General features: G+C 70.7%; 61 protein-coding genes, 1 pseudogene and 2 riboswitches (1 of these 64 only partly in view). Of the genes and pseudogenes, 31 read left to right on the forward strand and 31 right to left on the reverse strand.

Annotated features, from left to right (window positions below; translation table 11 throughout):
• The 4 genes and pseudogenes from ASD56_RS16245 to ASD56_RS13950 form a co-directional block, all read left to right on the forward strand.
• Positions 1–96 (forward strand): annotated as a pseudogene (locus ASD56_RS16245) (isoprenyl transferase); the annotation flags it as partial.
• A 45-nt stretch (positions 97–141) separates the two neighbouring features.
• A complete protein-coding gene (locus tag ASD56_RS13940) occupies positions 142–1,263 on the forward strand; it encodes an aminotransferase class V-fold PLP-dependent enzyme (RefSeq protein ID WP_055966896.1) in 1,122 nt (373 codons plus the stop codon).
• Between the two features lie 182 nt (positions 1,264–1,445).
• Complete coding sequence (locus ASD56_RS13945) at positions 1,446–2,801, forward strand: PhoH family protein (RefSeq protein WP_055966899.1); 1,356 nt, start codon at positions 1,446–1,448, stop codon at positions 2,799–2,801.
• Positions 2,802–2,926: 125 nt separating this feature from the next.
• On the forward strand, positions 2,927–3,553 hold the full coding sequence (locus ASD56_RS13950; RefSeq protein ID WP_157536108.1) for a hypothetical protein: 627 nt from the start codon (positions 2,927–2,929) through the stop codon (positions 3,551–3,553).
• A gap of 75 nt (positions 3,554–3,628) precedes the next feature.
• Here the strand turns inward: ASD56_RS13950 and ASD56_RS13955 are convergent, their stop codons facing one another.
• From ASD56_RS13955 to xseA, 7 genes are read right to left on the reverse strand one after another with little or no spacing between them, the layout of a single operon-like run.
• The gene (locus tag ASD56_RS13955; protein WP_055966905.1) at positions 3,629–4,285 is read right to left on the reverse strand and encodes a response regulator transcription factor; all 657 of its coding nucleotides are present in this window, start codon (positions 4,283–4,285) and stop codon (positions 3,629–3,631) included.
• Complete coding sequence (locus tag ASD56_RS13960) at positions 4,282–5,790, reverse strand: sensor histidine kinase (protein ID WP_055966908.1); 1,509 nt, start codon at positions 5,788–5,790, stop codon at positions 4,282–4,284. Before ASD56_RS13960 ends, ASD56_RS13955 begins: the two co-directional genes overlap by 4 nt.
• Positions 5,791–5,837: 47 nt before the next feature.
• Positions 5,838–7,232 (reverse strand): class II fumarate hydratase, encoded by a 1,395-nt coding sequence (locus tag ASD56_RS13965; RefSeq protein ID WP_055966912.1) that lies wholly within the window; start codon positions 7,230–7,232, stop codon positions 5,838–5,840.
• 32 nt (positions 7,233–7,264) lie between these two features.
• Positions 7,265–7,879 (reverse strand): carbonic anhydrase, encoded by a 615-nt coding sequence (locus ASD56_RS13970; protein WP_082541505.1) that lies wholly within the window; start codon positions 7,877–7,879, stop codon positions 7,265–7,267.
• A gap of 35 nt (positions 7,880–7,914) precedes the next feature.
• Positions 7,915–8,550, reverse strand: coding sequence for a DUF4245 family protein (locus ASD56_RS13975; protein WP_055966918.1), 636 nt, complete (start codon positions 8,548–8,550; stop codon positions 7,915–7,917).
• Positions 8,550–8,792: an exodeoxyribonuclease VII small subunit gene (locus tag ASD56_RS13980; protein WP_055967267.1), complete on the reverse strand. Its 243-nt coding sequence runs from the start codon at positions 8,790–8,792 to the stop codon at positions 8,550–8,552. The genes ASD56_RS13975 and ASD56_RS13980 overlap by 1 nt, the downstream gene beginning before the upstream one ends.
• A gap of 10 nt (positions 8,793–8,802) precedes the next feature.
• Positions 8,803–10,128 carry an exodeoxyribonuclease VII large subunit gene (xseA, locus tag ASD56_RS13985; protein ID WP_055966922.1) on the reverse strand — a complete coding sequence of 442 codons (1,326 nt, stop codon included), beginning with the start codon at positions 10,126–10,128 and terminating at the stop codon, positions 8,803–8,805.
• Positions 10,129–10,266: 138 nt separating this feature from the next.
• Here xseA and ASD56_RS13990 point away from each other — a divergent pair, with 138 nt between their 5' ends.
• From ASD56_RS13990 to ASD56_RS14000, 3 genes are read left to right on the forward strand one after another with little or no spacing between them, the layout of a single operon-like run.
• Positions 10,267–11,307 (forward strand): 4-hydroxy-3-methylbut-2-enyl diphosphate reductase, encoded by a 1,041-nt coding sequence (locus tag ASD56_RS13990; RefSeq protein ID WP_055967269.1) that lies wholly within the window; start codon positions 10,267–10,269, stop codon positions 11,305–11,307.
• The gene (locus ASD56_RS13995; protein WP_055966925.1) at positions 11,304–11,873 is read left to right on the forward strand and encodes a DUF6264 family protein; all 570 of its coding nucleotides are present in this window, start codon (positions 11,304–11,306) and stop codon (positions 11,871–11,873) included. The genes ASD56_RS13990 and ASD56_RS13995 overlap by 4 nt, the downstream gene beginning before the upstream one ends.
• Before the next feature lie 13 nt (positions 11,874–11,886).
• Positions 11,887–12,435 carry an MOSC domain-containing protein gene (locus ASD56_RS14000; RefSeq protein WP_055966928.1) on the forward strand — a complete coding sequence of 183 codons (549 nt, stop codon included), beginning with the start codon at positions 11,887–11,889 and terminating at the stop codon, positions 12,433–12,435.
• Between the two features lie 98 nt (positions 12,436–12,533).
• Here ASD56_RS14000 and fbaA read toward each other — a convergent pair whose 3' ends face one another.
• Positions 12,534–13,565 carry a class II fructose-bisphosphate aldolase gene (fbaA, locus tag ASD56_RS14005; RefSeq protein WP_055966932.1) on the reverse strand — a complete coding sequence of 344 codons (1,032 nt, stop codon included), beginning with the start codon at positions 13,563–13,565 and terminating at the stop codon, positions 12,534–12,536.
• Positions 13,566–13,778: 213 nt separating this feature from the next.
• Here fbaA and glpX point away from each other — a divergent pair, with 213 nt between their 5' ends.
• Both glpX and ASD56_RS14015 read left to right on the forward strand, forming a co-directional pair.
• A complete protein-coding gene (gene glpX, locus ASD56_RS14010; RefSeq protein ID WP_055966934.1) occupies positions 13,779–14,768 on the forward strand; it encodes a class II fructose-bisphosphatase in 990 nt (329 codons plus the stop codon).
• 133 nt (positions 14,769–14,901) lie between these two features.
• On the forward strand, positions 14,902–15,126 hold the full coding sequence (locus ASD56_RS14015) for a hypothetical protein (protein ID WP_055966937.1): 225 nt from the start codon (positions 14,902–14,904) through the stop codon (positions 15,124–15,126).
• A gap of 23 nt (positions 15,127–15,149) precedes the next feature.
• Here the strand turns inward: ASD56_RS14015 and ASD56_RS14020 are convergent, their stop codons facing one another.
• The gene (locus tag ASD56_RS14020; RefSeq protein ID WP_055966939.1) at positions 15,150–16,469 is read right to left on the reverse strand and encodes a DNA recombination protein RmuC; all 1,320 of its coding nucleotides are present in this window, start codon (positions 16,467–16,469) and stop codon (positions 15,150–15,152) included.
• A 60-nt stretch (positions 16,470–16,529) separates the two neighbouring features.
• Positions 16,530–17,132: a 3'-5' exonuclease gene (locus tag ASD56_RS14025; RefSeq protein WP_055966943.1), complete on the reverse strand. Its 603-nt coding sequence runs from the start codon at positions 17,130–17,132 to the stop codon at positions 16,530–16,532.
• Positions 17,133–17,204: 72 nt separating this feature from the next.
• On the opposite strand from ASD56_RS14025, the gene ASD56_RS14030 reads away from it, so the two are divergent.
• From ASD56_RS14030 to abc-f, 5 genes are read left to right on the forward strand one after another with little or no spacing between them, the layout of a single operon-like run.
• Entirely contained in the window at positions 17,205–17,960 is a 756-nt protein-coding gene (locus ASD56_RS14030; RefSeq protein WP_055966946.1) for a class I SAM-dependent methyltransferase, read from the forward strand.
• 27 nt (positions 17,961–17,987) lie between these two features.
• Entirely contained in the window at positions 17,988–18,599 is a 612-nt protein-coding gene (locus ASD56_RS14035; RefSeq protein ID WP_055966949.1) for a dihydrofolate reductase family protein, read from the forward strand.
• Between the two features lie 49 nt (positions 18,600–18,648).
• Positions 18,649–19,722 carry a redox-regulated ATPase YchF gene (gene ychF / locus ASD56_RS14040; protein ID WP_055966953.1) on the forward strand — a complete coding sequence of 358 codons (1,074 nt, stop codon included), beginning with the start codon at positions 18,649–18,651 and terminating at the stop codon, positions 19,720–19,722.
• Between the two features lie 25 nt (positions 19,723–19,747).
• A complete protein-coding gene (locus ASD56_RS14045; RefSeq protein ID WP_055966956.1) occupies positions 19,748–20,317 on the forward strand; it encodes an alpha/beta fold hydrolase in 570 nt (189 codons plus the stop codon).
• Between the two features lie 9 nt (positions 20,318–20,326).
• The gene (gene abc-f / locus ASD56_RS14050) at positions 20,327–21,976 is read left to right on the forward strand and encodes a ribosomal protection-like ABC-F family protein (RefSeq protein ID WP_055966957.1); all 1,650 of its coding nucleotides are present in this window, start codon (positions 20,327–20,329) and stop codon (positions 21,974–21,976) included.
• A 5-nt stretch (positions 21,977–21,981) separates the two neighbouring features.
• Here abc-f and ASD56_RS14055 read toward each other — a convergent pair whose 3' ends face one another.
• Positions 21,982–22,332, reverse strand: a complete 351-nt coding sequence (locus ASD56_RS14055) for a helix-turn-helix domain-containing protein (RefSeq protein WP_055966960.1) — start codon at positions 22,330–22,332, stop codon at positions 21,982–21,984.
• Between the two features lie 109 nt (positions 22,333–22,441).
• On the opposite strand from ASD56_RS14055, the gene ASD56_RS14060 reads away from it, so the two are divergent.
• Entirely contained in the window at positions 22,442–22,657 is a 216-nt protein-coding gene (locus tag ASD56_RS14060; protein ID WP_055966963.1) for a hypothetical protein, read from the forward strand.
• 11 nt (positions 22,658–22,668) lie between these two features.
• On the opposite strand, the gene ASD56_RS14065 is transcribed toward ASD56_RS14060, so the two are convergent.
• From ASD56_RS14065 to ASD56_RS14080, 4 genes are all read right to left on the reverse strand, one after another.
• A complete protein-coding gene (locus ASD56_RS14065) occupies positions 22,669–23,073 on the reverse strand; it encodes a hypothetical protein (protein WP_055966964.1) in 405 nt (134 codons plus the stop codon).
• A 25-nt stretch (positions 23,074–23,098) separates the two neighbouring features.
• Positions 23,099–23,878 carry an alpha/beta fold hydrolase gene (locus ASD56_RS14070; RefSeq protein WP_055966967.1) on the reverse strand — a complete coding sequence of 260 codons (780 nt, stop codon included), beginning with the start codon at positions 23,876–23,878 and terminating at the stop codon, positions 23,099–23,101.
• Between the two features lie 43 nt (positions 23,879–23,921).
• Positions 23,922–24,962 carry a zinc-binding dehydrogenase gene (locus ASD56_RS14075; RefSeq protein WP_200947528.1) on the reverse strand — a complete coding sequence of 347 codons (1,041 nt, stop codon included), beginning with the start codon at positions 24,960–24,962 and terminating at the stop codon, positions 23,922–23,924.
• Positions 24,963–25,039: 77 nt separating this feature from the next.
• Positions 25,040–25,819, reverse strand: a complete 780-nt coding sequence (locus tag ASD56_RS14080; RefSeq protein ID WP_055966970.1) for an inositol monophosphatase family protein — start codon at positions 25,817–25,819, stop codon at positions 25,040–25,042.
• Between the two features lie 232 nt (positions 25,820–26,051).
• On the opposite strand from ASD56_RS14080, the gene ASD56_RS14085 reads away from it, so the two are divergent.
• Genes ASD56_RS14085 through ASD56_RS14095 form a run of 3 tightly spaced genes read left to right on the forward strand, consistent with a single transcriptional unit; the run spans position 26,052 to position 29,363 of the window.
• On the forward strand, positions 26,052–27,425 hold the full coding sequence (locus ASD56_RS14085) for an extracellular solute-binding protein (RefSeq protein ID WP_055966972.1): 1,374 nt from the start codon (positions 26,052–26,054) through the stop codon (positions 27,423–27,425).
• 1 nt (position 27,426) lies between these two features.
• Positions 27,427–28,392 (forward strand): carbohydrate ABC transporter permease, encoded by a 966-nt coding sequence (locus tag ASD56_RS14090; RefSeq protein ID WP_082541484.1) that lies wholly within the window; start codon positions 27,427–27,429, stop codon positions 28,390–28,392.
• Entirely contained in the window at positions 28,389–29,363 is a 975-nt protein-coding gene (locus tag ASD56_RS14095; protein ID WP_082541485.1) for a carbohydrate ABC transporter permease, read from the forward strand. The genes ASD56_RS14090 and ASD56_RS14095 overlap by 4 nt, the downstream gene beginning before the upstream one ends.
• Here the strand turns inward: ASD56_RS14095 and ASD56_RS14100 are convergent.
• A complete protein-coding gene (locus ASD56_RS14100; protein ID WP_055967279.1) occupies positions 29,360–29,779 on the reverse strand; it encodes an NUDIX hydrolase in 420 nt (139 codons plus the stop codon). The two genes, ASD56_RS14095 and ASD56_RS14100, sit on opposite strands and share 4 nt — an antisense overlap.
• 49 nt (positions 29,780–29,828) lie before the next feature.
• On the opposite strand from ASD56_RS14100, the gene ASD56_RS14105 reads away from it, so the two are divergent.
• Positions 29,829–31,310: an SDR family NAD(P)-dependent oxidoreductase gene (locus ASD56_RS14105; protein WP_055966976.1), complete on the forward strand. Its 1,482-nt coding sequence runs from the start codon at positions 29,829–29,831 to the stop codon at positions 31,308–31,310.
• Complete coding sequence (locus ASD56_RS14110; RefSeq protein ID WP_055966979.1) at positions 31,304–31,522, forward strand: putative acetyltransferase; 219 nt, start codon at positions 31,304–31,306, stop codon at positions 31,520–31,522. Before ASD56_RS14105 ends, ASD56_RS14110 begins: the two co-directional genes overlap by 7 nt.
• 1 nt (position 31,523) lies before the next feature.
• On the opposite strand, the gene ASD56_RS14115 is transcribed toward ASD56_RS14110, so the two are convergent.
• Together ASD56_RS14115 and ASD56_RS14120 are read right to left on the reverse strand one after the other, a co-directional pair.
• Positions 31,524–32,036: a GNAT family N-acetyltransferase gene (locus ASD56_RS14115; protein WP_055966983.1), complete on the reverse strand. Its 513-nt coding sequence runs from the start codon at positions 32,034–32,036 to the stop codon at positions 31,524–31,526.
• A 49-nt stretch (positions 32,037–32,085) separates the two neighbouring features.
• On the reverse strand, positions 32,086–32,415 hold the full coding sequence (locus ASD56_RS14120) for a hypothetical protein (protein ID WP_055966986.1): 330 nt from the start codon (positions 32,413–32,415) through the stop codon (positions 32,086–32,088).
• Positions 32,416–32,608: 193 nt separating this feature from the next.
• Here ASD56_RS14120 and ASD56_RS14125 point away from each other — a divergent pair, with 193 nt between their 5' ends.
• Complete coding sequence (locus ASD56_RS14125; protein WP_055966989.1) at positions 32,609–33,784, forward strand: alcohol dehydrogenase catalytic domain-containing protein; 1,176 nt, start codon at positions 32,609–32,611, stop codon at positions 33,782–33,784.
• 15 nt (positions 33,785–33,799) lie between these two features.
• Here the strand turns inward: ASD56_RS14125 and ASD56_RS14130 are convergent, their stop codons facing one another.
• The 3 genes from ASD56_RS14130 to ASD56_RS14140 form a co-directional block, all read right to left on the reverse strand.
• Complete coding sequence (locus ASD56_RS14130; RefSeq protein WP_055966992.1) at positions 33,800–34,213, reverse strand: CBS domain-containing protein; 414 nt, start codon at positions 34,211–34,213, stop codon at positions 33,800–33,802.
• Positions 34,214–34,579: 366 nt separating this feature from the next.
• Positions 34,580–34,798 (reverse strand): hypothetical protein, encoded by a 219-nt coding sequence (locus ASD56_RS14135; RefSeq protein WP_055966995.1) that lies wholly within the window; start codon positions 34,796–34,798, stop codon positions 34,580–34,582.
• Positions 34,785–35,117 carry a DUF7882 family protein gene (locus ASD56_RS14140; protein WP_055966998.1) on the reverse strand — a complete coding sequence of 111 codons (333 nt, stop codon included), beginning with the start codon at positions 35,115–35,117 and terminating at the stop codon, positions 34,785–34,787. The genes ASD56_RS14135 and ASD56_RS14140 overlap by 14 nt, the downstream gene beginning before the upstream one ends.
• Before the next feature lie 173 nt (positions 35,118–35,290).
• Here ASD56_RS14140 and ASD56_RS14145 point away from each other — a divergent pair, with 173 nt between their 5' ends.
• A complete protein-coding gene (locus tag ASD56_RS14145; protein WP_055967281.1) occupies positions 35,291–35,635 on the forward strand; it encodes a DUF7882 family protein in 345 nt (114 codons plus the stop codon).
• Here ASD56_RS14145 and ASD56_RS14150 read toward each other — a convergent pair whose 3' ends face one another.
• Positions 35,636–35,926 (reverse strand): hypothetical protein, encoded by a 291-nt coding sequence (locus tag ASD56_RS14150; protein WP_055967001.1) that lies wholly within the window; start codon positions 35,924–35,926, stop codon positions 35,636–35,638. It abuts the gene before it with no gap.
• Between the two features lie 140 nt (positions 35,927–36,066).
• Positions 36,067–37,578, reverse strand: a complete 1,512-nt coding sequence (locus tag ASD56_RS14155; protein ID WP_055967004.1) for an FAD-dependent oxidoreductase — start codon at positions 37,576–37,578, stop codon at positions 36,067–36,069.
• An 86-nt stretch (positions 37,579–37,664) separates the two neighbouring features.
• On the opposite strand from ASD56_RS14155, the gene ASD56_RS14160 reads away from it, so the two are divergent.
• Genes ASD56_RS14160 through ASD56_RS14170 form a run of 4 tightly spaced genes read left to right on the forward strand, consistent with a single transcriptional unit; the run spans position 37,665 to position 39,774 of the window.
• Positions 37,665–38,180, forward strand: coding sequence for a GNAT family N-acetyltransferase (locus ASD56_RS14160; protein WP_235565724.1), 516 nt, complete (start codon positions 37,665–37,667; stop codon positions 38,178–38,180).
• A gap of 43 nt (positions 38,181–38,223) precedes the next feature.
• Entirely contained in the window at positions 38,224–39,057 is an 834-nt protein-coding gene (locus ASD56_RS14165; RefSeq protein ID WP_055967007.1) for a DNA-formamidopyrimidine glycosylase family protein, read from the forward strand.
• Between the two features lie 50 nt (positions 39,058–39,107).
• Positions 39,108–39,230, forward strand: a complete 123-nt coding sequence (locus ASD56_RS16580; RefSeq protein ID WP_268777916.1) for a hypothetical protein — start codon at positions 39,108–39,110, stop codon at positions 39,228–39,230.
• A gap of 34 nt (positions 39,231–39,264) precedes the next feature.
• The gene (locus ASD56_RS14170) at positions 39,265–39,774 is read left to right on the forward strand and encodes a hypothetical protein (protein WP_055967010.1); all 510 of its coding nucleotides are present in this window, start codon (positions 39,265–39,267) and stop codon (positions 39,772–39,774) included.
• Positions 39,775–39,830: 56 nt separating this feature from the next.
• On the opposite strand, the gene ASD56_RS14175 is transcribed toward ASD56_RS14170, so the two are convergent.
• Positions 39,831–41,342 (reverse strand): MDR family MFS transporter, encoded by a 1,512-nt coding sequence (locus tag ASD56_RS14175; protein WP_055967013.1) that lies wholly within the window; start codon positions 41,340–41,342, stop codon positions 39,831–39,833.
• Between the two features lie 116 nt (positions 41,343–41,458).
• Positions 41,459–41,671 (reverse strand): hypothetical protein, encoded by a 213-nt coding sequence (locus tag ASD56_RS14180; protein ID WP_055967018.1) that lies wholly within the window; start codon positions 41,669–41,671, stop codon positions 41,459–41,461.
• Between the two features lie 54 nt (positions 41,672–41,725).
• Here ASD56_RS14180 and ASD56_RS14185 point away from each other — a divergent pair, with 54 nt between their 5' ends.
• Positions 41,726–43,744: an ABC transporter ATP-binding protein gene (locus ASD56_RS14185; protein ID WP_082541487.1), complete on the forward strand. Its 2,019-nt coding sequence runs from the start codon at positions 41,726–41,728 to the stop codon at positions 43,742–43,744.
• A gap of 27 nt (positions 43,745–43,771) precedes the next feature.
• Here the strand turns inward: ASD56_RS14185 and ASD56_RS14190 are convergent, their stop codons facing one another.
• The 6 genes from ASD56_RS14190 to ASD56_RS14215 are packed head-to-tail and all read right to left on the reverse strand — an operon-like array spanning position 43,772 to position 50,514.
• On the reverse strand, positions 43,772–44,758 hold the full coding sequence (locus ASD56_RS14190; protein WP_235565726.1) for a glycosyltransferase family 2 protein: 987 nt from the start codon (positions 44,756–44,758) through the stop codon (positions 43,772–43,774).
• 8 nt (positions 44,759–44,766) lie between these two features.
• Positions 44,767–45,897 (reverse strand): cysteine desulfurase family protein, encoded by a 1,131-nt coding sequence (locus ASD56_RS14195; RefSeq protein ID WP_055967287.1) that lies wholly within the window; start codon positions 45,895–45,897, stop codon positions 44,767–44,769.
• Between the two features lie 15 nt (positions 45,898–45,912).
• Positions 45,913–46,770: a carboxylating nicotinate-nucleotide diphosphorylase gene (gene nadC, locus ASD56_RS14200; protein WP_055967024.1), complete on the reverse strand. Its 858-nt coding sequence runs from the start codon at positions 46,768–46,770 to the stop codon at positions 45,913–45,915.
• The gene (gene nadB / locus ASD56_RS14205; RefSeq protein ID WP_055967027.1) at positions 46,764–48,440 is read right to left on the reverse strand and encodes an L-aspartate oxidase; all 1,677 of its coding nucleotides are present in this window, start codon (positions 48,438–48,440) and stop codon (positions 46,764–46,766) included. Before nadB ends, nadC begins: the two co-directional genes overlap by 7 nt.
• Positions 48,437–49,789 (reverse strand): quinolinate synthase NadA, encoded by a 1,353-nt coding sequence (nadA, locus tag ASD56_RS14210; protein WP_055967031.1) that lies wholly within the window; start codon positions 49,787–49,789, stop codon positions 48,437–48,439. Before nadA ends, nadB begins: the two co-directional genes overlap by 4 nt.
• An 11-nt stretch (positions 49,790–49,800) precedes the next feature.
• On the reverse strand, positions 49,801–50,514 hold the full coding sequence (locus tag ASD56_RS14215) for an NUDIX hydrolase (RefSeq protein ID WP_055967035.1): 714 nt from the start codon (positions 50,512–50,514) through the stop codon (positions 49,801–49,803).
• 125 nt (positions 50,515–50,639) lie between these two features.
• On the opposite strand from ASD56_RS14215, the gene ASD56_RS14220 reads away from it, so the two are divergent.
• From ASD56_RS14220 to gcvP, 4 genes are all read left to right on the forward strand, one after another.
• Positions 50,640–51,806 carry a MarP family serine protease gene (locus tag ASD56_RS14220; RefSeq protein WP_055967039.1) on the forward strand — a complete coding sequence of 389 codons (1,167 nt, stop codon included), beginning with the start codon at positions 50,640–50,642 and terminating at the stop codon, positions 51,804–51,806.
• A 71-nt stretch (positions 51,807–51,877) separates the two neighbouring features.
• A riboswitch (glycine riboswitch) is annotated at positions 51,878–51,974 on the forward strand.
• Position 51,975: 1 nt separating this feature from the next.
• A riboswitch (glycine riboswitch) is annotated at positions 51,976–52,099 on the forward strand.
• Positions 52,100–52,144: 45 nt separating this feature from the next.
• Positions 52,145–53,269, forward strand: coding sequence for a glycine cleavage system aminomethyltransferase GcvT (gene gcvT, locus ASD56_RS14225; protein ID WP_055967041.1), 1,125 nt, complete (start codon positions 52,145–52,147; stop codon positions 53,267–53,269).
• 28 nt (positions 53,270–53,297) lie between these two features.
• Entirely contained in the window at positions 53,298–53,681 is a 384-nt protein-coding gene (gene gcvH / locus ASD56_RS14230; RefSeq protein ID WP_055967044.1) for a glycine cleavage system protein GcvH, read from the forward strand.
• Positions 53,678–54,218, forward strand: the beginning of a protein-coding gene (gene gcvP / locus ASD56_RS14235; protein ID WP_055967047.1) for an aminomethyl-transferring glycine dehydrogenase. It continues 2,336 nt past the right edge of the window; the window shows 541 of its 2,877 coding nt (coding positions 1–541); it begins with the start codon at positions 53,678–53,680; its stop codon lies off the right edge, out of view. The genes gcvH and gcvP overlap by 4 nt, the downstream gene beginning before the upstream one ends.

The raw sequence follows: 54,218 nt of genomic DNA on the forward strand, positions 1-54,218 counted from the left end.
TCCTTCGTCGAGGCGCTCGGACCCGACCTGCGCGAGGTCGACTTCCTTCGCGCGATCCGCGATTTCGCGGACCGGGATCGCCGTTTCGGCAGCTGAGACTCACGAACACCGCGCCGAGACCTGGCGTGCCAGAATGTGTCCGTGACGGATCTGGACTCGTATCAGGCGTCGTTCGATGGGGAACCCGGGTATCTCGACTGGGCCGCGTTCGGACCGCTCTCTCCGGCGGTGCGCGCCGAGGCGCAGGCCGACACCGAGCTTCTCGGCTCGGGCCGGCGCTCGAGCATCGAACTCGTCGGCGAGCACATCCGCGAGGCACGCGAGCTGATCGCCGAGCTCATCGGCACGGACGCCTCGCAGGTGGCGCTCCAGCCGTCGACGACGTACGGCCTGATGCAGGCGATCTACGGCCTCGCCGGCGAGCTGCTCGTCGGGCGTGGGGAGTTCCCCAGCCTGACGGTGACGGCCACCCGCGCCTCGGACGCGCTGGGCTCGATCGACCTGAAGTGGCTGGAGCCGGAGGACGGCTTCATCACCCCGGACGTCGTCCGCGACGCGCTCACGGACGACACGCGCGCCGTCGCGGTCAGCCTCGTCGACTTCCGCACCGGCTACCGTGCCGACCTCGACGGCATCCGGGACGTGATCGGGGACCGGCTGCTGATCGTCGACGCGATCCAGGGCTTCGGCACGGTCGACGTCGACTACCTGGCCGCCGACGTCGTCTGCAGCAACGGCTACAAGTGGCTGCGGGCAGGCCGCGGCACGGGCTTCGCCTGGTTCAGCGAACGCGCACTGGAGCGCATCGCGCCCGTGCTCTCGGGCTGGTCCGGCACGGACGGGGATCTGCCGGTGGATGTCGTCCCGCTCCCGGCGTCGTCGGCACAGGCCTTCACGGTGAGCGGCTTCGACGCCCTCGCGGCCGCACGTCTGGCGACGTCGCTGCGCGACATCGTCGACGTCGGCGTCGCGACGATCGACGCGGAGCTCTCCGCTCGCACGCGCGACGTGATGTTCTTCGCCGACCGCTACGAGGTGCCCGTCCTGACGCCCCGGGATCCGGAGCGCCGCGGCGGGATCGTGACGCTCGCGCCCGCCCCCCAGGACACCGCTCCGCTCGCGGCATCCCTCACCAACCACGGCCTGTCGGTCACCGTGCGCAACGGGCTCGTGCGCGTGTCGCCGCACGTGGGCACCGGCGCCGACACCCTGCGCCTGTTCGGCGACGCGCTCGCAGCGTTCTCGTCGACGCGCGTCTGGTGAGGCACCCGGAGTTCACCCGCGCTTAATGCGGATTCCGCGTGTCGGCGACGGCGGTGTCGGCGGTGAGTCGTACGTTCATCACATCGGGCAAGGTGTCCGTTCGAGTCGGCCATCAGGATCACGACTCGTGACCCAGGTCGACTCGTGACTGCCGGGTTCTCCACCCGGGGCGGGAGTGGGTTGTGACCACACGAGCACCACACAAGCAGCGCAGTCAGGATGTCGAGCAGACGGGTGACCTGGATCAGGATCTGCGCACCTACGTCCTCGACACATCGGTGCTGCTGAGCGATCCGCGGGCGTTCTTCCGCTTCGCCGAGCACAACGTCGTGATCCCGGTCGTGGTGATCACCGAGCTCGAAGGAAAGCGGCACGATCCCGAGATCGGCTACTTCGCGCGTCAGGCGCTGCGCCATCTCGACGAGCTGCGCGTCGAGCACGGTCGCCTCGACTTCCCGGTGCCGGTGGGCGAAGGCGGCACGCTGCGCGTGGAGCTCAACAACACCGACGCCTCGGTCCTCCCGTCCGGCATGCGGCTCGGCGACAACGACAGCCGCATCCTCGCGGTCGCCATGCATCTCGCTTCGGACGGCCAAGAGGTCACCGTCGTCTCCAAGGACCTCCCGATGCGCGTGAAGGCCGCCTCACTCGGCGTCAGCGCCGAGGAGTACCTGGCCGAGCAGGCCGTGGACTCCGGCTGGACCGGCATCGCCACGATCGACGTATCGGGCGACGACATCAGCGATCTGTACGAGAGCGAGGTCGCCAGCAGCGAGGACGTGCGCGGGATGCCGGTCAACACCGGGCTCATCATCCATTCCGAGCGGGGCTCGGCGCTGGGTCGCGTGATCGGCGACGGCGAGTTCAAGCTCGTCCGCGGCGACCGCGAGGTCTTCGGACTCCACGGACGCTCGGCCGAGCAGCGCATCGCGATCGACCTGCTGCTGGACCCGGAGGTCGGCATCGTCTCGCTCGGCGGGCGCGCCGGCACCGGCAAGTCGGCCCTCGCCCTGTGCGCGGCGCTGGACGCGGTGCTCGAGCGGCAGCAGCAGCGCAAGATCATCGTGTTCCGTCCGCTGTTCGCGGTGGGCGGTCAGGAGCTCGGTTACCTGCCCGGCGACGCGCAGGAGAAGATGGGCCCGTGGGGTCAGGCGGTCTTCGACACCCTCGGCTCGGTGGTCTCCTCCAACGTGCTCGAAGAGGTCGTCGAGCGCGGGCTGCTCGAGGTGCTGCCGCTCACGCACATCCGCGGTCGCTCGCTGCACGACGCGTTCGTGATCGTCGACGAGGCGCAGTCGCTCGAGCGCAACGTTCTTCTCACCGTCCTCAGCCGCATCGGGCAGAACTCGCGGGTTGTGCTCACCCACGACGTCGGTCAGCGTGACAACCTCCGGGTCGGCCGCCACGACGGCGTCGCCTCGGTCATCGAGACGCTGAAGAACCACAGCCTGTTCGGGCACGTGACGCTGATGCGCTCCGAGCGCTCGGCGATCGCCGCACTGGTGACGGAACTGCTCGAGGCGGGCGAGCTCGCCTGATCATCCGAAGGGGCCGGGATGCCGCATCCCGGCCCCTTCGGCATGCTCGTCGCGCATATCCGGGCCGCCGGGAATGAGAAGAGTCTCATGCCGGGCAGGCCAGTGACGGCTCCGACTCTGTCACGATGGATGAGGTGCGATTCGGCAACGGTGAGGATGGCAGAGCGGTGGAAGGGCGCGCGCGACTCGCGATCGGCGGGGCCGGTACGGTCATGGCCAGTATCGCTGTCGTCTGCGCCGTGGCCTTCACGAACTCCGTCGCGCTCGCCGACTCTCCGGCGACGCCGGTGACGGCTCCTCGGATCACCGTTCCCTCATCGGGCGAGACTTCGCCGACGCGTCCCCTCGCAGACGCGGGCCAGCAGGTTCCGACGCCGGCGCCGATCGCGGTCACGGTGGAGGCGCCCGCCCCCGAGGTCCTCAACGCCGGCGGTGACGAGACATCCCTGTCCGCCGATGCTCCGGCTGCTGAGACGCCTGACGGCGCGGGGCCCGGGACGCCGGCTGTCCCGCCCGGCAAGCCTGACGTCCCGCCCGGCAAACCGGATGCGCCAGGGCAGGGCCCGGGAGACCAGCAGCAGCGCCCCGGCGGCGGCACGGACCCGAAAGCCCCTGGCGAGGCCGAGCTGCAGGGCTCCGACGATTCCGGCCGGAGGATGGCGATCTCGGAGGCACCGGTGAAGCCCGTGCCACCCGGGCAGGCCAAGAAAGACGACCGATCCCGCGACTCCGCGGAGCGACGCGATCGGTGATCGGCCGGAGCCCCCACTCCGGCTGTTCCCAGCCCCCGGCGGCCCCCACCGCCGGGGGCTTCCTCGTGGGCGAGGTCACTCCCAGCGGTAGCCGGCGCCGCGAACGGTGACGATGTGCTCCGGGCCGAGCTTGCCGCGGAGATACCGCACGTACACGTCGACCACGTTCGAGCCCGGATCGAAGTCCAGGCCCCAGACGCGGCTGAGCAGGAGTTCGCGGCTGAGCACGCGTCCGGGGTTGCGCAGGAACTGCTCCGCCAGCGCGAACTCTCGGGCGGACAGGTCGACCTCGCGGTCGTCGACCGTGGCGCGTCGGGCCAGGATGTCGAGCATCACGTTGCCGTGCGAGACCGACACCCCGATCGCGGGGCTGGTCTCGCGCAGCCGTGAGCGCACCCGGGCGAGCAGCTCCTCGAAGGTGAACGGCTTCGGCATGTAGTCGTTCGCACCCGAGTCGAGGCCCTCGACGGTGTCACGCGTGCTCGAACGGGCGGTGAGCATGATCACCGGCACGGCCGAGCCGCGTGACCGGAGCTCGCGCAGCACCTCGAAGCCGTCCATCGTGGGCAGTCCGACATCGAGCAGCACGAGGTCGGCATCGCCGCGCAGTGCGGCGGCGAGGCCTGCGGCGCCGTCCTCGATCACGACGGTCTCGTACCCCGCGTTCTCGAGGCCGCGGCTCACGAAGGAGGCGATGCGCGGCTCATCTTCGACGATGAGGATCTTGGTCATGCCTTCGCCTCTCGTTGCAGGACGTCGCCCGCCCGCACCGGTGCCGGGAGCTCGGCGGCGGTCGGGGGGAGATGGATGGTGAAGGTCGCGCCGCCGCCGGGTGTGTCGGTCACCGTGCACGAGCCCCCGTGGCCCTTGGCGATCGCATCGACGATGGCGAGGCCGAGGCCCGACCCTCCGACCGACCGCTTGCCCTCGGCGCGGTCGAAGCGCCGGAAGATGCGATGTCGGGAAGCGGGAGGGATGCCGGGCCCGTGGTCCCGGACCCACAGATGGGCGCCGTCGGCTGCCAGCGTGCTGCCGATTTCGATGGGCGCGCCCACGGCGGTGTACTTGGCCGCGTTGTCGGCGAGCTGCAGCCAAGCCTGCAGGAGCCGGTCGGGATCGCCGCGCACCACGCCCTGCGCGTGCGCCTCGACGCTCCACGTGTGCCCGGGGATCACCGCGACGAGCTCGCCGACGCGGGCGGTGAGCGACTCGAGGTCGACATCGCTGACGGCGTAGGAGTCCGCCTCGGCCGCGGCCAGCAGGTCGATGTCCTCCACCAGGCGTGCGAGCCGGTCGAGTTCGGCGATGCCGATCTCGCGCGCCGAGGCGGCGTCGCCGGCGTCGCGCGGATCCATGAGCTCGAGATGGCCGCGCACGATCGTGATGGGCGTCTTGAGCTCGTGGCGCACGTCGTCCAGGAGCTGGCGCTGCACGTCGACGGAGCCTTCGATGCGGTCCAGCATCGAGTTCACGGTGCGCGAGAGGTCGGAGATGTCGTCGTTGCCCTGCGTGGACAGGCGCGGAGAGAGGTCGGTGATCGAGATGGCGTCGGCGGTCTCGCGCATGAGGCGGATGGGGGAGAGGAGCCGGCCGGTCACGAACCATCCGACGAACCCGATCGCCACCAAGACCACCAGGGCGGCCAGCACGTAGGTCGCCATCGCAGCGGTCACCGGCTCGAGCTCGGCGCCGAGGTTGACGGCGCGCACGTAGACGCCGGACTGACCGTCTTCCTCCATCTCGACCGGGATCGCGATGTACCGTAGCGAGCCGTCGTCGGTGACGGCCGTGCCGATGCGCGTCTCGCCGTCGGCGGTGTCGCGGACGGCCCGCTCGATGAGTGCCGCGTCGTCGGAGATGTCGAATCCCGACAGGGTCGCGGGCTTGTAGCGCGCCGTTCCGTCGATGATCGCGACCGAGGCCTCGTTGCGCCCCGGAACCAGCCGCGCGACGGCATCGTGCAGGTACTCGGCGACCGATTCGTAGCGGTCGATGTCCAGCGTCTCGCTGGCCGTCGCCGCCCCCACATCGTCTGCGGCGGGCGTCGACGCGCCCGATGCGACCGTCTGCAGGCTCTCGACCTGCGTCTCGAGCCGCTGGTCGACCTCGGCGAGCACCCGTTCGCGCTGCACCAGGAAGGTCACGCTGCCGACGATCGCCAGTCCCACGCACGCCACGGCGAGGATCGCAGCGAGGATCCTCACCTGGGCCGGGATCGGCCGCGACGAACGGGTCATCCCCTGATTATCCTGCCGGGAGGCCTCCGGCGGCACGGGCGCTGCGATCAGCCCGGGTGCGTCATCGAGAGCAGGTCGAGCTTCTCGTCCAGCTGCTCGAGCGTGAGCTCGCCGCGATCGACGTAACCGAGGTCGATGACGGCCTCCCGCACGGTGATGCCCTGCGACACCGAGTGCTTGGCGATCTTGGCCGCGGCCTCGTAGCCGATCAGCTTGTTCAGCGGCGTGACGATGGACGGCGACATCCCTGCGTAGGCGGCGGCGCGCTCGACGTTGGCCTCGAGGCCGTCGATCGTCTTGTCGGCGAGCAGGCGCGAGGCGTTCGCGAGCAGGCTGATCGACTCGAGCACGGCGGTGCCCATGACGGGGATCGCGACGTTGAGCTCGAACGAGCCCGACGCGCCGGCCCAGGCGACCGTGGCGTCGTTGCCGATGACGCGGGCGCACACCATGAGCGTCGCCTCGGGCACCACCGGGTTGACCTTGCCGGGCATGATGGAGGAGCCGGGCTGCAGGTCGGGGATGTGGAGTTCGCCGAGGCCGGTGTTCGGGCCGGAGCCCATCCACCGGATGTCGTTGTTGATCTTGGTGAGCGAGACCGCGATGGTGCGCAGGGCGCCGGATGCTTCGACCAGCCCGTCACGGTTGGCCTGGGCCTCGAAGTGGTCCTTCGCCTCGGTGATGGGCAGCTCGGTGTCCTCGACGATGAGCTGGATGACCTTCTGCGGGAAGCCCAGCGGGGTGTTGATGCCGGTGCCGACAGCGGTGCCGCCCAGCGGCACCTCGGCGACGCGGGCGAGCACGGACTGCACGCGCTCGATGCCCAGGCGCATCTGGCGGGCGTAGCCGCCGAACTCCTGGCCGAGCGTGACCGGGGTCGCGTCCATCAGGTGCGTGCGGCCGGACTTCACGACCGACTTCCATGCCTCGGCCTTGGCCTCGAGCGCGACCGCGAGGTGGTCGAGCGCGGGAATGAGGTCGTCGATGAGCTCCTGGGTCACGGCGATGTGCACGGAGGTGGGAAAGACGTCGTTCGAGGACTGCGACGCGTTGACATGATCGTTCGGGTGCACGGTCCGGCCGAGGTCCTGCGTCGCGAGCGTGGCGAGCACCTCGTTCATGTTCATGTTCGACGAGGTGCCGCTGCCGGTCTGGTAGACGTCGATCGGGAACTGATCGGCGTGCTCGCCGGCGATGATCCGGTCCGCGGCGCGCGCGATCGCGTCGGCGATCTCGCCCTCGAGCGTGCCGAGCTCCTTGTTGGCCAGGGCGGCGGCCTTCTTGATCCGCGCCAGTGCGACGATCTGGGCCGGCTCGAGGGGGTCGCCCGAGATCGGGAAGTTCTCTACGGCGCGCTGCGTCTGCGCGGCATAGAGCGCGTTCTTGGGCACGCGCACTTCGCCCATGGTGTCGTGTTCGATGCGGTACTCGGTGTCGGTCACGTCGTTGTTCCTCCGTACAGTGCGAATGTGTGTCAGTTGCCCGCGGGCACGTCGCCGACGATGAGGTCGGGGACAGCAGTGCCTTCGGCGAGTCGGTAGTTGGCGCCCACGATCGCCAGGCGGCCCTCGGCCACCGCGTCGCTGATGAGCTCGGACGAGTGCAGCAGCTCGCCCACGGTGTCGCGCAAGTGCTCGCGGACGACCTGCTCGTGATCGATCGTCACCGGCGGAACACCCTCGACCGTGCCCTGACGCTGGACGCGCCGGACGGCGGGAACGATGGGGGCGATGAGCTTCCAGATGTGCGGCGGGAGGGCCGGGGCATCCGCTCTCGTGCTCTCGATCGCGGCGCTGACGGCGCCGCACTCGTCGTGGCCGAGCACGATGATCAGCGGCACCTCGAGGACCGCGACGGCGTACTCGAGGCTGCCGATGACGGAGTCCGAGATGACCTGTCCGGCGTTGCGCACCACGAAGAGGTCGCCGAGCCCCTGGTCGAAGATGATCTCAGCGGCCAGGCGGGAGTCGGAGCAGCCGAACAGCGCCGCGCGCGGCCGCTGGCCGGTGGCCAGGTCGTTGCGCCGCTCGACGTCCTGGCGGGGGTGCTTCGGTGCGCCCGCGATGAACCGCTCGTTGCCCCGGACCATCTCGTGCCACACCTTGCGGGGCGAGGGGTGCTCGCTCACTCGGCCTCCTTGCGCAGCTCGAGGATCTGCGCCGCGACGGCGGACGCGGCCTCCTCGAGCACCTTCTCGTCTGCCTTGCCGTAGATCAGGATCGTGTCGTCGCCGGCCTGCGTGGCCAGGGCTGCGGACACGTTGCCCGCCCGCGAGGGGTCGGGGATGTCGTAGCGGTCCCACGTGACGCCGTCGACCGTCACGGTGCCGTCGACGCTGGCGCCCGAGAGCATGCGCGTCGGCCATGCCGGATCGGCGTCGAAGCCCTGCGCGACGCGGAGGAACCAGGTGTCGGCGGCGTAGACGATCGTCCAGGCGCGGGGGCCGTCGCCTTCGACTCGGGCGACGTTGACCCGCCAGTCGTCGGGGGCGTCGGGTGCGATGATCGGCCGGCCCTCGGCCGACGCGACCTGCTCGGCGACGGCGGCGACGTCGATGGGCTCCTGCTCGGGCGGCGTGCCGCGCGGCACGGCGAAGATGATGACGATCACGACGGCGATGGTCACGATCAGCGCCGCGATCAGGTTGCGCGTGTTCTGGCTCTCGCGGTGGACCCGCGAGGACTCGGCCTTGCGCTCAGCCGTCTCGCCGGGAGTCTCCGGGCGGCCGAGCTCGGCGACGATGCGGGGCGACTTCGCCATCATGCGCCCTCGGCGGCGCCGGTCTCGGCGGACGAGCGGGCGGCGTCGAGGCGGCGCTTGGCGCCGAGCAGCCACTCGTCGCAGCGAGCGGCCAGGGCCTCACCGCGCTCCCACAGGGCCAGCGACTGCTCGAGGGTCGGCGCGCCCTGCTCGAGCTCTGCGACCACGCGCACGAGCTCGTCGCGCGCCTGCTCGAACGAGAGGGCGGCGACGTCGGGGGCGGCCTGCCTCGACTCGGTCATACCGTCCATCTTAGTTCGGCGCGGGGACGTCGCCCGCGGGGTCCGAGGCTGCCGGGCCGGCGGCGGATTCGGCGATCTCGCCCTCCGAGTGAGCCGCGAACGAGCCGCGCCCGACGGTGACGATCACCGGCGCGGATGCCGGTGCCTGCGCGGCGTCGCGGACGATCACGCCGTCGGCGAGGTGCGCGATCGCGTAACCGCGCGCGAGCGTCGACGCGGGGGACAGGGCGCGCAGCGTCGCCCCCAGCTCGGCCGTCCGGCGCGTGTGCGACTCGATCGTGCGGTCGATGCGCGCCCGGCCGCGTCCGACCAGCAGCTCGACCTCCTGCGCCCTCGCGGCGACGATCGTGTCGGGCGTGCGCAGCACGGGACGCGAGCGCAGCTGCTCGAGCTGACCGATGTCGTGGGTCAGGCGCTGGGTGAGGCGGGAGGTCAGGCGCGAGCGCAGCTGCGCGACGAGCGCACGCTGCTCCGCGACATCGGGCACCACCCGCTTGGCGGCGTCCGTGGGGGTCGAGGCGCGCAGGTCCGCGACATCGTCGAGCAGCGGGCGGTCGTTCTCGTGGCCGATCGCACTGACGACGGGAGTGGATGCCGCGGCCACCGCGCGCACGAGGCGCTCGTCGCTGAAGCCGAGCAGGGTCTGCGGGTCGCCGCCGCCGCGCGCGATGATGATGACGTCCACGTCGGGCGCGGCGTCGAGCGCCTTGAGCGCGGCGATCGTCTCGGGGACGCACCGGTCGCCCTGCACCGCGGCGTACTTGGTGCGGAATCGCACCTGCGGCCAGCGCAGCTCGGAGTTGCGGTGGACGTCCTTCTCGGCATCCGAATTCTCGCCCGTGATGAGCCCGATGGTGTGGGGGAGGAAGGGCAGGGGCTTCTTGCGCGACGGGTCGAACAGGCCCTCGGCGCGCAGCTGGGCGCGCAGGCGCTCGAGCCGCTCGAGCTGGTCGCCGAGGCCGACGTGCTTCATCGCCGAGACGCCGAAGCTGAAGTCGCCCGACTTGGCGAAGAAGTCCGCCTTGACGCACGCGACGACGTGGTCGCCGACCTTGAGGTCGGTGGGCAGGCGGTCGCGCGTGGACGACCAGATGCGGAACGAGATCGTCGCGTCGGCGACGTTGTCCTTGAGGCGGCCGAACACGTTGCCGCCGCGGGTGTTCCACGAGGTGATCTCGCCCTCGACCCACACGGATCCCCAGGTCTGGATGAACCCGCGGATCGTCTCGTTCAGGCGAGACACCGAGGTCGGCGTCTGAGGAGAGGAGTCCTTCGGACGCACCGAGTCCGGCGGCGGGGCCTCGCCGGCGACATGCTCGGGCTGGAAGGTCGTCATGCGGCTCCGTCGGTCTCGGCTGTCGGCTGGATGAGCGCGCGGGTCGGTCGTGCGGGGCGGGTGCTCGGCCCGCGCTCAGGGGGCCGCCCGTAGAATCGTCGGGTGAGCACCAGCACCGTGGGCAGCCGACCTGTGAGTATGCCCGTTCCCCGCGTCCCGCGGCGGCGCGAACGCCTCCAGGATATCCCCGTCCAGGGACAGAAGCGGGTGCTGCTCGCTTCGCCCCGCGGCTACTGCGCGGGGGTGGACCGCGCCGTGATCGCCGTCGAGAAGGCGCTCGAGCGCTTCGGCGCCCCGGTCTATGTGCGCAAGCAGATCGTGCACAACATCCACGTCGTCACCGAGCTCGAGGCCAAGGGCGCGATCTTCGTCGAGGAGGTCGACGAGGTGCCCGAGGGCGCCCACGTCGTCTTCAGCGCGCACGGGGTCTCGCCGGCGGTCGTGAACGAGGCGGCCGATCGCAACCTCCAGGCGATCGATGCCACCTGCCCGCTCGTGACCAAGGTGCACCGCGAGGCCGTGCGCTTCGCCCGCGACGACTTCGAGATCCTGCTGATCGGCCACGCCGGTCACGAGGAGGTCGAGGGCACCGCCGGCGAGGCGCCCGATCACGTCACGATCGTGAACTCTCCCGACGAGGCCGACACCATCGAGGTGCGCGACCCGTCGAAGGTGGTCTGGCTGTCGCAGACGACGCTCTCGGTCGACGAGACGATGGAGACGGTGCGTCGTCTGCGCGTGCGGTTCCCGCAGCTGCAGGACCCGCCCTCGGACGACATCTGCTACGCCACGCAGAACCGCCAGGTCGCCATCAAGAAGGTCGCGAAGGACGCCGACCTCGTGATCGTGGTCGGCTCGGCGAACTCGTCCAACAGCGTGCGCCTGGTCGAGGTCGCGCTCGAGTACGGCGCCAAGGCCGCGTACCGGGTCGACTACGCCGACGAGGTCGAGCAGGCCTGGCTCGAGGGCGTCGAGACCGTGGGTGTCACGAGCGGCGCCTCCGTGCCCGACGTGCTCGTGCAGCAGGTGCTCGAAGACCTCGCCTCCGCCGGCTACCTCGACGTCGAAGAGGTGCGCACCGCCGAGGAGGACCTGCAGTTCTCGCTCCCCAAGGAGCTGCGGACGGATGCCGCGGGCAACCGCGACGACCGCGCTCTGGGCGGACGGGTCAGCGCATGACCGGTGTCGAGGGCACGGCGCCCGCCGGCGACGCGCGTCCGCGCCCGCAGTACGGCGAGTACGCCTCGCCCGAAGAGCAGCGCGCCCGCATCAAGCAGCCCGACGTGACCTGGGCGCTCGAGACCGGAGAAGCGGTGGCCGAGGCGCCGGCTGCGCCCGCGACTGCGCTGCCCGACGCGGCGACGGGTTCGCGGCCGCGCATGATCGACCGCATCGTGACCTTCGCCCTGCTGGTCTACGGCCTGATCAACGTCGTCTCGATCGTGCCTGCGCTGTGGGGCTACGTCGCGTACGCCCAGACGATGTTCGACATGCTCGGCGTCGAGGCGACGCTGACCGACCCCGAGGCGGCCAAGCCGTGGGGGATGGCCGCCGCGCTCGTGCAGATCTTCGGCTGGCTCATCACGGCCGCGCTGTCGTGGGCGCGCATGAGGCGCGGGCGTCTGTCGTGGTGGATTCCGCTGGTCGGCGGAATCGTGTTCACGTTCATCTCCGCGACCCTCGTCCTGGTGCCGCTCATGAACGATCCCGCGGTCCGCGACATCCTGGTCGGCAGCCTGGGCTGAATAAGATGACGAGATGCCCCGTCTCGTCGCCGTCTGCGCCGTCCACGAACTGCGTCGCGATGCCGGATCCGTCGGCATCACCGCCATCGACAAGCGGCCGGTCGAGGGACCGGTTCACGTCGGTGAGTACGGGGTGCACGCCGACGTCCAGGCGAACCGGAAGCACCATGGCGGACCGGACAAGGCGCTGTACGCCTACGCCTCCGAGGACGCCGCGTTCTGGGAGCGCGAGCTCGGCCGACCGCTGGCACCGGGGTTCTTCGGCGAGAACCTGCTCACCGAGGGCATCGATGTGAACGCGGCGCTCGTCGGCGAGCGCTGGCGCATCGGCGACCGCGTCGAGGTGGAGGTCACGATGCCGCGCACTCCGTGCCAGACGTTCGCCCGCTGGGTGGGCGGCGATGACGAGCGGGGCTGGGTTCGTCGCTTCTCCGACGCCCGGCGCCTCGGTCCGTACCTCAAGGTCGTGCAGTCGGGCCGCGTCAGCGCGGGCGACGAAATCACCGTGCTGCTGCGCCCCGAGGGCGCGCCGACCCTTCTCGAGATCTATCGCGGCCTGTGAGCCGGGAACGACGGATGCCCCGGCACCGCGCCCCTCGCGGGGGCGGGTGCCGGGGCATCCGACGTACTGAGCCGTTCTGAGCGGTTCGCTGCCGGGTGTCAGGCCGCGAGGCTCTTGCCGTGCGAGCCGAGCTGGCGGGTCGACTCCGCCACGCGGGCGGCCATCGCCGACTCGGCGATCTTGCCCCACGCGCGCGGGTCGTAGGCCTTCTTGTTGCCCACTTCGCCGTCGACCTTGAGAACGCCGTCGTAGTTGGCGAACATGAAGCCGGCCACCGAGCGCGTGAACGCGTACTGGGTGTCGGTGTCGATGTTCATCTTCACGACGCCGTTGGCGACCGCGAGGGCGATCTCCTCGTCGGTCGAGCCGCTGCCGCCGTGGAAGACGAGGTCCAGCGGCTTCGGGCCGGTGCCGAACTTGGCGGCGATGCCCTCCTGGATCTCGCCGAGCAGCTCGGGCTTGAGCTTGACGTTGCCCGGCTTGTAGACGCCGTGCACGTTGCCGAAGGTGAGCGCGGCGATCCAGCGACCCTGGTCACCCAGGCCGAGCGCCTCGACGACCTGGGCGACATCGCCGGTGGTCGTGTAGAGGGCGTCGTTCGTGCCCTCGTGCTCGACGCCGTCCTCTTCGCCGCCGACGACGCCGATCTCGACCTCGAGGATGGAGTTGATCGCCTTCATACGGGGGAGGATCTGCTTCGCGATCTCGATGTTCTCGGCCAGCGGCACAGCCGAGCCGTCCCACATGTGCGACTGGAAGATCGGGTTGCCGCCGTCGGCCACGACCGACTCGGATGCCGCGATGAGCGGCAGCAGGAAGTCGTCCAGTGCGGGCTTGGGGCAGTGGTCGGTGTGCAGCGCGACCGTGATCGGGTAGCTCTTGGCGACCTCGTGCACGTAGGCGGCGAACGCGAGGGCGCCGGTCGAGCGGGCCTTGACGGTGTGGCCGGCGAAGTAGTCGGCGCCACCGGTGGTGACCTGGATGATGCCGTCCGAGCCGGCTTCAGTCAGGCCCTGGAGGACGGCGTTGACCGACTGCGAGCTGGCGGCGTTGATCGCGGGGTACGCGAAGCCTCCCGCCTTCGCGCGGTCAAGCATCTCGGCATATTGTTCCGGGGTGGCGACGGGCATGAGTGCTCCCTAGTTCTGGTTCTGCTCGGGTGTGATCGGAGAAGTTCGTCGGGAACGAGCCTAGCGAACGGCGCAGGTTCGGTTACCGGGCGGCCGGCGACCGACGGCTCCGTCGGGTGGGGGATCTGCCGCTGGTGAAAGAAAGGCGATTCCTTCGTGTCATGTGGGCGGAAACCCCTGACCCCCGTGGAGGACCCTGGTTAGAGTGACGACATGGTGAGCCTGACAGCGGACATGAGTCCCCTCCACCCCGACCGCAACCTCGCGCTGGAACTCGTGCGCGCGACCGAAGCCGCAGCCATCCGCGCTGTGCCCTTCATCGGGCGCGGTGCGAAGGAGCAGGCCGACGGCGCGGCGGTCGACGCGATGCGTGCGTTCTTCACCACGGTGAACTTCGACGGCACCATCGTCATCGGCGAGGGCGAGAAGGATGAAGCGCCCATGCTCTACAACGGCGAGAAGGTCGGCAACGGCCGCGGCCCTCGCGCCGACGTGGCCGTCGACCCGATCGACGGAACCTCGCTGACGGCCGCGGGCCGCAACAACGCGCTGTCGGTGATCGCGGTGTCGGACCACGGCACGATGCTCGACGCTTCCACCGTGTTCTACATGGACAAGCTCGTCACTGGTCCTGCCGGTGTCGGCGTCGTCGACATCCGGCTGCCCATCGGCGAGAACATCCGCCGCCTGGCCAAGGCGCTCGGAAAGCCCGTGGACGAGATCGTGGTCTCGGTGCTGCACCGTCCGCGCCACGACCAGCTGATCGAGGAGATCCGCGAGGCGGGCGCCGGGACGCGCCTCATGAGCGACGGCGACGTCGCCGGTGGCATCAACGCCGCGCGCCACAACGCCCGCACCGACATGTGCGTCGGGGTGGGCGGCAGCCCGGAGGGCATCGTGACGGCGTGCGCGATCAAGGCGCTGGGCGGTCACATCCAGGGGCGGCTGTGGCCGCGGGATGACGACGAGAAGCAGAAGGGCATCGACGCCGGACTCAAGCTCGACGGGCACGTGTACGAGGCCGACGAACTGGTCAGAGGCAGCAACACGATCTTCGTCGCGACCGGTGTGACGGACGGGCAGCTCGTCGCCGGCGTGCGCCGCGAGGGCGGGTACGTCTACACCGAGAGCGTCGTGCTGCGCGGCGCATCGGGCACGCTGCGACGGGTCTCGTCGGAGCACCTCGTCTCGAAGTGGCTCTGACCGGCGCGAACCGGCGCTGACCACGACCGCGTGGCTGCGTTGTGGCCGTTTCGTGACGACCCTGTGAGGGAACTCTGGCAGAATCGGACGAGGGTCGACGCCGACTCGTGTTTCCGATGCGAGGGAGTTTTCGATGTCCGGACAGGTGGGCGGTTCGTCGCCCCAGACCGGTGCGCACGCCGTGGTCAAGAACGCAGTCGTCACCAACGCCGTCGATCCGTCGCGGCGTCCTGACGTCCTGCTGCGCGTGCGTCGCGAGGAGGGCCACGAGGTCAGCGCGTGGTGGATGGTCGGCGCCTTCGTCGGCGTCTCGCTCGCTGTCATCGCCCTGCTGAGCTTCGTTCCCGGCGGCGCCTGAGCGCCGGACTCGAGGCCGACGGGCTAGTCCTGAACCGGGGCGATCCGCGCGCGCAGGTCTCCGAGGTCGGCGCTCGCCGCAGCCTCTTCGGACTCCGTCGTGGCCGTGTCGAGCGCCAGGGTCTCGTCGAGGAACTCCGGCGCGGTGAGGCGTCTCGGTGACTTCTCGATCGTGGCGGGCTCGCTGACCGCGTCGAGTTTGGTCGCGTCGATGCCCGGGAATCGACGGGCGCTCACCAGCACCCGCGACTCCAGCGAGCCGGCGAAGCGGTTGTAGCTGTCGACGGTGCGCTCGATCGCGCGACGCAGGTCGTCCGCGTGCCCGGCGAGCGAGCCGAGGCGCTCGTACAGCTGGTTGCCCAGGTCGAAGAGCGTGCGCGCTTCGGCGGAGACGTCCTGCTGCGTCCACGCGTAGGCGACCGTCTTGAGCACGGCCCAGAGGTTCACGGGCGAGGCCAGCGCGACCCGCTTGCCGAAGGCGTAGTCGAGCAGCGACGGGTCCTCTTCGAGCGCAGCGGCCAGCAGCGACTCGCTGGGCAGGAAGCACACGACGAACTCGGGGCTCGACGGCAGCCCTGACCAGTACGCCTTCTTGGCGAGAGCATCGACGTGCGCCCGCACCGCCTTGACGTGCTTGTCGAGGAGCGCGCGGCGCCTGCCCGCCTCGGAGCCCTGCGCCGTGAACGGGATGGCGCTCGCCTCGAGGTACGCGTCGAGCGGGACCTTCGCGTCGACGGCGATCGCCTTGTCGCCGGGGAGGCGGATCACCATGTCGGGGCGGCCGGCTCCGGCATCCGAGATCAGCGAAGCCTGCAGATCGAAGTCGACGTACCGCGTGAGGCCGGCGGCCTCGACCACGCGGCGCAGCTGGGTCTCGCCCCAGACGCCCCGCGTGGCCCCGGAGCGCAGCGCGCCGGCCAGCGACTCGGTCGTCGCCCGCAGGGCCTCGTCGGACTCGTGGGCGCGCCGGAGCTGCTCGGCGAGCGTGCCGTACTGCGTGTGGCGCTCGCGTTCGAGCTCGCCGACCTTGGTCTGCATCGCCACCAGCGTTTCGTGCACCGGCGCCAGGGCGCGCAGCACCGACTGCTCGCGCCGTTCGCGCTCCTCGCGCGAGGCCTGGTCGTGCCGGGCCTGAGCGGCGAGCTCGCGATAGAGGAGCTGCTGGTGCTCGAGCTGCGCCTGCACCCCGTGCCGGGTCGCCTCGGCTGCGGCGAGACGGGCCTGCAGGTCGGCGTGCTGCCGGGCGGCGCGAGCGCTGCCGCGGGCGAGACCGGCCGCCCAGCCCGCCAGAGCGCCGAGGAACAGCGTCGCCAGCGCGATGACGGAGATCAGGAGTGCGTCCATGGGATCAGGATGCCGGGGGCTTCCGACATCCCGTCGCCGGACCCAGGCTCGGACCCGTCGTCAGGCGACGGCGAACGTGGGCTCGGGAAGGTCGGCGACGGCGACCTGAGACACGCGCACGCCGGCAGCCAGGGCGAGCGCGTCGATGTCCTCGGCGCCGAGGCGCCGGGCGGCGTCGATCATGACGTGGGCGCACGCGAGGGCGTCGGCGGTCGCGTTGTGGTGGGCGAACTCTGCGAAGCCGGCCTCGGCGGCGACGAACGGCAGGCGGTACGACTCGAGCTGGTACACGCGGCGTGCCACCTGAAGGCTGCAGGCGTAGCGATAGGGGGGCGTGAGGTCTGCGGTCGCCTCGCACGCGCGCTTGATCACGGCCATGTCGAAGCCGGCGTTGTGGGCGACGAGCACGTCCTGGCCGACGAAGGCGGCGATGTCGGGCAGCTGGGCGCTCCAGGTCGGAGCGCCGATCACGTCCTCGGCGGTGATCCCGTGGATGCGGGTGTTCAGCTCGAAGAAGCGGTCGTGCGGAACGGGCGGCTGGATGAGCCACCCCGTCTGGGCGACGATCTCGCCGTCGCGCACGCGGACCAGGCCGACCGCGCACGCCGACGCAGTGCTGGAGTTCGCCGTCTCGAAGTCGATCGCGGTGAATTCCAGTGGCACGTGCCCAGACTCACCCGGGCATCGCCCACCCGTGCCGAGGCGCGCCGCACACGATCGGCCTAGGCTCGGATCGTGGCAGACCGCGAAGAGATGTCGACCTCGTTCGGAGCGGCCGCGAGCGCCTACGAATCCGGCCGGCCGGAGTATCCGCGCGAGGCCGTGGAGTGGCTACTCAGCCCCGCGCGGCGCGAGGCGCACGCGGTGCGCGTCGCCGACGTCGGGGCCGGCACGGGCAAGCTCACCCGGACGATCGTCGAGCTCGGAGCCGACGTGGTGGCCGTCGACCCCGACGTCCAGATGCTCGCGGCGCTGCGCGCCAACGTGCGCGGCGTCCCCACCTTCGTGGGAAGTGCAGAGCGGATGCCGCTGCCCGACGCGTCCGTCGACGCCGTCGTCCTCGGCCAGGCGTGGCACTGGGTCGACGCCGAGAAGGCCGCGGCGGAGGCCGGGCGGGTGCTGCGGCCGGGCGGAGTGCTCGGGCTCATATGGAACATCCGCGACGAGTCCGATGCGTTCGCCCGGGGTCTCACCGCGGTGATGCACGCCAGCACCGCGGAGCGCCTCATCGCCGACGGCGGCCCGATGGTGGGGGAGCCGTTCGGCGACCTCGAGGCCCGCACCTGGCACTGGACGCGCACGATGGGCCGCGCCGAGCTGCTCGACATGGTCGCCTCGCGCAGCTATGTGATCACGGCCGCGCCGGGGGACCGCGACCGGATCCTCTTCGAGGTCGAGGTGCTGTTCGACCGCAGCTGCCGGGTCGAGGACGGCGTCGAGGTCGTCGACCTGCCGTATCGCACGGAGGCGTTCCGCGGCATCCGTCCGTAGGTCGGGCGCCCACGCTAGCGTGACGGGATGCGCGCGCTCACCGTCTGCAACTTCGTCACCGTCGACGGCCGATACGAGGACGACGACCACGACATCGTGTCGTTCTTCGAACACCAGCACACCGACTACGCGGGCGCCGACTCCTTCGACCAGTACACGACGGGGCTGCTGCAGGCGTCCGACACTCTCCTGCTCTCAGGCCGGCGCTCCGCGCTCGGAAACCTCGAGTACTGGACCGGAGTGAGGACGGACCCGGGCGCCACGGACATCCGGCGCCGGTTCGCCGAGCTGATCCTCGGCGTGGAGAAGCTCGTCGTCTCGGACACGATCACCGATCAGGACGTGGCACCGTACGAAAACGTGCGGATCGTGCGCGTCGGCGACGCCCGGGCCGAGGTGGCGAGGCTGAAAGAGGGGGAGGGGCGCGGCATCCTGATCCTGCTGGGGCGGGTGCTGTGGAACGACCTGATGCACGCGGGACTCGTCGATGAGCTGCACCTCGTGACGTTCCCGTTGATCGCGGGGTCGGGTGTGCCGCTGTTCGACTCGCGGCCACCCGTCGCGCTCAAGCTCCTCGAGACGCGTGTATGGGAGAGCTCCGGCAACGTGCTGATGCGCTGGCGCGTGGATCCCGACTGACGACCGCGGCGGCGGGAGCGGCATCCTGCCCCACGTAGACTGAGTGCCCGTGGCTCTCACCATCGGAATCGTCGGACTGCCCAACGTCGGCAAGTCCACCCTGTTCAACGCCCTCACCAAGAACGCGGTGCTCGCGGCGAACTATCCGTTCGCGACGATCGAGCCCAACGTCGGGGTCGTGAACCTCCCGGACCCGCGTCTCGAGACGCTCGCCGAGATCTTCCACAGCGAGCGCATCCTGCCCGCAGCGGTGTCGTTCGTCGACATCGCCGGGATCGTGCGCGGCGCCAGCGAGGGAGAGGGGCTCGGCAACAAGTTCCTCGCGAACATCCGTGAGGCAGACGCCATCGCGCAGGTCGTCCGCGGCTTCGCCGACGACGACGTGGTGCACGTCGAGGGCACCGTCGACCCCAAGAACGACATGGAGACCATCAACGCCGAGCTGCAGCTCGCCGACCTCGAGACGCTCGAGAAGGCGATCACGCGGTACGAGAAGGAGGTGCGCGGCAAGAAGCTCGACCCCTCCGTGCTCGCCGCCGCCGTCGAGGCCCGCGACGCCCTGCAGCGCGGTGAGCTGCTGTCGGCCTCGAAGATCGACCTCGAGCCGATCCGCGAGCTCGGCCTGCTCACGGCGAAGCCCTTCATCTTCGTCTTCAACGTGGACGAGGCCGTGCTGACGGATGCCGCGCGCAAGGCAGAGCTCGAGGCTCTGGTCGCTCCCGCACAGGCCGTCTTCCTCGACGCCAAGATCGAGTCGGAGCTGATCGACCTCGACCCCGAGGACGCCGCCGAGCTGCTCGCGTCGACGGGGCAGGACGAGTCCGGCCTCAACCAGCTCGCGCGCATCGGCTTCGACACCCTCGGACTGCAGACCTACCTCACCGCGGGGCCCAAGGAAGCGCGGGCGTGGACGATCGGCAAGGGCTGGAAGGCTCCGCAGGCCGCGGGCGTCATCCACACCGACTTCGAGAAGGGCTTCATCAAGGCCGAGGTCATCTCGTTCGACGACCTCGTCGCGACCGGCTCGATCCTCGAGGCGCGTGCGAAGGGCAAAGCCCGCCTCGAGGGCAAGGACTACGTCATGCAGGACGGCGACGTGGTCGAATTCCGGTTCAACGTCTGACACGACGGGCACGAAGGAACAGAGCATGACCGACACCCAGATCTTCGAGCCCGACGGCCGCGCCGTGCCGTACGCCGTGGAGGGCGACGGCCCCGTCAAGCTGGTGCTCATCCCCGAGCGCGGTCTGAACGGCGATGCCCTCGGCGTCGTCGCGCACTACCTCGCCGAGGAAGCCGGGTTCCACATCGTGCGCATCGGCACGGGCGCCGACTCGAATGAGTGCACCCTCGACGAGCGCGTCGAGGCGACCGTCGCCGTCATCGACCACCTGGGGCTCGACCACGCGTGGATCGGCGGCCACGGCTTCGGCGGCACGGTCGCCCGGGCCTTCGCCGCGGCCCACACCGACCGCGCCAACGGCGTGCTGCTGCTCGGTGTCGAGGAGACCGAGGTGCCGCTCGCCCCCGCGATCCCCGTGCTGATCGTCCAGGGAACCGAAGACATCGTGACGCCCCCTGCCCAGGGCGAGCTGCTGCAGGCGGCTGCGCCCGAGCGCGCCAGCATCAAGACGATCCACGGGGGCGACCACGAGTTCCCGGCGACGCATCCCATCGAGACGGCCGTCGTCATCGAGGAATACCTCGACTGGGACTGACCCCTCGTCATGACAGCAACCCTCGTGGTGCAGGGACTGGCCGGAGGGCACGGCCACCGCACGCTCTTCGACTCGCTCGACCTGACCGTGGCCCCCGGCGACGTCATCGGCGTCGTCGGAGCCAACGGCGCGGGCAAGTCCACCCTGCTGCGCCTGCTGGCCGGCATCGACGAGCCGCAGGCCGGCACCATCCGCCTTGCTCCGGCCGACGCCTTCGTGGGCTGGCTGCCGCAGGAGCACGAACGTGTTGGAGGCGAGTCAGTCGCGGGCTACATCGCGCGGCGCACCGGCTGCGCCGAAGCGACGAAGGACATGGATGCCGCGGCATCCGCTCTCGCCGAACCGCCGGCCGACGGCGGTCCCGACCCCGCCGACGTGTACTCGGCCGCACTCGACCGGTGGCTGGCCAGCGGCGCGGCCGACCTGGATGAGCGGCTTCCCGTCGTGCTCGCCGACCTCGGGCTCGAGGTGGACGGCGAGGCGCCCATGACGTCGCTGTCGGGCGGCCAGGCGGCCCGCGTGGGCCTCGCGGCGCTGCTGCTGTCGCGATTCGACATCGTGCTGCTGGACGAGCCCACCAACGACCTCGACCTCGACGGGCTCGAACGGCTGGAGGCCTTCGTGCGCGGACTGCGCGGTGGTGTGGTGCTCGTGAGCCACGACCGCGAGTTCCTCTCGCGCTGCGTGACCCGCGTGCTCGAGCTCGACCTCGCGCAGGCGTCGAACCGGGTGTACGGCGGCGGCTACGATTCGTACCTCGAGGAGCGCGCGACGGTGCGCCGCCACCAGCGGGAGAAGTACGACGAGTTCGCCGACAAGAAAGCCGACCTCGTCGCCCGTGCACGTACGCAGCGGGAGTGGTCGAGCCAGGGTGTCCGCAACGCCATGAAGAAAGCCCCCGACAACGACAAGGTCCGGCGCAAGGCGTCGACCGAGTCGAGCGAGAAGCAGGCGCAGAAGGTGCGGCAGATGGAGAGCCGCATCGCGCGCCTGGACGAGGTCGAGGAGCCCCGCAAGGAGTGGCAGCTCGAGTTCACCGTCGGCGCCGCGCCGCGGTCCAGCTCAGTCGTCTCCACGCTCAGCGCTGCGGTGTTCCGGCAGGGCTCGTTCACGCTCGGGCCTGTGTCGCTGCAGGTGAACGCGGGGGAGCGGATCGGCATCACCGGCCCGAACGGCGCCGGGAAGTCCACCCTGCTGCGTGCCCTTCTCGGGCGGCAGGAGCCGGTGTCGGGGACCGCGAGCATGGGTGCGAGCGTGGAGGTCGGCGAGATCGATCAGGCCCGGTCACTGCTGGTGGGCGCCCGGCCGCTCGCCGAGGCGTTCGAAGAGCACGTGCCCGAGATGGCGTCGGGCGACGTGCGGACGCTTCTCGCGAAGTTCGGGCTCAAGGCCGACCACGTGAACCGGCCGGTCGACGAGCTCTCGCCCGGGGAGCGCACGCGCGCAGGGCTGGCGCTCCTGCAGGCTCGGGGCGTGAACCTGCTGGTGCTCGACGAGCCGACGAACCACCTCGACCTGCCGGCCATCGAGCAGCTCGAGCAGGCGCTGGAGTCCTACACCGGCACCCTGCTGCTCGTGACGCACGACCGGCGAATGCTGACGACGGTGCAGACTGACCGCCACTGGCGCGTCGAGGCGGGCGTCGTCACCGAGCTCTGAGCCCGCTAGCGCCCCTGACGCTTCTTGAACGGCTTGGGCTGGCCCTTGACCGCGGGCGCACGGCCTTTGCCCTTCGAGGCCTTCGCCTTGCCGCCCTTCGGAGCCGCGGGCTTGTCGTCCGTCGCCTCGGGCGCCGCCTTGATCCGCGCGTGCGCCTCGGGAACGAGAAGGATGCCGGCCTTCGTCAGACGCGTCGGTCCGCTGTCCCGCGTGAAGAGCGGAGCGCCCACCTCCTCCTCGAGCTTGTCGATCGACGTGTAGAGCGACGCGAGGGGGATGCCGAGGGACTCCGCTGCGCGCGGAAAGTGCAGCTCCTCGGCGACCGCGAGGAACCGCTTCAATTGGGCGATCTTCACAAGGAGTCCTCTCGGTGGGCATCGGATCCTGCCCGTACTCAGGGTAGGCGCACGACGGGGCGGTTCGTATCGGGCGCCCCGGGTGCCGCCGGATCGGTAGAGTGCGCCCATGACCACGAACGTCACTGTCTACATCGGCAGCATGGATGCGAACTACGCGAAGTTCCGGTTCACCGACCCGGCCGAGTGGGAACGCGTCCGAGCGCAGATCGCGAGTGCGATGGATGCCGGCAAGGGACTGATCGAGTTCAGCCGCAAGGGCGACAAGGTCGTCTACGTCTACAGCCCCTTCCTCGCGATCAGCTGGATCGAATCCGGCGCCTGAGGCACCGGGCGTCATACCCGGACGGTGACGGATGCCTCGGTGGGCCCGCCGCACTCCTCGGTGCCGCCGGTCCGACGCCAGTCCGGGTCGACCGCGGTGCTGGTGAGGAGTTCGCTCGCGGCGTCGTAGACCTCGATGGTCATGTCTTGAGGGAACTGACCGGTGAACGTCCACACGTCGCCGTCCACCACCGCAGGGAAGACCGTGACCCCGGCGTCGGATGCCTCCCGCGACGGCGCGCACAGGTCGTCGTGGCAGATGAGGACGTCTTCGGCCGCGGGGACGTCGACCACGATCTCGAGAGTGGACATGTAGGCGATCAGCGGACATGCGACCGGTTCAGCCGGCGCGCAGCCGGTCACTGCCAGCGCGGCCACCCCGGCTGCGACCGGGATCATGCGCCGACGCGTGTTCATGCCGCCATTATCGTCGTCTGCGGCCTCAGTCCTGCGGGGCCCGCTCACGGACGACGCGCGCCGTCGCCGCAGGGTCGGGCCGATGCATGACCGACTCCGGAACGATGACGAGGTCGGCGCCCATCTCGTCGGCCAGCCTATCGGCGGCGGTCATCAGCATCGGGAAGGTCTGCTCGCCGCGGATCACGGTCACCGGCTGCGACACCGACAGCATCTCGGCCGTCGGGGTCGACACCTGACGCACCAGGTTCTGGTCGTAGACGGTGGACTGCGCGAGCGGAGCGATCGCGGCGAGCGCTCCGCTCGCCCGCATCCCGTCGACCATGTCTCGCGGCAGCTCGATCCCCTCCAGCTGGAACAGCTCCACGGCATCCTCGTGCCGGCCCTCGTCGACGAGCGCCTGGAGCCGATCGGAGAGGTCGTCGGCCGGCTCGGCCTCGCCGAACCGCAGCGGCGGCTCCGACAGGAACAGCGCGCGCATGGGCACGCCCAGCGACGCGGCGAACAGCGCCAGCACCGCGCCCGACGAGTGCCCGAGCACGATCGCGTCGCCGCCAGCAGCGCCGATGACGGCCGCGAGGTCCTCGGCCTCTCGCTCCGGGGTCGACCCCCTCACGTCGCCGCTGTCGCCGCGCGCCCGGCGATCCCAGGAGACGGCCGTGAACCCCTCGGCGGCGACCGCGGCGGCGAGGCCGGACGCGTCATCCGCCGCCGAAAGGGCGCCGTTGACGAAGACCACGACCGGCCCGACACCCTCCGTGCGGTAGGCGATCGGGGTGCCGTCGGCAGAGTTCACGGTGCGCATTCCGCCACGAAACCACGCGGCACCGACACTCACAACCCCGGGATCAGAACGCGACCAGCACCTTGAGCGCCTCGCGCGCGTCCATGGCGGCGTACCCGGTGGGGACATCGTCGATGCCGACGGTGCGGTCGAACACCCGGCCGGGATCGATCTCGCCGCTGAGCACCTGGCGGATCGCGTCCTCGAGGTATGCGCGCACTGGCGCCGGGCCGCCCGCGAGCATCGCGTTCTTGCCGAACAGCGAGTCCCAGCCGATCGGCGCGGACTCGTACTGCGGCACGCCGACGCGCGAGATGATGCCGCCCGGCCGGACCACCCCGTACGCCTGCTCGTACGCGGGCATGTGCCCGACGGCCTCGAGCACGACGTGGCTGCCTTCGCCGCCGGTCAGCTCCATGACCCGCCCGATGCCCTCGTCGCCGCGCTCGGCCACCACGTCGGTCGCACCGAACTCGATGCCGAGGTCGGTGCGCGAGGCGTGGCGGCCCATGAGGATGATGCGCTCGGCGCCGAGCTGGCGCGAGGCGAGCACCGCCGACAGCCCGACGGCGCCGTCGCCGATCACGGTGACGGTCTTGCCGGCTTCGACGCGGCCCATGAAGGCGGCGTGGTAGCCCGTGAGATAGACGTCCGAGAGGGTCAGGAGCGACGGGAGCAGCTCGCTGCGCTCATCGACACCCGGCACGGCCACGAGGGTGCCGTCGGCCTGCGGGATGCGCGCCAGCTCGGCCTGCAGACCGCCGACGCCGCGGGTGCCGTAGAAGCCGCCGTGGAGGCAGGACGTGTGCACGCCCTCGCGGCAGAACACGCACGTGTTGTCGCTGTACACGAACGGCACGATGACGAAGTCGCCCTTGCGAACCGTCGAGACCGCCGACCCGGTGTCCTCGACGACGCCGATGAGCTCGTGCCCCATCGTGCGGCCCTTCGAGTCCGGCTTCATCGAGTGGTACGGGTGCAGGTCCGAGCCGCACACGCACGCCCGGACTGCCCGCACGATGGCGTCGGTGGGCTCGACGATCTCGGGATCGGGCACCGTCTCGACGCGCACATCGCCGGGTCCGTACATCAGTGTGGCCTTCATCGGATGGTTCCCTTCGAGTGGGCGGATGCCGCGGCCGCGGCATCCTCGATTCTCCCGCGTGGTTCCGGGGGCAGGGCCTAGCGCAGGGCGTCGAGCCGCTCGAGCAGGAAGGCGTGGGTCTCGGCATCCGCTGCGGCGAGCAGGCCGTGGTCGCCGGTGTGCAGCTCGCCGCCGGCGAGGTTCGTGACGACGGCGCCCGCGGCGCGGCACACCGCGATCCCTGCGGTCCAGTGGACGCTGCCGCGCAGGTCGCCGCCCGTGATGTACGCCGCCTGCTGGCCGCTGGCGACCCAGGCGAGCGCCAGCGTGCTCGAGAAGCACCGAGGGCTGAAGCGGGAGCGGAACACATCGTCCGACAGCAGACGGATGCCGCTGCCTCCCTCGTAGCCGCTCTCGAGGTTCACACTGGCCAGCTGCGAGGTCGAAGAAGGGGCGAGCGCGCGTTCGCCGAGGCGTCCGAAGGCGCCCGTGCCATCCGTCCGGAACGCGTGCCCCGCGACGGGGTCGGCCACCGCCGCAGCCGTCGTGACGCCGTCGATCTCGAGAGCGACGTTGACGGCGAACACCGGCACCTGCGCGGCGAAGTTCAGCGTTCCGCAGATCGGGTCCACGAGCCAGCGCCGCGACGAGTCTCCCGTGGTCTCCAGCTCCTCACCGACGACGGCGTCTGCGGGTCGGAGGTCCGACAGAACGGCGCGGATCGCGCGTTCGGCCTCGATGTCGGCCTCCGTCGAGAAGTCGGCGCCCTCATGCTCGAACCTGCGATTGTGCGCGCCGTAGCGGCTGCGGGCGACCTCCGCCCCGGCGAGGGCCGCGCGCAGCGCGACATCGGAATCGGTCAGGGTCGCGATCACCATGACCTCAGTCAACCAGCCGGGCGAGATGGCCTGCGCAGGAGAACCTTCCTTCCACAGGACGCGTGACCCAGGATCCTCCTGTGGAGGGCCCCTTCTCCTGCAGAAGGCTCGCGCCGTTCCGCTTCTGGCGGCCGAAACGACGGTTGTCAAGCCCCATGGGGATCGCTTCCCGGCCGACCTACCTTCGCCCCACCGCTCACTTCTCCGACGAGCGGGGGATGAGGTCGATGACATGCGCAGGACAGCAGCAGTGCTCTCCGGCGGCGTGGTCCTGCTGCTCCTGGCGGGATGCGCGGTCGGCACAGGCGGAGCAGACGACTCGGATGCCGACTACGGCGCCGACACCGAACTGTCGGGCGAACTCGAGGTGATGGGATTCTCCGGCGTCGACGAGGTCGCGACGGCCCGGATGGATCTGGCCGAGTCCGAGCTCGGCGACGTCGAGGTCGGCCTCATCGAAGGCGAGCTCGACCTGCAGCAGTTCCTCTCGGCGGTCGCGTCGGGGGAGCCGCCGGACGTCGTGTACGCCAACCGGGACCAGATCGGGTCGCTGGCGGCCCGCGGCGCGATCGTGCCGATGAGCCGCTGCATCGAGGGCGAGGGGATCGACACGAGCGTGTACGTGCCGTCGGCGCTCGCGCAGGTCACGCTCGACGACGAGGTGTACGGCATCCCCGAGTTCAACTCGGTGCAGCTGACCATGGCCAACGCCGACCTGCTGTCGGCGGCCGGGCTCACGATCGAGGACGTCAACGGCTCGGATTGGGAGGCCATGAGCGCCGCCAATCAGGCGCTGACGAAGTCGGAGGGCGGCGGACTGTCGGTGATCGGGTACGACAGCAAGCTCCCCGAGTTCATGCCCCTGTGGGCCAAGGCCAATGGCGTCGACCTCATCTCGGAGGACGGCCGGACCGCACAGCTCGACGACCCCGCCGTCCTCGAGGCGCTCGAGTGGGCGGTGTCGATCTACGACGACCAGGGCGGGTTCAGCGCGGTCAAGGCCTATCGCGACTCGGCGGACTTCTTCGGCGAGGGCAACCAGTTCGCGACGAGCGTGCTCGGCGCGATGCCGATGGAGCAGTGGTACGTCAACGTCCTGAACGACGTCTCTCCCGACGCCCCGATGGTCTTCGACACCGTGCGCGACAAGCAGGGCGCGACCCTGGCGTACGCCACCGGCTCCGCCTGGGCCATCCCGTCGGGAAGCGACAACCCGGAGGCCGCGTGCCGCTGGGCCCGCGTGATGACGTCCGAGGACGCGTGGCAGGCCGCCGCCGACGCCCGCCTCGAGGCGCGCACCGGCGAGGGCAAGCCGTTCACCGGCATCCTCACCGCCAACGCGCAGGCCGACGCGGCCATCGAGGGCATGGTGACCGCGGACGAGGAGCCATGGGCCACCGCCGTGGCGAGCATGTACGAGGCCAACGGCGCGACGTTCTCGCTGCCGGCCAACCCCGCCGACGCCGAGTTCAAGGCTGCGCTGCAGGATGCCGTCAACTCCGTGCTCAACGGTCAGGCCGAACCCGCCGACGCGCTCGCCGAGGCTCAGGAGAAGGCCCAGTCCGCGCTCGATGAAGCGTGGGCGGAGCTGGATGCCGAGGGCTGACATGTCCGCCACCACCCGTGGTGCCGCCGCTGCCGCAGTGAAGGGGCAGCGGCGGCAGGGGCACCGCAAGGCCGACCACCGGGAGGCCCGTGCGGCGCTGCTCTTCCTCTCGCCATGGCTGCTGGGCTTCGCGATCTTCACCGCGTGGCCGCTGATCTACAGCGTCTACCTCTCGCTCACCGACTACGACGTGATCAACAGCCCCAACTTCGTCGGGGTCGAGAACTACGCGCGGCTGTTCGCCGACCCGAAGGTCGCGCAGGCGCTCGGCAACACGCTCTTCTACGTGGCGCTGCAGGTGCCGCTGTACGTGGTGGTGTCCCTGGCGCTCGCGCTGCTGCTCAATCGGGCCGGACGCGCCTCGGGAACGTTCCGCACGCTGTTCTTCCTGCCCAAGATGACGCCGCCGGTGGCGGTCGGCATCCTGTTCCTGCTGCTGTTCAACGGCCAGAACGGCCTCATCAACGTCGTGCTCGGCTGGTTCGGCATCAACGGACCCGCGTGGACGACGGACCCCGCGTGGGTCAAGCCGGGCCTCATCCTGATGAGCCTGTGGACCGTCGGGGCATCCGTCATCATCCTGCTGGCCGCCCTGCAGAACGTGCCGGAGGATCTGTACGAGTCCGCGCGCCTGGACGGTGCGGGATTCTGGCGCCAGTCGTTCAGCGTCACCCTGCCGCTGATCAGCCCCGCGCTCTTCTTCATCATCGTCGTCAACACGATCGCGGGACTGCAGACGTTCGACGAGGCCTATACGGCGTTCTTCGGATCGGGCAACACCACGTACAGCAACGATGCCGCGCTGTTCTACGTCATCTACCTGTTCCAGCAGGCGTTCGAGTTCCTCAACATGGGGTACGCGTCGGCGATGGCGTGGCTGCTGTTCGTGATCATCCTCGCGATCACCCTGGTGCAGCTGGCCGTCTCGCGCCGGCTCGTCTACTACGAAGCGGAGGAGGGGCGATGACCCGCGTGCTGCCTCCGGAGCTCGGCGCTCCCGGCCCCGCTGACGATCCTGCCGACCGGGCGGTCAAGACAGCGGATGCCGCGACCGCCGTGGTCGCGCCGCCTCGCGGCCGCACGGTCGACGCGTCACGCCGGGCTCGCGGCCACCGCAGGTGGGTGCGGGCGCTGATCATCGCGGCGCTGGCCGTGCTCGGCGTGATCTTCGTCTACCCGTTCGTCTGGCTGGTGAGCGCCTCGTTCAAGCCGCGCGGCGAGGTGTTCGACAACAAGCTGATCCCCGAGACCTTCACCGTCGACAACTACCTCCAGGTCTGGCAGGAGGCGCCGCTCGCGCTGTGGCTGCTGAACACCGTGATCGTGACCGTGCTCGCCGCCGTGACCGTCGCCTTCTCGAGCGCCATGGTGGCGTGGGGATTCGCTCACTTCCGGTTCAAGGGGAGGAACCTGCTGTTCGGGCTGGTCCTCGCGACCATGATGCTCCCGGGTGCGGTGACGATGATCCCGACGTTCCTGATCTGGAACTCGCTGGGCCAGGTGGGCACACTGACCCCGCTGTGGGCCGGGAACCTGTTCGCCAGCGCCTTCTACGTCTTCCTGATCCGTCAGTTCATGCTCGGGCTGCCGCGCGAGTTCTTCGACGCCGCTCGCGTCGACGGCGCGAACGAGTGGACGTCGTTCTGGCGGATCGCTCTGCCGCTGAGCAAGCCGGTGATCGCCGTCACGCTCGTCTTCGAGGTGCAGGCGGTGTGGACCGACCTCATGCGCGCGCTGATCTATCTGCGCGACTCCGACACGTTCACTATTCCGCGGGGGCTGAAGTCGCTCGTGGACGCCTTCGGATTCGGCGGCGAGTGGCACTGGGAGATCATCGTCACGGCGAGCGTGATCGCGACGATCCCGATGATCATCATCTTCTTCGTCGGTCAGAAGCAGATCATCCAGGGGGTCAGCTCGAGCGGCCTGAAGGGCTAGTCCGCAGGCAGGAAGTACGTCCGCGCGAGCGGCGCGATCTCGAGGTGCTCGGCGTCGGCGCGAGTGATCCAGCGCAGCTCGGCGATCTCGGCGCCGACCTCCGGTCCCTGCGTGCCGATGTCGGCGGCGAACACGTCGGCGACGACCAGGTGCCCGGGCTCGTTCGCCGCCGCAGCGGTGAAGGAGCCGAGCGGCTGGAGCTCGTGAGGATCGACGAAGATGCCGAGCTCCTCGGCGAGCTCGCGGCTGAGGGTCTGACTCGCCGACTCGCCGATCTCGGGCTTTCCGCCGGGCTGCATGAACGCGGTGGTCCCCGTCTTGCGCACGAGCAGCAGCCGTCCGTCCTGGTCGGTGATGACGGCCGCCGACACGTGGATCAGGCGCGGCTCGGCGCGGTCGGCGGTGGGGGAGGTCACGATGGCACGGTAACAGGTCGCGCCCATCTGGGCCGACGTAGAATCGCGTGTGCCTTCTGAGACCTCCGCCACGCCCGACCTGCCGCCGAGCGGCATCGATCCGGCCGAGCTCGCCGTCACGCTGAAGGTGCTCGCCGGGATGGCGGGCCTCGACGAGACCCACCCCGACTTCGTCGCCGTGCGCCAGGCGACCGCGAAGATGTTCAAGGCCGTCAAGAAGGTGCGTCGCCGCGAGATCCGCGACGCGATCGCCGAGGCCGACCGCGCCGTGGTGGCAGCCACCGCCACCGGCGCTCCGGACCGCATCGACGACGAGACGCGCGGCATCCCGATCAGCACCACGACGACCGCACCGACGGCCGGCACCCTGCTGAAGGCGCGGGCCTGCTACATCTGCAAGCAGCCGTACACCGTGGTGGATGCCTTCTACCACCAGCTGTGCCCGAGCTGCGCGGTGATGAGCCACGCCAAGCGGGACGCCCGCACCGACCTGACCGGCAAGCGCGCGCTGCTCACGGGCGGCCGGGCGAAGATCGGCATGTACATCGCCCTCCGCCTGCTCCGCGACGGCGCGCACACCACGATCACGACGCGCTTCCCCCGTGACGCGGTGCGACGCTTCAGCAGCCTGCCGGACGCGCCGGAGTGGATCGACCGCCTCAAGATCGTCGGCATCGACCTGCGCGACCCCGCCCAGGTCATCGGCCTGGCGGACGACGTCGCGGCGGCCGGATCCCTCGACATCCTCATCAACAACGCCACCCAGACCGTCCGGCGCTCGCCGGGCGCGTATCAGCCGCTCGTCGACGCCGAGCTCGCGCCGCTGCCGAGCGGCCTGCTGCCCGAGCTGGTCACGTTCGGCCACACCAACGACCAGCACCCGCAGGCGCTGGAGCGCTCGGTGACCGCCCATCCGATCCTCGCGGCGGCCGCCGCCCGCGCGGACGAGCTGACCGAGCAGGCCATGGCCGCAGGGTCCAGTTCGCTCGAGCGCCTGGCCGCCGGCACTGCGATCGACGCCGGGGGACTGGTCCCGGACCTCCACCACGTCAACTCGTGGACGCAGCGCGTCGACGAGGTCGACCCGCTCGAGATGCTCGAGGTGCAGCTCGCGAACACGACGGCCCCGTTCCTGCTGGTCTCGAAGCTCCGCCCCTCCCTCGCGGCCAGCGAGGCCCGGCGCACCTACGTCGTCAACGTCAGCGCGATGGAGGGCGTCTTCCAGCGCGGCTACAAGGGGCCGGGGCATCCGCACACCAACATGGCCAAGGCGGCCGTCAACATGCTCACGCGCACGAGCGCCCGCGAGATGTTCGAGACCGATCGCATCCTGATGACCAGCGTCGACACCGGCTGGATCACGGACGAGCGTCCGCACCCGACCAAGGTGCGCCTCGCCGAGGAGGGCTTCCACGCCCCGCTCGACCTCGTCGACGGCGCTGCCCGCGTGTACGACCCGATCGTGCGCGGCGAGGCGGGGGAGGACCTGTTCGGCGTGTTCCTCAAGGACTACGCGCCCGGCGCATGGTGAATCTGCCCGCGCCCGGTCGCCGGGTGGTCGTGCGCTACCTGCTGCCGTCGGGCCAGGCGACGGACGCCCTGGGCGAGCTGCTGAGCGCGGACGAGACCACCGTCGTGGTCGACGGCAAGCGCGGGATCGAGCGGATCGCGCGCGGCGACATCATCGCCGGCAAGGAAGTGCCGCCACCCCCGCCGCCGCGTCCCCGGCGCACGCAGGACTGAGTCAGTCCGTCCCGACGGTGGCGCTGCGCCGCTCGATCAGGATCGTGTCCCGCCACGACCCCGCGCTCGGTCCCGCGGCCGAGCGGGCGATGCGCTCCCGCGTCCCGATGATCCGGAAGCCGAGCGCCTCGTGCAGTCGCAGGCTCGCGGCGTTGTCGGGGAAGATGCTCGACTGGATCGTCCAGAAGCCCGCGCTCTCGGCCTCGGCGATGAGCGCCTCCAGCAGCGTGCGACCGATTCCCTGCCCGCGCGCGTCGCGGGCGATGTAGACCGAGTGCTCCACGACGCCGCGATACGCCGGGCGTGTGGACGTGGGGGATGCCGCGACCCAGCCCACCACCTGATCGCCGTCGTCGACGGCGACGAGCCGCAGACCGGGCAGCCGCCCGGCGTCGAACGCCTCCCACGAGGGCGTCTCGGCCTCGAACGTCGCCTCGCCGTCCTCGATGCCCTGGGCGTAGACGGTCTCCACGGCGGGCCAGTCGGCGGCCTCCATCGGGCGGATGCGGATCATGCCGTCCAGCCTGCCGCGTCCGGGCTCGCTCCGGGCCCTCACACGCGGGTCAGTTCTCCCAGTTCCAGTCGACCTGTTCGCGCGCCTCGGTCTCGACCGAGGCGGACGGCCGGAGGCTCCGGGTCACGGCCTTGAGATGCTCGAGGTCGGCGGCATCATCGGGCTCCGGAAGATCGGTCGTGACGGTCTTGGCGACGATCTGGCTGGCCGGTCCGACAAGGAAGACCGCCCTGCCGGGATTGCCGTCCTCCGCGACGATCGGAAGCTCGATGGTCGCCGCATCATGGCCCTCGGCCAGCGCGGCGCTGTAGTCCATCAGCGCATCGGCGACCGCATCGCTCGTCATGAACTCGCCCCCCGCGTAGATCACCACCTTCATGGTGTTTTTCTACCCGACATCGGCTGATCCGCGCTGGGGGTTGCGTGGATCGCCAGCGGCCGCTACGAGCAGCACCCGAGGGATTGTGCACGGCGTTCGTGTCGATGACAAGGGGGTACTGCGGGGGTGTCCGTCTGGGGATGCTGGCACCCGGCGACCGACGCCGGGAACACCGACTCCGAAGGGCAGCACCATGCGGGCACTCACGTGGCAGGGCAAGCGGAACGTCTCGGTGGAGGAGGTGCCGGATCCGCGCATCGAAGCACCGACCGATGCCATCGTCCGGATCACCTCGACCGCGATCTGCGGCTCGGATCTGCACCTGTACGAGCTCTTCGGCCCGTTTCTGGACAAGGGCGACGTGCTCGGCCACGAGCCGATGGGCGTCGTGGTCGAGGTCGGCTCCGAGGTCACGGCCCTCTCGGTGGGGGACCGCGTCGTGGTGCCGTTCAACATCGCCTGCGGCCGCTGCTTCATGTGCTCCCACGGGTTGCAGTCGCAGTGCGAGACGACGCAGGTGCGCGATTACGACAATGGTGCGGCCCTGTTCGGCTACACCAAGCTCTACGGCCAGGTGCCCGGGGGGCAGGCCGAGCTGCTGCGCGTGCCGCTCGCCGACTACAACCACATCAAGGTGGGCACCGAACTCCCCGACGACCGCTATCTCTTCCTCAGCGACATCCTCCCGACGGCCTGGCAGGGCGTCGAGTACGCCGACGTGCCCGAAGGCGGGGTGCTCGCTGTCATGGGCCTCGGTCCCGTGGGGCAGTTCGTGGCGAGGGTGGCCGCGCACCGCGGGTACCGGGTCCTCGCGGTCGATCCGGTCCCTGAGCGCCGCGCGATGGCGCAGCGCCACGGAGCCGAGACGTTCGACCTCGACGACTCGGTCGTGGCGCAGCTGCGCGACCTGACCGACGGGCGCGGCGCCGACGCCGTGGTCGACGCTGTCGGCCTCGAGGCGCACGGCAGCCCGGCGATCAAGGCGGTGCATCAGGCCGTGGGGCTCCTTCCCGGCGCGGTCTCCCGCCCGTTGATGGACAAGGCCGGCATGGACCGCCTGGCGGCGCTCTACGCGTCTATCGACCTGGTGCGCCGAGGGGGGACGGTGTCGATCAGCGGCGTCTACGCCGGGGAGGCCGACATCCTCCCGATGAAGACGATGTTCGACAAGCAGGTGACGCTGCGGATGGGGCAGTGCAACGTCAAGCGCTGGGTCGACGACATCCTCCCGCTCGTGGAGGACGACGGCGACCCGCTGGGCGTCATGGACCTGACCACGCACCACGCACCCCTCGAGGAGGCGCCCGCCCTCTACGAGACGTTCCAGAAGAAGGAGGACGGCTGCATCAAAGTGGTGCTGCAGCCCTAGCGGGTCGCCGCAGGCTCACTCCGAGATCTCTGCGACCGTCTCACCCGTCTCCGTCGCAGACAGCGACAGCGCGACATCGGCCTGGCTGATGATGCCGACGAGGTCGTGGCCGTCGATCACGGGAAGCCGGCGCACCTGATATCGCTTCATGGTGTCCAGTGCCTCGCGGATGTCGTCGTCGGCGCCGATGGTCACGGGCTTGCCCTCGCCGAGCTCACCGGCGCGCATGGTCGTCGGGTCGCCGCCCTGCGCGAGGCATTTCACGACGATGTCTCGGTCGGTGAGCATGCCCTTGAGGCGCTTGTCCTCGCCGCAGATGGGCAGCGCTCCGACATCCATCGACGCCATGAGGCGTGCCGCGTCGACCAGGGTGTCGTTCTCGCCGACGCACTTCGGGTTCGGCGTCATGATCTCTTTCGCAACGGTCATCTTCTCGTTCCTTCCGGTTCCTCCCGACGCTACGGACGCGGACGACGCTCAAGCAGGGGGTTGACAGGGATGTCAACCCCCTCTGGCCCACGCATGCGGCGCCGCATGCTCGAAGCAGGAGGTGTCGCCATGAACAAGTCGCAGACGGAACAGACGCGAACGAGCACGCGGGCAGGCGGCGACGCCGGCTCGAGCGGCTGGAACCCGGCGCAGGATCGTCCGGGGGCTTCCGGCTTCACGCCGCGCCGTCCGCGTCGTTGGGAAGAGCCGACGCACCGGCTACTGCCGGCCGCAAGGTACGAGTAGCAGGCAGTCACGCTCGGTCGGGCCACGGTCCGGCCGAGCGCGGCTCTGCGTCTGCTCCCACTAGGGCTCGATCGCACCGTCCGGGATCGGGACGACGGCGATCTGCGTCCCCGGTGTCAGCAGGAGGTAGGCCTGCCGCGGCGCACCCTCGCCGTCGTTCACCGAGAGCCAGTGCACGCCCGACGCGATCCCCGTCGAGATCTCCTCCAGCAGTTCGTCCAGATCGCGGCCGCCGACGCTGTAGTGCTCGCCGCCGTAGAAGATGTCAATGCGCTTCATCGTTGTTCTCACTCGCCGTGCTCTCCGCGGGTTCGGGTACGAGATACAGTCCGGCCGGCGAGTTGGCGGTGTACACCAGCGCGTCGATCCAAGCCATGTTCAGTCGGGGCTTGCGGCTGCCGTAGTACTTGTAGACGAGTGAGCTGCGCGGGTGCACCCAGACCGTGGTGCGTCCGTCACCGATGCTGGTGTCGTCTTTCCAGGTGAAATGGAACGGCTCGCCACGACGGAGCTTCGTGCCGATCACGAGCTGCAGGTGTGCGAGCGTCCGGTCGTCGAAGTCGACCTTGACTGTACCGTCGTAGATGAATTTTCCCACCGCGACCTCCGCGTGCCGTCGGGCGAATGCAGCAAACGGGGGGCGGCTGCGGGTGGCACCTTCGTCCATGCTCCCGTGCCGCGCCGACCGAGCCAATGCCCTTGACACCCGCGGACGCGCAGAGTATCCGCCGGGCACTGACGCTACGGCCGCGAGGCGAGTATCTTGTGGTCGTGGGAACCCTGTATTACGGGGGTTCGGCCACTCCGATCCACATCGAGGACCGCGCCCTCGCGCATCTGAAGGTGGTCATCGCGTCGAAACTCCGTCGGCACGAGGCGTTCACCGTGTCCTGGCCCCACTGCGACGACCAGCCTCGGGGACGCACCACGATCTGGCTGCATCCGTCGATTCCTCTCAGGTTCGAGTTCGAGGAGCCGGACCCGCCGCCGTTGAAGCGCGAGTGGCTCGAGGAACTCGCCAACTCCGCCCATTCGGCCGGCGGCATCGTGCTGGTGCCTGAGCTCTTCGGCGCCGAGGTGCTGCCCGGAGGAGGAGAGCTCCCGGCACGGACGTAGTCACCTCAGTCTCAGTGGCGCCCGGTGCGGAATCGGAATGGGCTTGGAATCCGTCGAGACCATGTTCGACAGCCGCCGGGCCGCCGACATCAGCACGTCCTCGAGCGAGAAGTAGGTCTCGACGCGCGGCCCCCCGTACACCCACACCGTCTCGTAGCGGTGGTCCGCGGTCCGCTCGACGTACGCGATCAGCGCCTCGTCCGACTCGTCGTCGGCGGGGCGGTCGCACAATCGCCATGACTCGTCGCCCAGCGGCACGAGCTCCAGTCGGTGAACGTCTCCGATGGTCATCGTCTTCTCCTCGTGAGAGCCGACCGCGGCCTTGCGGCGGGCGCTGCATCGGCCTGACGTTCGGCCGATGGTCGAAGCATCCGTCCGGAACGGACCCAGCGGCGAGGGGCTTGACACGGCCCAGGTCAGGCCGTAGCCGGCTACTCGTCGGCGGGCGCGAGGCGAGCCACCGCCGGGCCCTCGAGGACGTCGCCGGCTGGACTGAAGCGCGAGCCGTGCAGCGGGCAGTCCCACGTGCACTCCGCGTCGTTCCAGGTGAGGATGCCCCCGAGATGGGTGCACACGCCGGAGACCCGCCGGGTGACGCCGCTCACCGTCGACTCGGCCACCGGCGACATTCCCCGGCGCACCACTCGTCCGGTTCGCTCGGCGGGGGAGTCGCCGTTGGAGGAGGACATCCCGACCTTGGCCCAGTCGACCACGAGGTGGCCGCCCACCGACGCGTTCACCTGCACGGCCTCGCCGACGTCTGCGAGGCCCGGGCGATGACGGTCGAGCGCCGCGGCCCACGGCACCGGACTGTTCTGAAGGATGCCGTGCAGCTCCAGCGCGGCCGCGGGAGCGTTCGTCATGCCCCACTTCGCGTATCCGGTCGCGACGAGGATGCGCCCGCCGCCGCGGGGCAGCTGTCCGACGTACGGCAGTCGCGTGACGCTGCGATAGTCCTGAGCCGCCCACCAGGTCCGGCGCCGGGCGCCGGGCCAGTGCGCCATCGTCCACGCGTCGAGTTCGGCGAGGATCTCGCTCGTCGGCTGCGTCCGGCCGGGCGTGTGCGCGCCGCCGCCGACGACGAGGACGTCCGTTCCGCTGGGGAGCCTGTCCACCCGGAGGGAGCGGGTCGGTTCGTCGGCGGAGAGGAACATCCCTCGTGGACGCGCCACATCGGGAGGCAGGTCGTAGGCGCCGACGAACGACCTCGACGGGACGAGCTTGGCGAAGAAGAGGCCGCGGTCCAGGATCGGGGACCCGGTGGCGAGCACGAGCGTCGAGCAGTCGAGCGTCCGCTCGCCGATGCGCACGCGCACGCCGTGATCCTGCGCGTCGGCGCCGGTCACCCGGCATCCGGTGACGATTCGGCCTCCGCGTTCACGGACGCGGCGGGCGAGCTCGGCCAGCACGAGCATGGGCTGAAGCTGGAACTGATCCGGGAGGAGCAGCGCGGCGCTGACGGGGAAGGGAAGCTGCAAGCGCTTCGTCTGACCGGAGCGCAGGACCTCGACGTCGATGCCGCCGACCCGGAGCGCACTCTCCTCGCGGTCGAGCGCTGCGACGCCTTCCTCGTCGGTGGCGTAGGTCACGGCATCCTTCACGGACATCGCCCCGAGGAGGCCGTCCACCTCCTCGCGCACCCAGGTCTGCCCTGCGAGGTTGGCCTGCGCGTAGGCGCGCACCGCGTCGTCGCCCGCGTGCGCGCGGACGCCGGTGAAGACCGTGCCCTGGAGCAGGCTCAGCTTGCCGGTCGTGTTCCCCGTCGTCACCGCACCCACGGAGCGGGCCTCCAGCACCGTCACCCGGACGCCGTCGCGGGCGAGCAGCCAGGCCAGGCTGAGCCCGGTGAGTCCCGCGCCTGCGATGACGACGTCGCTGCCTGTGGGCGGTGGCGCCGCATCGTCGGGGATGGCGGGAGCGGTCTGCTGCCACAACGACTCCATGCTGGCCTCCTGTATCCACTGTGCGCCGCGCCCCCTCCCGGAGCGACGGGCTTGACACCCGTCCCGCCCGCCGGTACCGAGGAGGTATGCCTCAGCACGATCAGCCCGCCCAGGACGACATGACGATCAGCGACATCGGGCCGGAGGATGCCGGCGAGACTCTGACCCTGCAGCGGGCGGCGTTCGTGCAGGAGGCCCTCATCTACGACACCGTGCAGATGCCGCCGCTGACCCAGACGCTCGAGGAGCTCCGCGCGGAGCTCGTCGAGAACCTCGGCTGCGTGGTGCGCAAGGGCCCCCGGATGATCGGCGCGGCGCGTGCGCGGCGAGACGGCGACCTGCTGCTCATCGGACGCCTCGCCATCGCGCCCGACGCCCAGGGACAGGGTGTCGGCACGCGCCTGCTGGCCGCCGTCGAAGAGCGCGGACGCGCTGCCGGATGCCGGGAGGCGGAGCTCTTCACAGGATCTCTCAGCGAGGCGAACCTCCGGCTGTACGAGCGCGAGGGCTACCGCGAGACCACGCGCGTGGCCGGCGACGACGGCATCGAGCAGGTCTTCCTGCGCAAGTCGCTCGCCGAGGCGCACGCCTCGCCGGCCTGACCGCGGCTTCCCGGGCGTCGGTGGCCGGTGCCAGGATGGGGCCATGCCGGAGTCTCCCGAGGTGCAGGTGCTGGTCGAGTTCCTCGACCAGCAGACGGTGGGCCGAACCCTCGATGACGTCGACGTCCTCGAGTTCCGCGCGATCAAGACGCGCACCGCGCCGCCGACGGGTCTGGTCGGCCGGACGCTCACCGGTGCCGGCCGCCACGGCAAGCACGTCGCCCTGTCGCTGGACGACGGCACCCACCTCGTCGTCTCGCTCGGCCGTCATGGGTGGGTCCGGTGGAGGCCAGCCGGCAGCGACGATGCGGCGCCCGCAGATGAGCCGCCCGCGCTGGCCGAGTTCGGCCTCGCCGGCGGTGACCGGTTCGAGGTGACCGACGCCGGCAGCTGGGTCTCGCTCGGGCTCTTCGTGGTCGACGACGCACTGGCGGTCCCCGCGATCGCCAAGCTGGGTCCAGATCCCGCGGCCCCGGAGTACTCCGCCGCCGACCTCGACGTGGCGCTCGGCGGACGCCGCAAGCAGGTCAAGGCCGTGCTGCAGGAGCAGGAGTCGATCGCGGGGATCGGCAACGCGTATTCCGACGAGATCCTGCACCTCGCGAAGATCTCGCCGGTCGTCCACGCCGCCGTGCTCGACGACGCCGCCCGACAGCGACTGTACGAGGCGACGGTCGCAACCGTTCGAGGTGCCATCGACGCACGGCGCGGCATCCCGATCGATCGACTCAAGGCGGCGAAGGTCGAGGCGATGCGCGTGCACGGGCGTGCGGGCGAGGCCTGCCCGGTCTGCGGCGACACCATCGGCGAGTTCACGTTCAGCGGCGCCGCCGCACAATACTGCCCGACCTGCCAGACCGGCGGCGTGCAGCTGTGAGACGCACGGCGTCGGAGGCCGGACCCCGGAGCGCGGGTAGCATGGAGGCCATGACTTCTTCGCAGACCCCCGCCCCCGTCTCCTTGCAGCCGATCTCCGACGAGAAGAACCTGCTCACCCAGGTCGAGTCCGGCGGATCGTGCTGCGGCGGCAGCAGCTGCAGCACCGTCTGATCCCGCGCTCCGCCGGCGATAGGTCGAGGCCTCGATGACCGACGAGCAGCTTCACATCACCCCGCGCCTCGGGCGCATCCTCATGTCCGAGGAGGCGATCTACGGCCTGATCCTCGTGTCGGGGATGATCGTGGTGAGCGGGACGAACTCGGGCACCGCCCTCAACGCCTTCACGACCGTCGCCGTGACGGTGGCCGTCTTCTTCGCCGCTCACGTGTACGCCGGCACTCTCGGACGACTCGCGGCGACCGACGGCCACGCCGGGCTGGGCGCGAGCCTTCGGGCCTCGCTTCACCAGTCCGGCGGGATGCTGCTGGCCTCGGTCGCCCCGCTGATCGTGCTCCTCCTCGGAGCCACCCGCGTGATCGACGACACCACAGCCATGTGGACGGCGCTCATCGTCGACACCGTCATTCTCGGCATCCTCGGCTGGATCGCAGTCGCCCGCTGGAGCACGCACTGGCTGCCGCGGATCCTCAGCGCGCTGCTGACCGCCGGGTTCGGAGGCATCCTGATCGCCCTGAAAGCGGTCATCCACCACTGACGTGAACGAACGAAGGGCCCTGCCGGATGAATCCGGCAGGGCCCTTGTTCGTGAGCTCAGTGCGCGACGGGCGCGGTGAACGGCTGGTCGACCGGCTTGCGGACCAGGAAGGCCCCGACCAGCAGCGGCAGCGACAGGATCGCGGCGATCAGGAACGCCGCGTGCGTGCCCGCAGCCTCGGCGGCGACGGCATCGGCTCCCGCGTCGCTCGCGGCTCCCGCCGCGGACGACATGACGCCGAACATCAGCGCGATGCCGGCGGCACCTGCCACCTGCTGGACCGTGCCGACCACGGCCGAGCCGTACGAGTAGAACTTCGGCTGCAGCGAGGCGAGCGACGCGGTGAACAGCGGGGTGAACGACAGCGCGAGACCGATCGACAGCACGGTGTGCGCGACGGCGATCACCCACACCGGAGTCGCGGCCGTGTAGGTCGTGTAGAACCACAGCACCGCCGTGGTGATGACGGCGCCGGGGACGAGCAGCACGCGGGTGCCCCATCGGTCGTAGATGCGCCCGATCCAGGGACCGGCGAGGCCCATGGCGAGGGCGCCCGGCAGCACGATGAGGCCGGTGTCCAGTGCAGAGACGCCGACGACGCGCTGCAGGTACAGCGGCAGGATCGTGATGGCACCGAAGAAGGCCATCGACATGATGACCATCTGGCCGATGGACAGCGAGAAGTTCACCGAGCGGAACACCCGGAGGTCGAGCAGCGCGTCGTCCTTGCGCTGCAGGAGCACCTGGCGCCACGCGAACAGGCCGAGGGAGATGACACCCACGGTCAGCGCGATGATGAGCGACGCCGTCGAGAGGTTCTGGGCCGCGACCGCCTCTGCGCCGGTGCCGTGGCCGCCGCCGCCGAGCTGGCTCAGGCCGTAGACCAGGCCGCCGAAGCCCAGCGCCGAGAGGATGACCGACAGGACGTCGATGGGTGCGCGGGTCGTCTCGCCGAGGTTGTGGATCCAGCGGGCGCCGATCGCGAGCGCGACGAGCGCGATCGGAAGGACGATGGCGAAGATCCAGCGCCAGCTGAGGTTCTCGAGAACGGCGCCGGCCATGGTGGGCCCGATGGCCGGAGCGAGCGAGATGACGATGCTGACGCGGCCCATCATGCGACCGCGGATGCCGGGAGGGACCACCGTCATGATCGTGGTCATCAGCAGCGGCATCATGATCGCCGTGCCCGAGGCCTGAACGACGCGAGCGACGAGCAGCATCGGGAAGCCGGGGGAGAAGACGGCGATCAGGGTGCCGAGCGAGAAGAGGCCCATCGCGGCGATGAACATCGCACGGGTGGTGAAGCGCCGCAGCAGGAAGCCGGTGATCGGGATGACGACGGCCATCGTGAGCATGAACGCGGTCGTCAGCCACTGGGCCGCGAGCGCGGTGATGCCGAGGTCGGTGATGAGGTGCGGGATCGCCACACCCATCGTCGTCTCGTTGAGGATGGCGACGAACGCTGCTCCGAGGAGCAGCCAGATGACGCGGCTCTCCTGGCGGCCCAGGACGGGGGCGGAGGCTGCGGGGACGCTGTCGGTGGCGGGCTGCGTGGTGGTCGAGGCCATAGGGCGTCTCCTCGGGAATCGGCGAAGTCAGAGGCCACCCGAAAGATGGCAAGCCTCCAGGGTAACCACGGGCGCCGACATCCCATTCCCGTCCGACGTGACGGAATGCGGAGGGATTACTGCTCGAGCGACTCCTGGTCGGCCGGCACGTCCCACTTCTCGGAGCCGATGGCGTCGGTGGAGTGGGGCGTCGGCTCGCGATCCTTCAGGCCCGCGGGCGTGGGGTTGACGATCTCCTCGTGCGGGATGGCCTGCAGGTCGTCGATCTCCTTGCGCAGGGCCGCCAGGTCGGAGCCGTCGTGCGGGGGGTTGTGGGGCGTGGAGGTCATGGCGTCAGCCTAGCCCTCGGGTCGTGGGGCGTCAGTAGGCTGACAAGGGTGAGCATGCGCGGGGGCGGAGGGGGCGGGGCCAGCGGTCACGCCGGCTTCCGCGGGGTCGACATCGAGACCCAGAAGCGCATCAACTCCGAGGCGCCGAAGATCCCCGACCTGCGGGGGCGGGTGCTGGCGCTGTTCCGCCCCTACGGCTGGCCGCTCGCGTTCACCGGGGTGCTCGTCGTACTGGGGGCAGGTCTCGCAGTGATCCCGCCGCTCATCGTGCAGCGCATCTTCGACGAGGCGCTGTTCCCGCCGGACGGCGCGGCGCCCGACATGCCGCTGCTGTGGCGCCTCGTGGTCGTCATGGTCGCCCTGTTCCTCGCCTCGGCGGCCCTCGGCGTGCTCCAGACCTGGTTCACCTCGACGGTGGGCAACAAGGTCACCGGCGATCTGCGCGTGCGGCTGTTCGATCACCTCCAGGCGATGGAGCTCGGATTCTTCACGCGCACGAAGACCGGCGTCATCCAATCCCGGCTGCAGAACGACGTCGGCGGCGTCTCGGGCGTCCTCACGAACACCTTCACGAGCATCCTCGGCAATGCCGTCACGGTGATCGCCTCGCTGATCGCCATGATCATCATCGACTGGCGGCTCACCCTCATCGCGGTGATCATGATGCCGCTGCTCATCATCGTGCAGCGCCGGGTCGGACAGGTGCGGGCGCGGATCGCAGGCGAGACGCAGGAATCGCTCTCAGAGCTGACCGCGATCACGCAGGAGACGCTGAGCGTCTCGGGCATCCTGCTGTCGAAGTCGTTCAACCGCCAGCGCACCGAGTCCGCGCGCTACGCCGACGAGAACCGCAACCAGGTGCGGCTGCAGGTGCGGCGGGCGATGAGCGGCCAGGGCTTCTTCGCGGTGGTGCAGGTGCTCATGGCGAGCGTCCCCGCCGTCATCTACCTGGTCTCGGGGTACTTCATCACCGGCGGCGACGCGGTGATCACCGCGGGCACGGTCGTGGCCTTCACCGCGATCCAGGCGCGGCTGCTCATGCCGCTCATGGGCCTGATGCGGGTCACGCTCGACCTGCAGACCTCGGCGGCCCTGTTCGCCCGCATCTTCGAGTACCTCGACCTCGAGCCGGCGATCCGCGATGCGCCCGATGCGATCGCGGTCGAGGAGGCGCCCGGCCCGCTCGGGCAGATCGAGTTCCGCGATGTCGTGTTCCGCTATCCGGATGCCGCGGCCGACACGCGCGCGACCCTCCAGGGCATCACGTTCACGGCCGAACCCGGACAGCACGTCGCCTTCGTCGGCCCGTCGGGCGCGGGCAAGACGACGGTGCTCTACCTCACGCCCCGCATGTACGAGGCATCGGGCGGGCAGGTGCTCTTCGCCGGCGCGGACGTGCGCCGCCTGCATCAGGAGTCGATCATCGACAGCGTCGGCATCGTGTCCCAGGAGACCTACCTCTTCCACGCCACCGTGGCCGAGAACCTGCGGTACGCCAAGCCCGACGCGACGATCGACGAACTGGTCGCGGCGTGCCGTGCGGCGAACATCCACCACGTCATCGAGCGCTTCGACGCGGGCTACGACACCGTCGTGGGCGAGCGCGGCTACCGGCTCTCCGGCGGCGAGAAGCAGCGGATCGCCATCGCGCGCGTGCTGCTCAAGGATCCGCCGGTGCTCCTCCTGGACGAGGCGACGTCCGCGCTGGACACCGTGTCCGAGCGCGTGGTCCAGGAGGCGCTGGATGCCGCGGCCCGCGGCCGCACGACCCTGTCGATCGCGCACCGCCTGTCGACCGTGATCGCCGCCGACGTCATCCACGTGATCGAGGCCGGACGCATCGTCGAGTCGGGCACGCATGCCGAGCTGCTCGCCCACGACGGCCTCTACGCCGAGCTCGCGGCGCAGCAGCTGGCCACGTCGAAGATCCTCGAGGCCGAGGCATCCGATCCGCCCGCCGACCACCCCGACCGCCGGGCCGACCGTCCGCCCGCGGGCGCGTCTGCGCCCGGCCCCGTTCCGGCCCCGGACGCACAGGCGTGGGCGGCGTCGCCCGAGGTCCCCGGCGCCTGAGGCGACTCGGCGGCCGAAAAGCGGGCGCTACCAGAGCCGGGCGGCGGCCAGGGTGTCGGCGATGGCGGGGTCGAGGTCCGCGGCGTCGCCCGCGCGGTCCCACAGCTCGCGCGTGAACGCCCCGAGTTCGCGCCGGTAGGCGTCGTCGGCGTGCACGCGCCCGATGTCGACGAGGGGCGGCAGGTCCATCGACAGGATCAGGCGGACACGGGATGCCGCGGCCCGCGGCTGCCCGGCCCCATCCAGCACCGCGATCCCGCCGGCGAGGGCCTCGAGGTAGTCGCGCAGGACGGGGAGCTCGCCCTTGTGCTGCGTGATCGAGGTGCCGTCGAAGCGCTCGCGCCAGTGCACGACCACGTCGGGGATGACGTCGAACGCCCGCGCCCGCGTGTACATCTGCTGCGCGACGATCTGGTCCTCGTACGCCTTGCCGACGGGGAACCGCAGCCCCTCGCGCCGCCACAGCTCGGTGCGGCTGACCTTGGACCACGCGACGATGTTGCCGGACGCCTCGGGGTGCTCCTCGAGCGTCGTGCCGCTGCGAGCGGGGTCCGTCGCCGCGGCCACCCAGGGCTGCACGACACCCGTCACGTAGGTGCCCGTCGGGTTCCCGCCGTCGTGGTCGGGGCGCAGGCGCACGTAGGCGCCCACGGCGAAGTCGCTGCCGCTGGCGTCGACGGTGGCGACGAGGCGTTCCAGCGCCGAGGGCGTGTAGCGGTCGTCGGCATCGAGGAAGGCCACGAACGGCGTCTCGACGAGCTCCAGCCCGGTGTTGCGCGCCGCGCTCAGACCGCCTCGCGCGGCGTGGTGCACGACCCTGAACCGCGGATCGGCGGCCGCCGCGGCGTCGAAGATCCCGCCCGTCGCGTCGGTCGACGCGTCGTCCACGAGCACGGCGAGCCAGTCCGTCAGCGTCTGGGCCCTCAGCGAGTCGATGGCCTCCTGGGCGTAGTCGGCGACCTCGAAGCCGGGCACGATCACCGTGACGACGGGAGCGGGCGGCGGCGGGGTCACCCGCCCGATCATACGGCGGCGACGGAGGCCGCGACCGCGTCGGCCACGGCATCCAGCGGCTGACGCAGCCAGTGCGGGAAGGTGAACCGCACCGCCGTCTGCGCCACCCCGGCGGGAATGCCCATGGCGGTCAGGACGTGCGAGGGCTCGTCGCTCCCGGCGGCGCAGGCCGAGCCGCTCGAGGACACCACACCCCGTCGCTCGAGTTCGAGCAGCACGGCTTCGCCGCTCGTACCCGCGAACGTGAAGCTCGCCGTGCCGGGAAGGCGATGCACGGGGTCGCCGGTCAGCTCCGCCGACGGCACGATCGCGAGCACACGCGCGATGAAGCGGTCGCGGATCACCGTGACCGCTTCGGATGCCTCGGCCCGGCCCGCTTCGGCGAGTTCGAGCGCCGTCGCCAGTCCCACGGCGCCGGCGACGTCCTCGGTGCCGCTGCGCCGGCCGCGCTCCTGCCCGCCGCCGTGCAGGAGCGGTTCGAGCGGAACGCGCCCGCGCACGCCCAGGATGCCGGTGCCCTTGGGCGCCCCGAGCTTGTGTCCGGCGAGCGAGATCGCATCGACCCCGAGGTCGGCGGTCGACAGCGGCAGCCAGCCTGCGGCCTGCACGGCGTCGATGTGCACCGGCACCCCGCGCTCGCGGGCAACGGCGGCGATCGCCTCGACGTCCTGCACGGTCCCGACCTCGTTGTTCGCGTAGCCGATGCTGAGCAGCGCCGTGTCGTCGCGGAGAGCGCGGGCCACGGCATACGGATCGATCCTGCCGGCGTGATCGACGCCCACGCGAGTCGCCTCGAAGCCGTGGATGCGCTCGAGGTAGTCGACGGACTCGAGGATCGACTCGTGCTCGATCGGGCTGGTCACGACGTGACGCCGGCCGTTCTGCGCCGCGGCGATCGCGATGCCCTTGACGGCGAGGTTGTTGGCCTCGGTCCCGCCGGAGGTGAACACGATGTCGCTCGCGCGCAGACCCAGCACCCGCGCGACCCGCGAGCGCGCGTCGGACAGCGCGTCGGCGGCCGCCTCCCCGACGGTGTGGTGGCTGGACGGGTTGCCGAACCACTGCGTCAGGTACGGCATCATCGCCTCGAGCACTTCGGGGCGCACCGGTGTCGTGGCCGCGTTGTCAAGGTAGAGCATGCTCATGTCCGTGCCTCAGGCGAGGTCGATGCGGACGTCCAGGCCGAGATCGAGCGCCCGGGCGGAATGCGTGAGCGCGCCGACCGAGATCACGTCGACACCGGTCTCGGCGATCGCCTTGACCGTCTCGAGCGAGACCCCGCCGGATGCCTCGACCGTCGCGCGGCCGGCCACCTGGGCGACGCCCGTGCGCAGATCCTCGAGCGAGAAGTTGTCGAGCATGATCGTGCCGATCCCGGCAGCGAGCACCGGCTCGATCTGCTCGAGCCGGTCGACCTCGACCTCGATGTGGACGGTGTGGGGCAGACGGTCCTTCGCGGCGACGAGAGCCTCGGTGATCGACGCGTGCTTGTGCGCGAGAACGGCGAGGTGGTTGTCCTTGGCCATGACGGCGTCCGAGAGCGAGTGCCGATGATTGCGGCCGCCGCCGTCGCGCACGGCCTTGCGCTCGAACGCCCGCAGGCCCGGCGTGGTCTTGCGGGTGTCGGCGATGCGGGTGCCCGACTCGGCGACCTCGGCGACGTAGAGATTCGTCAGGGTCGCGATGCCGCTCATGCGCTGCACGAAGTTGAGGCCGATGCGCTCGGCGGTGAGCACGGCGCGCGCGGGGCCGGAGACGACGGCCAGCACCGCACCGGCGGCGAAGAACTCGCCGTCCTCGACGATCAGCCGCACCTCGACGGTCGGATCCGTCAGCAGGAACGCCGCGGCGAACACCTCGCCCCCGCTGAACACGCCGGCCTCGCGGGCGACGAGGTCGGCGGTGGCGACGGCGTTCTCGGGGATCAGGAACTCACTCGTCAGGTCGCCCCACGGCGCGTCCTCTTCGAGGGCAGCCGCGACGACGCGGTCGATGGTGGCGCGGTTCAGCATGCGAGGGCTTCCTGACGGTGCGGTTCGGCGGTGGCGAGAGCACGGGTCGAGATATCCCCACCGGGGCTCCGCCCCAGACCCCCGGCTTGCTGACGCGCGCCCGTCTCCGAGGTCTCCGGGTAGTCCGAGCGGGAGTGCGCCCCCACGGACTCGCGCCGGGCGCGTGCCGCGGCGACGAGCCGCTGCGCCACGGCGAGGAGGTTCTCGTCCTCGAACTCACGCTCGGTGCGTGGCGTGCGGTGCTCCGCCGCCCAGGCCGCGAGGACGGATGCCGCATACCCGAGGCCCTGCTCGTCGCGCACCAGCCCGGCGTGGTCCCACAGCAGGTTCTGCAGGGCCGCGCGGGTGAAGGCCGGGGCGTCGCCGGCAGGCTCGGCCACGTCGGCAGGGCCGGCGGGTGCGGCCACGGGGGCACGCCAGATTCCGGATGCCGCGTCCGCCGCGATCACGTCACCGGCACGTGCGCCGAACACCGCGCCCTCGAGCAGCGAGTTCGAGGCCAGGCGGTTCGCCCCGTGCACGCCAGTGCGCGCCACCTCGCCGACGGCGTAGAGACCGGGGATGGACGTGCGGCCGTGGAGGTCGGTGGTGACCCCGCCCATCAGGTAATGCGCGGCCGGGGTCACGGGGATCGGCGCGGCGGCCCAGTCCAGGCCGCGAGCGCGGACGGCGGCATCGATCGTGGGGAAGCGCCGCGCGAGGAACTCGCGACGCTCGGCCTCGGTCGGGCGCAGCCCGGTGGCGTCGAGGAAGACTGGGCGGCCCTCCTGAAGCTCCATCTGATGCGCGATCGCCCGGGCGACGACGTCACGCGGTGCGAGCTCGCCGTCGGGGTGGGCGTCGAACGCGAAGCGCCGGCCGTGCTCGTCGACGAGGGTCGCACCTTCGCCGCGCACGGCCTCCGAGACGAGGAACGCGTCGCCGACGCCGATGATCGTCGGGTGGAACTGGAAGAACTCCAGGTCGCGCACGTCGGCTCCGGCGCGCAGCGCCGCCGCGACCCCGTCGCCCGTCGCCACGGGCGGGTTGGTGGTGTGGGCGTAGAGCTCGCCGGCGCCGCCGGTCGCGAGCACCACGGCGTCGGCGGCCACGCGCTCGTGCCTGCCGGCGACGGCGGCCGCGGCATCCGTCCCCTCCCGGTCGTCGATCAACAGATCGACGCCGGCGACCCGGCCGGCTTCGATCACGAAGTCGACCAGGAACGCGTGCTCGATGACCCGTGCGCCGCTCGCGCGGAGGCGCGCGACGAGCGCCTTCTCGATCGCGGTTCCGGTCGCATCGCCGCCGGAGTGCAGGATGCGGGGGTAGGAATGCGCGGCCTCGAGGCCCTTCACATACGCGCCGTCGGCGCCGCGGTCGAAGGCCACGCCGAGGTCCACGAGCTCGCGGATGCGGGCGGGTCCCTCCTCGACGAGCACGCGCACGGCCTCGGGGTCGGCGAGTCCGGCGCCCGCGACCAGGGTGTCGCGGATGTGGTCCTCGACCTTGTCGTCCTCGAACATCACGCCGGCGATGCCGCCTTGGGCATACCGGGTGTTGGCGTGCTCGAGAACGTCCTTGGTGACGAGCGTCACCCGGCAGCCGTGCTCGACGGCGTGCAGCGCGACCGTGAGGCCGGCGATGCCGCTGCCGACGACGATCGCGTGCACGGCGGGTACGGGATCGGTCATGAGGCGTTCTCCCACCCGGACGCGGGCGCTGCCGGCGGCTTGGCCGCGAGCATCCGCTCCAGCGCGAGGCGCGCGGGCTCGGCCACGTCGGCGGGAACGGTGATGCGGTTGAGCACCTCGCCGGCGACGAGGCCCTCGAGCACCCACGCGAGGTAGCCCGGGTGGATGCGGTACATGGTCGAGCAGGGGCAGACGACCGGGTCGAGGCAGAAGATCTCGTGCTGCGGGTGCTGTGCGGCCAGGCGCTGCACGAGGTTGACCTCGGTGCCGATGGCGAAGGTGGTCGGCTCGGTCGCCGCCTCGATCGCCTTGCGGATGTAGTCGGTGGAGCCGGATTCGTCGGCGGCGTCGACGACGTCCATCGGGCACTCCGGGTGGACGATGACGCGCACGCCGGGGTGGTCGATGCGCGCCTTCTCGATCTGCTCCACGCTGAAGCGGCGGTGCACCGAGCAGAAGCCGTGCCAGAGGATCACGCGGGCGTCGGCGAGATCGGCGGCGCTGCTGCCGCCGAGCGGCTTGCGCGGGTTCCACATCGGCATCTGCTCGAGCGGCACGCCCATCGCCTTGGCGGTGTTGCGGCCGAGGTGCTGGTCGGGGAAGAACAGCACCCGGCGGCCGCGCTCGAAGGCCCACTCCAGCACCGTCCGGGCGTTGGACGAGGTGCAGACGATGCCGCCGTGGCGCCCGACGAAGCCCTTGATGGCCGCCGAGGAGTTCATGTACGTGACCGGGATGACGGGTACGAGGCCGTCGGCGTCGACCGCGTCCATGTCGCCGTAGACCTCGGCGAGCTGCTCCCAGCACTCCTCGACCTGGTCGATGTCGGCCATATCGGCCATCGAGCAGCCGGCCGCCAGGTTCGGGAGGATCACGGCCTGCTCGGGACGCGAGAGCAGATCGGCCGTCTCGGCCATGAAATGCACGCCGCAGAACACGATCGCCTCGGCCTCGGGGTGGGCCTTCGCCGCGTTCGCGAGCTGGAAGGAATCGCCCACGTAGTCGGCGTGGACGACGACCTCCTCACGCTGGTAGAAGTGCCCGAGCACGACGACGCGCTCGCCGAGGGTCGCCTTCGCTGCGACGATGCGCGCGTCGAGCTCCTCTTCGGAGGCGTCGCGGTACTCGCGCGGCAGCTCGCCCTGACGCGGCGACCCGGTCGGGATCACGTCGCCCATCGACGAGCCCGGGCCGTACCCGGGACGGATGTCGAAGTCCCAGGGCCCCGAGGCGAGGTCGGTGTTGCACGTCTCGGCGGTCGAGGCTCCCGCGACGATCGCCTGGATGGCGTGATCGACGGATGCGTCGGCGGCGGGCCGGGGCTGCAGGGTGATGTTGACAGCGGGCATGTCGTGCTCTTTCAGTGGTGGATGCCGAGGGGGCCGCGATCGGCGAGCTCGACGCCCTGGTTGTAGCGGTACAGCCGCGCCGGCCGGTGGCTGCCGGTACGGAAGCGGTCGGTGGGGATGAGGGTTCCGGAGTTCTCGACCTGGCGGCGGAAGTTCGCGGGGTCCAGGCGCTTGCCGAGGATGGCCTCGTAGACCTCGCGCAGCTCGGCGAGGGTGAACTCGTCGGCGAGCAGGCCGTGCGCGATCCGGCTGTAGCCGACCTTGTTGCGCAGGCGCCAGAGCGCGTAGTCGACGATCGCGTTGTGGTCGAACGCGAGCTGCGGGAGGGCGGCCGCGTCGAACCACTGCACGTTCTCGACGTTCTCATCCGGGATCTCGTCCGGGCGGATGAGCGCCCAGTAGACGATCGAGATCACGCGGGTGGGGGAGCGGTCGACGTCCCCGAAGGCGTAGAGCTGCTCGAGGTAGCTCGGTGCGAGCCCGGTGGTCTCACCCAGGGTGCGGGCGGCAGCGGCATCCAGTCCCTCGGTCACGTCGAGCCAGCCGCCGGGCAGGGCCCAGAGGCCCTCGTGCGGATCGCGCGTGCGCCGCACCAGGGGGATCGCGACGGTGGCGGTCTCACTGCCGGCACGCCGGCGCAGCGTGAAGATCACCGTCGAGACGGCCACGCGCGTGGCATCGACGGCGGTCTCCGCCGCTTCGGGGAAGGTGCTGGTTCTGGTCATGGTGACTATTACTCCGTTCACCATCTTAGTGTCACTATGACACGAAGGGCAAACGGCGGCGCACGCACAGGTTCGATGCGTACGCTGAGGCTCCCGAATCGCCGTCGTCCTGCCCGAGGAGGACCATGATCGTCGTCGACCTGCTGCTCGGCGCGCTGCTGCTGGCCGGCCTCATCGCGGGTGTGAGCCGAGGCTTCACCGGCAGTGTCGGGCTGCTGCTCGGGCTGGTGGCCGGCGGCGCGGCGGCGTACTGGCTCGTGCCGCTGATCAACGACGCGCTGCCTCTGCAGTTCCGGCCCGCCCTGGTGCTCGCCTGCTCGGTGCTGCTCGTGATCGCGGGCGCGGTCGCCGGCGCCGCAGCAGGCTCGGCTCTGCGCCAGGGAGTGGATCGCACCCGGCTGCGTGCGGTCGACCGCGTGCTCGGGGGAATAGCCGGGACGCTCGTCGCCGCCCTCGTCATCTCGCTGGCCGGGGCGAGCATCGCCGCGACCGGGATGCCCGTCGTCTCATCGGCGGTCGCGTCGTCTTCGGTCCTGCGCACCATCGACCGCTTCACCCCGGCGCCGGTGGCCAGCGCGCTCGCGCAGCTGCGCGGCTTCGTGCTCGACGAGGGCCTGCCCGCGCTCGGCAACCTTCTCGAGGCCGGCCCGGTCACCATCCAGCCCGTCGACCTGGCCGATCCCGAACTGGCGGCGGCGGCGGCATCCGTGGCCCGCGTGTCCGGCACCGCCTACGCGTGCGGACGCAGCTCGACCGGGTCGGGCTTCGTCGTCGCCCCCGACCGCATCGTCACGAACGCGCACGTCGTGGCGGGGGTCGAGACGCCCGTCGTCGAGCTGCCCGGGCTGGGCGCGCGCGAGGGGCGCATCGTGTACTTCGATCCGGTGGACGACCTCGCCGTGATCGCCGTGGACGGGTTGGACGCCGCCGCGCTGGCCTTCGCGGCGCCGCTGGCCGTCGGGGCGCCCGCCGCCGTTCAGGGCTATCCGCTCGGCGGGCCGTTCTCGATGATCTCGGCGGGCGTCGTGTCCTCCGGCGTCGCTCCCGTACCCGACATCTATGGCGAGAGCGTCTCGCCGCGCGACATCTACGCCCTGCAGGCCGCCGTGCGTCCGGGCAACTCCGGCGGTCCGCTGCTCACCGAGGACGGCACCGTCGCCGGGGTCGTCTTCGCCCGCGGCGAGGACGACCCCGAGCGCGGGTATGCCATGACGATCGCGGAGCTGGCGCCCGTCGCCGACCAGGCCACCGGCCTGACCGACCCGGTCTCGACGGGACGCTGCGTCGACTGACACGGCCGGCTGACACGGCCGTCGACCGGCCGGGCGACCCGTTATGCTGGCACGGCAAGTCAATACGGCCCATGACCCGGGCGGGAGAGCCTCGGCAGATGTCATGCCGGGCACCGAAGGAGCAAGCCTCCCCGCCAATCTCTCAGGTACGCGTACCGTTCGGGTGAGGCCGACTCTGGAAAGTGGTTGCGAGCGCACGCCCGCAGCCCGCCGAAGGTGAAAGTCGCAGCATCCGCTCTCTTCGGAGAAGGACGCCGCGGCGAAACTCTCAGGCCCATGACAGAGGGGGAGTTCCAGGGCGCCGTCCGGCGTCCACCCGACCGCGAACGGGAGAACTCATGACCGAACCCCGCACGACTGCCCTGTACGAGCGCCATGCCGCGCTCGGCGCTTCGTTCACCGACTTCGGCGGCTGGTCCATGCCCGTGCGCTACAGCTCGGACCTCGCCGAGCACCACGCCGTGCGCACCGCCGCCGGTCTGTTCGACATCTCCCACATGGCGCTGTTCGGCGTGGGCGGCCCGCAGCGCGAGGAGTACCTCGCGTACGCGCTCGCCTTCGACCCCAGCGCGCTGAAGCTGTCGCGGGCGAAGTACACGATGATCCTCACGCCCGAGGGCGGGATCATCGACGACCTCATCGTCACCCGCAGCGCGGAGGACCAGTTCCTCGTCGTCGCCAACGCGGGGAACCGGGATGCCGTGCGCGCGGCCCTGCAGGAGCGACTCGAGGGCTTCGATGCGATGCTCATCGAGCTCGACGACGCCCTCATCGCCGTGCAGGGGCCCCGCGCGCGCGAGATCCTGCAGCAGACGTCGGGTCTCGTCCACGACGACTCTCTGGCGATGGGCCACACCCTCGACACACTGCCGTACTACGCGGCGATGGGCATGCGCTTCGGCGAGAGCGCCGTGCTGGTCAGCCGCACCGGCTACACCGGCGAGGACGGCTTCGAGATCAGCGTGGACGCCGACCTTGCGGTCTCCCTCTGGGACGCTCTGCTCGACGCCGGGCAGCCGCTCGGGCTTGTCCCCGCCGGTCTCGCCTCGCGCGACACTCTGCGCCTCGAGGCGGGCATGCCGCTGTACGGCCACGAGCTGTCGCGCGACATCGTCCCTGCGCAGGCGGGCCTCGGCCGCGTCGTGCCGCTGAAGACCAAGACCGCGGACTTCGTCGGCCGCCAGGCGCTGGAGGCGGACGTCCCCGCCGACGCCCCGGTGCTCGTCGGCCTCGTGTCCGAGGGCAAGCGCGCCGGACGTGCCGGCTACGCGGTGCTCCACGGCGACGAGCGCGTCGGAGAGATCACCAGCGGCGCCCTGAGCCCGACGCTCGGGCATCCCATCGCCATGGCGTTCGTCTCGCCGGGCGTGAGCGAGCCCGGCACCGAGCTCGACATCGACGTGCGCGGCACCCGCATCCGCGCCACCGTGACCGCCCTTCCGTTCTACCGCCGCGCCCAGTGACCGTCCCGAGCATCCACCGGAGGAACCAGTGACCGATCTCAACAGCCTCAAATACACCGCCGAGCACGAGTGGATCGCCCTCGAGGGCGACGTGGCCACCGTCGGCATCACCGACTACGCCGCCGAGAAGCTCGGTGACGTCGTCTTCGTCGAGCTCCCTGCCGCCGGCTCCACCGTCACCGCCGGCGACGTCTGCGGCGAGATCGAGTCGACCAAGTCCGTCGGCGAGCTCTACGCGCCGCTCACGGGCGAGGTCGTCGCCGTCAACGACGCCGCCGTCGACGACCCGTCGCTGGTCAACTCCGAGCCGTTCGGCGAGGGCTGGCTGATCAAGCTCACCGTCGATGCGGCTGCGGTGGCCGATCTGCTCGACCGCGACGCGTACGTCGCGCTCACCGGCGGCGACGCATGACGGGGGCCTTCGCCGCACGGCACATCGGAACGGATGCCGCGGCCCAGCGCGTCATGCTCGACGCCCTGGGCTACGACACCATCGACGCCCTCGTCGAGCGCGCGGTCCCGGCATCCATCCATGTGAAGCCGCGCGAGACCAGCGACATCCCGCCGGCCGCGACCGAGGCCGAGGCGCTCGCAGAGCTGCGCGTGCTCGCGTCGCAGAACCGCGTCGCGCGCCCCATGATCGGGCTCGGCTACTACGACACGTTCACGCCGTCGGTGATCGCGCGCAACGTGCTCGAGAACCCCTCCTGGTACACGGCGTACACGCCGTACCAGCCGGAGATCTCGCAGGGCCGCCTCGAGGCGCTCATCAACTTCCAGACGATGGTCACCGACCTCACCGGGCTGACGACGGCCAACGCCTCGATGCTCGACGAGTCGACCGCCGTCGTGGAGGGCATGCTCGTCGCCCGCCGCGCCTCGAAGTCGCCCTCGGACGTCTTCGTGGTCGACGCCGACACGCTGCCCCAGACCAAGGCGCTGCTCTCGC

It is taken from the genome of Microbacterium sp. Root166, assembly GCF_001427145.1.
GTDB lineage: Bacteria > Actinomycetota > Actinomycetes > Actinomycetales > Microbacteriaceae > Microbacterium.

Bases quoted from the DNA above. Each gene is read 5' to 3' on its own strand.
- ASD56_RS13950 (WP_157536108.1), top strand. From the start codon at position 2,927: ATGGATGAGGTGCGATTCGGCAACGGTGAGGATGGCAGAGCGGTGGAA.
- ASD56_RS13955 (WP_055966905.1), bottom strand. From the start codon at position 4,285: ATGACCAAGATCCTCATCGTCGAAGATGAGCCGCGCATCGCCTCCTTC.
- ASD56_RS13960 (WP_055966908.1), bottom strand. From the start codon at position 5,790: ATGACCCGTTCGTCGCGGCCGATCCCGGCCCAGGTGAGGATCCTCGCT.
- ASD56_RS13970 (WP_082541505.1), bottom strand. From the start codon at position 7,879: ATGGTCCGGGGCAACGAGCGGTTCATCGCGGGCGCACCGAAGCACCCC.
- ASD56_RS13975 (WP_055966918.1), bottom strand. From the start codon at position 8,550: ATGGCGAAGTCGCCCCGCATCGTCGCCGAGCTCGGCCGCCCGGAGACT.
- ASD56_RS13980 (WP_055967267.1), bottom strand. From the start codon at position 8,792: ATGACCGAGTCGAGGCAGGCCGCCCCCGACGTCGCCGCCCTCTCGTTC.
- xseA (WP_055966922.1), bottom strand. From the start codon at position 10,128: ATGACGACCTTCCAGCCCGAGCATGTCGCCGGCGAGGCCCCGCCGCCG.
- ASD56_RS13990 (WP_055967269.1), top strand. From the start codon at position 10,267: ATGCCCGTTCCCCGCGTCCCGCGGCGGCGCGAACGCCTCCAGGATATC.
- ASD56_RS13995 (WP_055966925.1), top strand. From the start codon at position 11,304: ATGACCGGTGTCGAGGGCACGGCGCCCGCCGGCGACGCGCGTCCGCGC.
- ASD56_RS14000 (WP_055966928.1), top strand. From the start codon at position 11,887: ATGCCCCGTCTCGTCGCCGTCTGCGCCGTCCACGAACTGCGTCGCGAT.
- fbaA (WP_055966932.1), bottom strand. From the start codon at position 13,565: ATGCCCGTCGCCACCCCGGAACAATATGCCGAGATGCTTGACCGCGCG.
- glpX (WP_055966934.1), top strand. From the start codon at position 13,779: ATGGTGAGCCTGACAGCGGACATGAGTCCCCTCCACCCCGACCGCAAC.
- ASD56_RS14015 (WP_055966937.1), top strand. From the start codon at position 14,902: ATGTCCGGACAGGTGGGCGGTTCGTCGCCCCAGACCGGTGCGCACGCC.
- ASD56_RS14020 (WP_055966939.1), bottom strand. From the start codon at position 16,469: ATGGACGCACTCCTGATCTCCGTCATCGCGCTGGCGACGCTGTTCCTC.
- ASD56_RS14035 (WP_055966949.1), top strand. From the start codon at position 17,988: ATGCGCGCGCTCACCGTCTGCAACTTCGTCACCGTCGACGGCCGATAC.
- ASD56_RS14045 (WP_055966956.1), top strand. From the start codon at position 19,748: ATGACCGACACCCAGATCTTCGAGCCCGACGGCCGCGCCGTGCCGTAC.
- abc-f (WP_055966957.1), top strand. From the start codon at position 20,327: ATGACAGCAACCCTCGTGGTGCAGGGACTGGCCGGAGGGCACGGCCAC.
- ASD56_RS14060 (WP_055966963.1), top strand. From the start codon at position 22,442: ATGACCACGAACGTCACTGTCTACATCGGCAGCATGGATGCGAACTAC.
- ASD56_RS14065 (WP_055966964.1), bottom strand. From the start codon at position 23,073: ATGAACACGCGTCGGCGCATGATCCCGGTCGCAGCCGGGGTGGCCGCG.
- ASD56_RS14070 (WP_055966967.1), bottom strand. From the start codon at position 23,878: ATGCGCACCGTGAACTCTGCCGACGGCACCCCGATCGCCTACCGCACG.
- ASD56_RS14075 (WP_200947528.1), bottom strand. From the start codon at position 24,962: ATGAAGGCCACACTGATGTACGGACCCGGCGATGTGCGCGTCGAGACG.
- ASD56_RS14080 (WP_055966970.1), bottom strand. From the start codon at position 25,819: ATGGTGATCGCGACCCTGACCGATTCCGATGTCGCGCTGCGCGCGGCC.
- ASD56_RS14085 (WP_055966972.1), top strand. From the start codon at position 26,052: ATGCGCAGGACAGCAGCAGTGCTCTCCGGCGGCGTGGTCCTGCTGCTC.
- ASD56_RS14090 (WP_082541484.1), top strand. From the start codon at position 27,427: ATGTCCGCCACCACCCGTGGTGCCGCCGCTGCCGCAGTGAAGGGGCAG.
- ASD56_RS14095 (WP_082541485.1), top strand. From the start codon at position 28,389: ATGACCCGCGTGCTGCCTCCGGAGCTCGGCGCTCCCGGCCCCGCTGAC.
- ASD56_RS14110 (WP_055966979.1), top strand. From the start codon at position 31,304: ATGGTGAATCTGCCCGCGCCCGGTCGCCGGGTGGTCGTGCGCTACCTG.
- ASD56_RS14115 (WP_055966983.1), bottom strand. From the start codon at position 32,036: ATGATCCGCATCCGCCCGATGGAGGCCGCCGACTGGCCCGCCGTGGAG.
- ASD56_RS14120 (WP_055966986.1), bottom strand. From the start codon at position 32,415: ATGAAGGTGGTGATCTACGCGGGGGGCGAGTTCATGACGAGCGATGCG.
- ASD56_RS14125 (WP_055966989.1), top strand. From the start codon at position 32,609: ATGCGGGCACTCACGTGGCAGGGCAAGCGGAACGTCTCGGTGGAGGAG.
- ASD56_RS14130 (WP_055966992.1), bottom strand. From the start codon at position 34,213: ATGACCGTTGCGAAAGAGATCATGACGCCGAACCCGAAGTGCGTCGGC.
- ASD56_RS14135 (WP_055966995.1), bottom strand. From the start codon at position 34,798: ATGAAGCGCATTGACATCTTCTACGGCGGCGAGCACTACAGCGTCGGC.
- ASD56_RS14150 (WP_055967001.1), bottom strand. From the start codon at position 35,926: ATGACCATCGGAGACGTTCACCGACTGGAGCTCGTGCCGCTGGGCGAC.
- ASD56_RS14155 (WP_055967004.1), bottom strand. From the start codon at position 37,578: ATGGAGTCGTTGTGGCAGCAGACCGCTCCCGCCATCCCCGACGATGCG.
- ASD56_RS14160 (WP_235565724.1), top strand. From the start codon at position 37,665: ATGCCTCAGCACGATCAGCCCGCCCAGGACGACATGACGATCAGCGAC.
- ASD56_RS14165 (WP_055967007.1), top strand. From the start codon at position 38,224: ATGCCGGAGTCTCCCGAGGTGCAGGTGCTGGTCGAGTTCCTCGACCAG.
- ASD56_RS16580 (WP_268777916.1), top strand. From the start codon at position 39,108: ATGACTTCTTCGCAGACCCCCGCCCCCGTCTCCTTGCAGCCGATCTCC.
- ASD56_RS14170 (WP_055967010.1), top strand. From the start codon at position 39,265: ATGACCGACGAGCAGCTTCACATCACCCCGCGCCTCGGGCGCATCCTC.
- ASD56_RS14175 (WP_055967013.1), bottom strand. From the start codon at position 41,342: ATGGCCTCGACCACCACGCAGCCCGCCACCGACAGCGTCCCCGCAGCC.
- ASD56_RS14180 (WP_055967018.1), bottom strand. From the start codon at position 41,671: ATGACCTCCACGCCCCACAACCCCCCGCACGACGGCTCCGACCTGGCG.
- ASD56_RS14185 (WP_082541487.1), top strand. From the start codon at position 41,726: ATGCGCGGGGGCGGAGGGGGCGGGGCCAGCGGTCACGCCGGCTTCCGC.
- ASD56_RS14195 (WP_055967287.1), bottom strand. From the start codon at position 45,897: ATGCTCTACCTTGACAACGCGGCCACGACACCGGTGCGCCCCGAAGTG.
- nadC (WP_055967024.1), bottom strand. From the start codon at position 46,770: ATGCTGAACCGCGCCACCATCGACCGCGTCGTCGCGGCTGCCCTCGAA.
- nadB (WP_055967027.1), bottom strand. From the start codon at position 48,440: ATGACCGATCCCGTACCCGCCGTGCACGCGATCGTCGTCGGCAGCGGC.
- nadA (WP_055967031.1), bottom strand. From the start codon at position 49,789: ATGCCCGCTGTCAACATCACCCTGCAGCCCCGGCCCGCCGCCGACGCA.
- ASD56_RS14215 (WP_055967035.1), bottom strand. From the start codon at position 50,514: ATGACCAGAACCAGCACCTTCCCCGAAGCGGCGGAGACCGCCGTCGAT.
- ASD56_RS14220 (WP_055967039.1), top strand. From the start codon at position 50,640: ATGATCGTCGTCGACCTGCTGCTCGGCGCGCTGCTGCTGGCCGGCCTC.
- gcvT (WP_055967041.1), top strand. From the start codon at position 52,145: ATGACCGAACCCCGCACGACTGCCCTGTACGAGCGCCATGCCGCGCTC.